The 54,848-nt window shown below is 60.3% G+C and carries 62 protein-coding genes and 1 tRNA gene (1 of these 63 only partly in view); 27 read left to right on the top strand and 36 right to left on the bottom strand.

Annotated features, from left to right (window positions below):
- Positions 1-106 precede the first annotated feature (106 nt).
- Complete coding sequence (locus SynRS9902_RS08140) at positions 107-286, bottom strand: hypothetical protein (protein WP_115008942.1); 180 nt, start codon at positions 284-286, stop codon at positions 107-109.
- Between the two features lie 129 nt (positions 287-415).
- Between SynRS9902_RS08140 and SynRS9902_RS08145 the strand changes: the two genes are divergently transcribed.
- Positions 416-637 carry a hypothetical protein gene (locus SynRS9902_RS08145; RefSeq protein ID WP_186508749.1) on the top strand — a complete coding sequence of 74 codons (222 nt, stop codon included), beginning with the start codon at positions 416-418 and terminating at the stop codon, positions 635-637.
- Here SynRS9902_RS08145 and SynRS9902_RS08150 read toward each other — a convergent pair.
- The 8 genes from SynRS9902_RS08150 to SynRS9902_RS08185 all read right to left on the bottom strand — a co-directional run bounded on the left by SynRS9902_RS08150 (position 634) and on the right by SynRS9902_RS08185 (position 6,900).
- Positions 634-855 carry a hypothetical protein gene (locus SynRS9902_RS08150; RefSeq protein WP_186508750.1) on the bottom strand — a complete coding sequence of 74 codons (222 nt, stop codon included), beginning with the start codon at positions 853-855 and terminating at the stop codon, positions 634-636. The two genes, SynRS9902_RS08145 and SynRS9902_RS08150, sit on opposite strands and share 4 nt — an antisense overlap.
- Positions 848-1,837: a protein translocase subunit SecF gene (gene secF, locus SynRS9902_RS08155; RefSeq protein WP_186508751.1), complete on the bottom strand. Its 990-nt coding sequence runs from the start codon at positions 1,835-1,837 to the stop codon at positions 848-850. Before secF ends, SynRS9902_RS08150 begins: the two co-directional genes overlap by 8 nt.
- 3 nt (positions 1,838-1,840) lie before the next feature.
- A complete protein-coding gene (gene secD, locus SynRS9902_RS08160) occupies positions 1,841-3,322 on the bottom strand; it encodes a protein translocase subunit SecD (RefSeq protein ID WP_186508752.1) in 1,482 nt (493 codons plus the stop codon).
- Between the two features lie 5 nt (positions 3,323-3,327).
- Complete coding sequence (locus tag SynRS9902_RS08165; protein WP_186508753.1) at positions 3,328-4,311, bottom strand: pyruvate dehydrogenase complex E1 component subunit beta; 984 nt, start codon at positions 4,309-4,311, stop codon at positions 3,328-3,330.
- A 182-nt stretch (positions 4,312-4,493) separates the two neighbouring features.
- Entirely contained in the window at positions 4,494-4,811 is a 318-nt protein-coding gene (locus SynRS9902_RS08170; protein ID WP_114989036.1) for a DUF3082 domain-containing protein, read from the bottom strand.
- A complete protein-coding gene (gene ispE, locus SynRS9902_RS08175; protein WP_186508754.1) occupies positions 4,808-5,731 on the bottom strand; it encodes a 4-(cytidine 5'-diphospho)-2-C-methyl-D-erythritol kinase in 924 nt (307 codons plus the stop codon). The genes SynRS9902_RS08170 and ispE overlap by 4 nt, the downstream gene beginning before the upstream one ends.
- Before the next feature lie 9 nt (positions 5,732-5,740).
- Positions 5,741-6,565, bottom strand: coding sequence for a 16S rRNA (adenine(1518)-N(6)/adenine(1519)-N(6))-dimethyltransferase RsmA (gene rsmA, locus SynRS9902_RS08180; RefSeq protein ID WP_186508755.1), 825 nt, complete (start codon positions 6,563-6,565; stop codon positions 5,741-5,743).
- A 14-nt stretch (positions 6,566-6,579) separates the two neighbouring features.
- Positions 6,580-6,900: a YraN family protein gene (locus SynRS9902_RS08185; protein WP_255446074.1), complete on the bottom strand. Its 321-nt coding sequence runs from the start codon at positions 6,898-6,900 to the stop codon at positions 6,580-6,582.
- A gap of 352 nt (positions 6,901-7,252) precedes the next feature.
- On the opposite strand from SynRS9902_RS08185, the gene SynRS9902_RS08190 reads away from it, so the two are divergent.
- From SynRS9902_RS08190 to SynRS9902_RS08200, 3 genes are all read left to right on the top strand, one after another.
- Positions 7,253-7,411, top strand: coding sequence for a hypothetical protein (locus SynRS9902_RS08190; protein WP_186508603.1), 159 nt, complete (start codon positions 7,253-7,255; stop codon positions 7,409-7,411).
- Between the two features lie 435 nt (positions 7,412-7,846).
- Positions 7,847-8,152, top strand: a complete 306-nt coding sequence (locus SynRS9902_RS08195) for a hypothetical protein (protein WP_186508756.1) — start codon at positions 7,847-7,849, stop codon at positions 8,150-8,152.
- Between the two features lie 934 nt (positions 8,153-9,086).
- Positions 9,087-9,356, top strand: coding sequence for a hypothetical protein (locus tag SynRS9902_RS08200; RefSeq protein WP_186508605.1), 270 nt, complete (start codon positions 9,087-9,089; stop codon positions 9,354-9,356).
- A gap of 442 nt (positions 9,357-9,798) precedes the next feature.
- Here the strand turns inward: SynRS9902_RS08200 and SynRS9902_RS08210 are convergent, their stop codons facing one another.
- Positions 9,799-10,356 (bottom strand): hypothetical protein, encoded by a 558-nt coding sequence (locus SynRS9902_RS08210; protein ID WP_186508757.1) that lies wholly within the window; start codon positions 10,354-10,356, stop codon positions 9,799-9,801.
- Positions 10,357-12,907: 2,551 nt separating this feature from the next.
- On the opposite strand from SynRS9902_RS08210, the gene SynRS9902_RS08215 reads away from it, so the two are divergent.
- Positions 12,908-13,108, top strand: a complete 201-nt coding sequence (locus tag SynRS9902_RS08215; protein ID WP_186508758.1) for a hypothetical protein — start codon at positions 12,908-12,910, stop codon at positions 13,106-13,108.
- A 93-nt stretch (positions 13,109-13,201) separates the two neighbouring features.
- Here SynRS9902_RS08215 and SynRS9902_RS08220 read toward each other — a convergent pair whose 3' ends face one another.
- Positions 13,202-14,605 (bottom strand): tyrosine-type recombinase/integrase, encoded by a 1,404-nt coding sequence (locus SynRS9902_RS08220; protein WP_255446274.1) that lies wholly within the window; start codon positions 14,603-14,605, stop codon positions 13,202-13,204.
- A 559-nt stretch (positions 14,606-15,164) separates the two neighbouring features.
- On the opposite strand from SynRS9902_RS08220, the gene SynRS9902_RS08225 reads away from it, so the two are divergent.
- From SynRS9902_RS08225 to SynRS9902_RS08245, 5 genes are read left to right on the top strand one after another with little or no spacing between them, the layout of a single operon-like run.
- Positions 15,165-15,662 carry a pentapeptide repeat-containing protein gene (locus SynRS9902_RS08225; protein ID WP_286863816.1) on the top strand — a complete coding sequence of 166 codons (498 nt, stop codon included), beginning with the start codon at positions 15,165-15,167 and terminating at the stop codon, positions 15,660-15,662.
- Between the two features lie 3 nt (positions 15,663-15,665).
- A complete protein-coding gene (locus SynRS9902_RS08230; protein WP_186508760.1) occupies positions 15,666-16,094 on the top strand; it encodes a hypothetical protein in 429 nt (142 codons plus the stop codon).
- Positions 16,091-16,525 carry a 23S rRNA (pseudouridine(1915)-N(3))-methyltransferase RlmH gene (locus SynRS9902_RS08235; protein WP_186508761.1) on the top strand — a complete coding sequence of 145 codons (435 nt, stop codon included), beginning with the start codon at positions 16,091-16,093 and terminating at the stop codon, positions 16,523-16,525. Before SynRS9902_RS08230 ends, SynRS9902_RS08235 begins: the two co-directional genes overlap by 4 nt.
- 9 nt (positions 16,526-16,534) lie before the next feature.
- Positions 16,535-17,398 (top strand): hypothetical protein, encoded by an 864-nt coding sequence (locus SynRS9902_RS08240; protein ID WP_186508762.1) that lies wholly within the window; start codon positions 16,535-16,537, stop codon positions 17,396-17,398.
- Positions 17,399-17,400: 2 nt separating this feature from the next.
- Positions 17,401-18,000, top strand: coding sequence for a 2OG-Fe(II) oxygenase (locus tag SynRS9902_RS08245; RefSeq protein WP_186508763.1), 600 nt, complete (start codon positions 17,401-17,403; stop codon positions 17,998-18,000).
- Here SynRS9902_RS08245 and SynRS9902_RS08250 read toward each other — a convergent pair.
- On the bottom strand, positions 17,969-18,358 hold the full coding sequence (locus tag SynRS9902_RS08250; RefSeq protein WP_255446075.1) for a hypothetical protein: 390 nt from the start codon (positions 18,356-18,358) through the stop codon (positions 17,969-17,971). The genes SynRS9902_RS08245 and SynRS9902_RS08250 overlap by 32 nt on opposite strands.
- Positions 18,359-18,446: 88 nt before the next feature.
- On the opposite strand from SynRS9902_RS08250, the gene SynRS9902_RS08255 reads away from it, so the two are divergent.
- Positions 18,447-18,878 carry a LexA family transcriptional regulator gene (locus SynRS9902_RS08255; protein WP_186508765.1) on the top strand — a complete coding sequence of 144 codons (432 nt, stop codon included), beginning with the start codon at positions 18,447-18,449 and terminating at the stop codon, positions 18,876-18,878.
- A 12-nt stretch (positions 18,879-18,890) separates the two neighbouring features.
- Positions 18,891-20,165 carry a Y-family DNA polymerase gene (locus SynRS9902_RS08260; RefSeq protein ID WP_186508766.1) on the top strand — a complete coding sequence of 425 codons (1,275 nt, stop codon included), beginning with the start codon at positions 18,891-18,893 and terminating at the stop codon, positions 20,163-20,165.
- A 21-nt stretch (positions 20,166-20,186) separates the two neighbouring features.
- On the opposite strand, the gene SynRS9902_RS08265 is transcribed toward SynRS9902_RS08260, so the two are convergent.
- Genes SynRS9902_RS08265 through dnaG form a run of 3 tightly spaced genes read right to left on the bottom strand, consistent with a single transcriptional unit; the run spans position 20,187 to position 22,844 of the window.
- Positions 20,187-20,483, bottom strand: a complete 297-nt coding sequence (locus tag SynRS9902_RS08265; RefSeq protein WP_006851716.1) for a hypothetical protein — start codon at positions 20,481-20,483, stop codon at positions 20,187-20,189.
- Positions 20,483-20,740 carry a hypothetical protein gene (locus SynRS9902_RS08270; RefSeq protein ID WP_186508767.1) on the bottom strand — a complete coding sequence of 86 codons (258 nt, stop codon included), beginning with the start codon at positions 20,738-20,740 and terminating at the stop codon, positions 20,483-20,485. The genes SynRS9902_RS08265 and SynRS9902_RS08270 overlap by 1 nt, the downstream gene beginning before the upstream one ends.
- 55 nt (positions 20,741-20,795) lie before the next feature.
- Positions 20,796-22,844 (bottom strand): DNA primase, encoded by a 2,049-nt coding sequence (dnaG, locus tag SynRS9902_RS08275; protein ID WP_186508768.1) that lies wholly within the window; start codon positions 22,842-22,844, stop codon positions 20,796-20,798.
- Between the two features lie 53 nt (positions 22,845-22,897).
- Between dnaG and SynRS9902_RS08280 the strand changes: the two genes are divergently transcribed.
- Positions 22,898-23,788 carry a DMT family transporter gene (locus SynRS9902_RS08280; protein WP_186508769.1) on the top strand — a complete coding sequence of 297 codons (891 nt, stop codon included), beginning with the start codon at positions 22,898-22,900 and terminating at the stop codon, positions 23,786-23,788.
- A gap of 3 nt (positions 23,789-23,791) precedes the next feature.
- Here SynRS9902_RS08280 and SynRS9902_RS08285 read toward each other — a convergent pair whose 3' ends face one another.
- Positions 23,792-24,253: a hypothetical protein gene (locus SynRS9902_RS08285; protein WP_186510582.1), complete on the bottom strand. Its 462-nt coding sequence runs from the start codon at positions 24,251-24,253 to the stop codon at positions 23,792-23,794.
- A 22-nt stretch (positions 24,254-24,275) separates the two neighbouring features.
- Here SynRS9902_RS08285 and ruvA point away from each other — a divergent pair, with 22 nt between their 5' ends.
- The 3 genes from ruvA to SynRS9902_RS08300 are packed head-to-tail and all read left to right on the top strand — an operon-like array spanning position 24,276 to position 25,674.
- Positions 24,276-24,920 (top strand): Holliday junction branch migration protein RuvA, encoded by a 645-nt coding sequence (gene ruvA, locus SynRS9902_RS08290; protein ID WP_186510581.1) that lies wholly within the window; start codon positions 24,276-24,278, stop codon positions 24,918-24,920.
- Positions 24,921-24,978: 58 nt separating this feature from the next.
- Complete coding sequence (gene rpsO / locus SynRS9902_RS08295; protein ID WP_006851408.1) at positions 24,979-25,248, top strand: 30S ribosomal protein S15; 270 nt, start codon at positions 24,979-24,981, stop codon at positions 25,246-25,248.
- A gap of 12 nt (positions 25,249-25,260) precedes the next feature.
- Positions 25,261-25,674, top strand: a complete 414-nt coding sequence (locus tag SynRS9902_RS08300; protein ID WP_186508770.1) for a PAM68 family protein — start codon at positions 25,261-25,263, stop codon at positions 25,672-25,674.
- A 31-nt stretch (positions 25,675-25,705) separates the two neighbouring features.
- Here the strand turns inward: SynRS9902_RS08300 and SynRS9902_RS08305 are convergent, their stop codons facing one another.
- From SynRS9902_RS08305 to trpD, 8 genes are all read right to left on the bottom strand, one after another.
- Positions 25,706-29,224 carry a DNA polymerase III subunit alpha gene (locus SynRS9902_RS08305; RefSeq protein WP_186508771.1) on the bottom strand — a complete coding sequence of 1,173 codons (3,519 nt, stop codon included), beginning with the start codon at positions 29,222-29,224 and terminating at the stop codon, positions 25,706-25,708.
- 71 nt (positions 29,225-29,295) lie between these two features.
- The gene (gene gatA, locus SynRS9902_RS08310) at positions 29,296-30,771 is read right to left on the bottom strand and encodes an Asp-tRNA(Asn)/Glu-tRNA(Gln) amidotransferase subunit GatA (RefSeq protein ID WP_186508772.1); all 1,476 of its coding nucleotides are present in this window, start codon (positions 30,769-30,771) and stop codon (positions 29,296-29,298) included.
- Between the two features lie 28 nt (positions 30,772-30,799).
- Positions 30,800-31,045, bottom strand: a complete 246-nt coding sequence (locus SynRS9902_RS08315) for a DUF1816 domain-containing protein (protein ID WP_186508773.1) — start codon at positions 31,043-31,045, stop codon at positions 30,800-30,802.
- A 57-nt stretch (positions 31,046-31,102) separates the two neighbouring features.
- Positions 31,103-32,677, bottom strand: a complete 1,575-nt coding sequence (rlmB, locus tag SynRS9902_RS08320; RefSeq protein ID WP_186508774.1) for a 23S rRNA (guanosine(2251)-2'-O)-methyltransferase RlmB — start codon at positions 32,675-32,677, stop codon at positions 31,103-31,105.
- Positions 32,678-32,693: 16 nt separating this feature from the next.
- The gene (locus tag SynRS9902_RS08325; protein WP_186508775.1) at positions 32,694-33,104 is read right to left on the bottom strand and encodes a Mini-ribonuclease 3; all 411 of its coding nucleotides are present in this window, start codon (positions 33,102-33,104) and stop codon (positions 32,694-32,696) included.
- Positions 33,101-33,490: an STAS domain-containing protein gene (locus SynRS9902_RS08330; protein WP_115162148.1), complete on the bottom strand. Its 390-nt coding sequence runs from the start codon at positions 33,488-33,490 to the stop codon at positions 33,101-33,103. Before SynRS9902_RS08330 ends, SynRS9902_RS08325 begins: the two co-directional genes overlap by 4 nt.
- A 42-nt stretch (positions 33,491-33,532) precedes the next feature.
- Entirely contained in the window at positions 33,533-34,693 is a 1,161-nt protein-coding gene (carA, locus tag SynRS9902_RS08335; RefSeq protein ID WP_186508776.1) for a glutamine-hydrolyzing carbamoyl-phosphate synthase small subunit, read from the bottom strand.
- Between the two features lie 7 nt (positions 34,694-34,700).
- Entirely contained in the window at positions 34,701-35,747 is a 1,047-nt protein-coding gene (gene trpD, locus SynRS9902_RS08340) for an anthranilate phosphoribosyltransferase (protein WP_186508777.1), read from the bottom strand.
- 161 nt (positions 35,748-35,908) lie between these two features.
- On the opposite strand from trpD, the gene SynRS9902_RS08345 reads away from it, so the two are divergent.
- Together SynRS9902_RS08345 and SynRS9902_RS08350 are read left to right on the top strand one after the other, a co-directional pair.
- Complete coding sequence (locus SynRS9902_RS08345; RefSeq protein WP_186508778.1) at positions 35,909-37,672, top strand: ABC transporter ATP-binding protein; 1,764 nt, start codon at positions 35,909-35,911, stop codon at positions 37,670-37,672.
- A gap of 67 nt (positions 37,673-37,739) precedes the next feature.
- Positions 37,740-38,003 carry a hypothetical protein gene (locus SynRS9902_RS08350; protein WP_186508779.1) on the top strand — a complete coding sequence of 88 codons (264 nt, stop codon included), beginning with the start codon at positions 37,740-37,742 and terminating at the stop codon, positions 38,001-38,003.
- Positions 38,004-38,052: 49 nt separating this feature from the next.
- Here SynRS9902_RS08350 and SynRS9902_RS08355 read toward each other — a convergent pair whose 3' ends face one another.
- Positions 38,053-38,343, bottom strand: a complete 291-nt coding sequence (locus SynRS9902_RS08355) for a hypothetical protein (RefSeq protein WP_222929450.1) — start codon at positions 38,341-38,343, stop codon at positions 38,053-38,055.
- 263 nt (positions 38,344-38,606) lie between these two features.
- On the opposite strand from SynRS9902_RS08355, the gene msrA reads away from it, so the two are divergent.
- From msrA to SynRS9902_RS08375, 4 genes are all read left to right on the top strand, one after another.
- On the top strand, positions 38,607-39,320 hold the full coding sequence (gene msrA / locus SynRS9902_RS08360) for a peptide-methionine (S)-S-oxide reductase MsrA (protein ID WP_186508781.1): 714 nt from the start codon (positions 38,607-38,609) through the stop codon (positions 39,318-39,320).
- Positions 39,321-39,330: 10 nt separating this feature from the next.
- Positions 39,331-39,519: a hypothetical protein gene (locus SynRS9902_RS08365; protein ID WP_222929451.1), complete on the top strand. Its 189-nt coding sequence runs from the start codon at positions 39,331-39,333 to the stop codon at positions 39,517-39,519.
- Positions 39,520-39,586: 67 nt separating this feature from the next.
- Positions 39,587-39,922 (top strand): hypothetical protein, encoded by a 336-nt coding sequence (locus tag SynRS9902_RS08370; protein WP_115082475.1) that lies wholly within the window; start codon positions 39,587-39,589, stop codon positions 39,920-39,922.
- A gap of 14 nt (positions 39,923-39,936) precedes the next feature.
- Positions 39,937-40,010, top strand: a tRNA-Pro gene (locus SynRS9902_RS08375).
- A gap of 80 nt (positions 40,011-40,090) precedes the next feature.
- On the opposite strand, the gene SynRS9902_RS08380 is transcribed toward SynRS9902_RS08375, so the two are convergent.
- From SynRS9902_RS08380 to SynRS9902_RS08400, 5 genes are all read right to left on the bottom strand, one after another.
- Positions 40,091-40,726, bottom strand: a complete 636-nt coding sequence (locus tag SynRS9902_RS08380) for a Crp/Fnr family transcriptional regulator (protein WP_186508783.1) — start codon at positions 40,724-40,726, stop codon at positions 40,091-40,093.
- A 192-nt stretch (positions 40,727-40,918) separates the two neighbouring features.
- Entirely contained in the window at positions 40,919-41,893 is a 975-nt protein-coding gene (gene pstS / locus SynRS9902_RS08385) for a phosphate ABC transporter substrate-binding protein PstS (protein ID WP_186508784.1), read from the bottom strand.
- A 181-nt stretch (positions 41,894-42,074) separates the two neighbouring features.
- Positions 42,075-43,079 (bottom strand): phosphate ABC transporter substrate-binding protein PstS, encoded by a 1,005-nt coding sequence (gene pstS, locus SynRS9902_RS08390; protein WP_186508785.1) that lies wholly within the window; start codon positions 43,077-43,079, stop codon positions 42,075-42,077.
- Between the two features lie 23 nt (positions 43,080-43,102).
- A complete protein-coding gene (locus SynRS9902_RS08395; RefSeq protein WP_186508786.1) occupies positions 43,103-43,372 on the bottom strand; it encodes a hypothetical protein in 270 nt (89 codons plus the stop codon).
- Positions 43,373-43,451: 79 nt separating this feature from the next.
- Complete coding sequence (locus SynRS9902_RS08400) at positions 43,452-44,294, bottom strand: 3'-5' exonuclease (protein ID WP_186508787.1); 843 nt, start codon at positions 44,292-44,294, stop codon at positions 43,452-43,454.
- An 85-nt stretch (positions 44,295-44,379) separates the two neighbouring features.
- Here SynRS9902_RS08400 and SynRS9902_RS08405 point away from each other — a divergent pair, with 85 nt between their 5' ends.
- Together SynRS9902_RS08405 and SynRS9902_RS08410 are read left to right on the top strand one after the other, a co-directional pair.
- Positions 44,380-44,835 (top strand): peroxiredoxin, encoded by a 456-nt coding sequence (locus SynRS9902_RS08405; RefSeq protein ID WP_186508788.1) that lies wholly within the window; start codon positions 44,380-44,382, stop codon positions 44,833-44,835.
- 2 nt (positions 44,836-44,837) lie between these two features.
- Positions 44,838-45,566, top strand: a complete 729-nt coding sequence (locus SynRS9902_RS08410) for a DUF1350 family protein (RefSeq protein ID WP_186508789.1) — start codon at positions 44,838-44,840, stop codon at positions 45,564-45,566.
- Here SynRS9902_RS08410 and acs read toward each other — a convergent pair.
- Positions 45,556-47,529: an acetate--CoA ligase gene (acs, locus tag SynRS9902_RS08415; RefSeq protein WP_186508790.1), complete on the bottom strand. Its 1,974-nt coding sequence runs from the start codon at positions 47,527-47,529 to the stop codon at positions 45,556-45,558. The genes SynRS9902_RS08410 and acs overlap by 11 nt on opposite strands.
- 129 nt (positions 47,530-47,658) lie before the next feature.
- On the opposite strand from acs, the gene SynRS9902_RS08420 reads away from it, so the two are divergent.
- Entirely contained in the window at positions 47,659-48,309 is a 651-nt protein-coding gene (locus SynRS9902_RS08420; protein ID WP_186508791.1) for an HAD family phosphatase, read from the top strand.
- 9 nt (positions 48,310-48,318) lie between these two features.
- Here the strand turns inward: SynRS9902_RS08420 and sds are convergent, their stop codons facing one another.
- Genes sds through SynRS9902_RS08445 form a run of 5 tightly spaced genes read right to left on the bottom strand, consistent with a single transcriptional unit; the run spans position 48,319 to position 52,809 of the window.
- A complete protein-coding gene (gene sds / locus SynRS9902_RS08425; protein ID WP_186508792.1) occupies positions 48,319-49,290 on the bottom strand; it encodes a solanesyl diphosphate synthase in 972 nt (323 codons plus the stop codon).
- Positions 49,291-49,327: 37 nt separating this feature from the next.
- Positions 49,328-50,125: a glutamate racemase gene (gene murI, locus SynRS9902_RS08430; RefSeq protein WP_186508793.1), complete on the bottom strand. Its 798-nt coding sequence runs from the start codon at positions 50,123-50,125 to the stop codon at positions 49,328-49,330.
- Positions 50,122-51,216 (bottom strand): N-acetylmuramoyl-L-alanine amidase, encoded by a 1,095-nt coding sequence (locus SynRS9902_RS08435; protein WP_186508794.1) that lies wholly within the window; start codon positions 51,214-51,216, stop codon positions 50,122-50,124. Before SynRS9902_RS08435 ends, murI begins: the two co-directional genes overlap by 4 nt.
- A gap of 5 nt (positions 51,217-51,221) precedes the next feature.
- Positions 51,222-52,043 (bottom strand): carbon-nitrogen hydrolase family protein, encoded by an 822-nt coding sequence (locus tag SynRS9902_RS08440; RefSeq protein WP_186508795.1) that lies wholly within the window; start codon positions 52,041-52,043, stop codon positions 51,222-51,224.
- 34 nt (positions 52,044-52,077) lie between these two features.
- Positions 52,078-52,809 (bottom strand): 2-phosphosulfolactate phosphatase family protein, encoded by a 732-nt coding sequence (locus SynRS9902_RS08445; protein WP_186510583.1) that lies wholly within the window; start codon positions 52,807-52,809, stop codon positions 52,078-52,080.
- A gap of 63 nt (positions 52,810-52,872) precedes the next feature.
- Here SynRS9902_RS08445 and SynRS9902_RS08450 point away from each other — a divergent pair, with 63 nt between their 5' ends.
- A complete protein-coding gene (locus SynRS9902_RS08450; RefSeq protein ID WP_186508796.1) occupies positions 52,873-54,435 on the top strand; it encodes a UbiD family decarboxylase in 1,563 nt (520 codons plus the stop codon).
- Positions 54,436-54,459: 24 nt separating this feature from the next.
- Positions 54,460-54,848, top strand: partial view of a 3-phosphoshikimate 1-carboxyvinyltransferase gene (aroA, locus tag SynRS9902_RS08455; protein ID WP_186508797.1) — the start only. 937 nt of this gene lie beyond the right edge of the window; only the first 389 of its 1,326 coding nucleotides appear in the window; its start codon is at positions 54,460-54,462; the stop codon falls past the right edge of the window.

The following is a 54,848-nucleotide window of genomic DNA, read 5'->3' on the forward strand; positions in this document are numbered from 1 at the left end:
GGGTCACACCTGAGACGCGCGCTGCGTGAGTATTTTTACGGGGTCGTGAGAACGACGCGTCGAGCATTGGGACTCTTGGGAGAGGGTCCCATTTTTTTTGACCGGATCAGAGCAGCTGACGCCGCTTCTTCTCCCTCGAATCACGCTCCCGCTCAACCGCCTGCCAATAGGCCGCAGAGACCGCCACCTCTTGACCACGCTCAATCTTGTTCAAGCGCGTCTTCAGCGCCTCAACCTCAGCACGCAAGCCGAAGACCACCTCGCTGAGACCAGGATTCAACTCCATGGAACCTGAGCAACCAATTGAGTAGTAGCTCAGGCTTCAAAGACAATGACGTTCAAGACGATACCAAAGAAACCAGCTCCACGCCCTTCAATCCAATAGTGTGTCCAGGAGGTCTTGAGACGAACGGGCTTGGACGTCATCTTCAATTTCTGCCGTTATGAGGAACTGAGGCAGGCCGTGATGCAGCTGGTTCGCGAGAACCTCGAGCCAGAGTTACTGCATGAGGAAGCCCACGATCTGTTCGAATCGTGGTGGGCCTCCACCCACAGCCAGGGGCAGTGGAATGCTGAGGTGAAACAACGCACCTGGGATTCGATCTGGCGGGAATTCGGCAACAGCCCCAAGCGCTAACCGAAGCGGCGCCAGAGAGAGCCGGAACCGAGCAAGACCAACACAGCAAGCTGATGATGCCGAATGGCATAACCAAGCCCTGTGATCGTGAACTGATCACTGAGCAGCAGGACTTCGGTGCGCAGGTCAGCCAGAGCCAGCAGGATCAACAGAATCGGGAACCATCGGGCTGGGACAGCACGGCGTCTCCGTCCTGAATCACCACTGGCATTAGTCACTGGATCGGTCCCAGAGCGTGAGCAGCGAGGGTGCCAGGGCAATGCTCGACCATGACCCCACCACGACCCCCAGGGCCAGGGCAATCGCAAACCAATAGAGCGTTGCCCCGCCGAAGAACACCAAGGCCAGCAAGGGGAGCAACGTGGTTCCGCTGGTGTAGAGCGTGCGGGTCAGGGTGGCGGACACCGCTTGATCCACCTGCACTGAAAGCGGCAGGTCGGCAGCATCCTTGCTGCGTTCACGGATGCGATCAAAGACCACAACCGTGTCGTTGACCGAATAACCAGCAATGGTCAGCAATGAAACCGCAAAGAGGCTGTCCACCTCCAGCTGGAGCACAACCCCGAGCCAGGCAAAAACTCCACAGACGATCGCCACGTCATGGGCCAGCGCCACCAGGGCGAGAAACGCGTAGCGGCGGTCGTAGCGGAAGCTGATGTAGGCCGCAATACCGCTGAAGGCCACCAACAGAGAAATCAGACTGCTGCGCAGCAATTGTTTGCCCAGGCTCGGCCCGATCGTGTCGACCGATTGACCACCGGAGAGGAATGGCCCTGCAACGGGTTCAACCGCCTCAATCACCGCTTGGCCCTGGGCAGCCGACAAGGTTGGTAGGCGCAGCAACAACGACTGACCGCCATCCAGAAGCTGAACCCGGGGAGCACCCAGGTTGGGGAGAGGTTGACCCTCCTCCTGGGGCAGCTCCAGGCTGCGGATCACATCCGACACCTGAATCGCCTTGAGCTCCGCGCAGGCGTCATCACAGCGACGCTCCAGTTGAATCTGCGTGCCACCGGTGAAATCCAGGCCGGGACGGAGGGGAGCACGAATCGCAGGATCCAACCAGCTAAGCACCAGGCCCAACAGGCTGATCAGAACCACCAGACCAGAAACGAGCCACACCTTGCGGCGCATGCTGCTGAGGGACCAGCGCAATCTGAGGACCGTGGCCGCTTGTGCCGATGACGATGCTTCAGTCATGGTTCAGGCGGTGGGGGAAGGAAGTTGCCCGGTGGGCAGAAAATTGCTGGCACGACGCAGACCGGCGTAGCCCATCAGGAAACGAAGCAGGGTGCGGGTGCAGGTCAGGGCCGTGAACAAACTCAGCAGAACACCAATGCCCAGGGTCGCGGCAAAGCCCTTGACCAGGCCGGTGCCAAGGAAGAAGAGAGCTGCACAACTGATCAGCGTGGTCAGGTGACCATCGACGATCGATGAAAAGGCCTCGGAGAAGCCTGTATCGATCGAGCGAATCAAGGTGTTGCCCCGCCGCAATTCGTCCTTGATCCGTTCAAAGATCAGCACATTGGCATCCACGGCCATGCCGATCGAGAGGATGAAACCAGCGATTCCCGGCAGGGTGAGGGTGACCGGAATCAAGGCGTACACCGCCAGGTTGAACAGGGCATAGAGGCTGAGGGCCATCACAGCCACCGCCCCTGGCAGGCGATAGGCCACCACCATGAACACCGCCACCAGGGCCAGGCCCGAGAGGGCGGCCACCAGGCTGCGGCGGATGTTCTCTGCTCCGAGCGTGGGCCCGATGGTGCGGACCTCGATCACTTCAACGGGGAGGGGCAGGGAGCCGCCGCGGAGCTTCACCTCGAGCTCACGGGCCGTTTCTGCACTGAAGTTGCCGCTGATGGTGGCTGCACCACCAGAGATTCCAGCACTTTTGAACTGGGGGCCAACGCTGGCGGCACTGATCAGCTGATCATCCAGAGTGATGGCCAGCAACCGGTCGGTTCCTGCAATCGATTTGGTGAGGTCAGCGAAGGCCTCAGCACCCTCACCATCGAAATTGAGGGTCACCTCCCAGCTGTTGGGGTTGTTCTGAAGCGGTTGGCGACCTGCTGTCACGAGCTGCTTGCCCGTCAGCGCTGCCGGCTCAAGCATCGTGAGCAGATCGGCATCAACCTTGTTCAAAAGCTGGCGGAGCTGCTCCTCCTCTGAGCTGGCCTGCCCATCCAGACCCAGGGTCTGCTGGGTTGACTTCAGCTGATCCAGATCCAGAGGTTCCGGGGTCTCACCACGGCGGATCTGATCCTCACGCAACCTGAGGATCGCTTCCACCTGGGAACGGAGCTGCCGCAGACCTCGGAATTCAGCTTCGGTATCGGCCTTTTGGGCACGAAACTCCAACAGGGCTGTGTCGCCGAGAACCCGCGCAGCAGCAGTGGGATCCTGCTCGCCGGGGAGCTGGAGCACGAGCTGCGACTCGCCCACCGTCTGCAGGGTGGACTCAGCCACACCAAGACCGTTGACCCGACGATCGAGCACGGCTTTCACCGCTTCCATCTCTTCGGCGCCAACACGGGTGATCTCTCCGGCTGGCTTCACTTCAACGGTGAGCTGACTGCCGCCCCGCAGATCGAGGCCCAGTTCCAGCGGCGTCCGAACCAAAAACATCCCGGCGGCGATCGCCAGGGCAAGAACAAGGGCAAACCAACCCTGATAACGCGCCATCAACGTCAGATGCTCTTGTTGACCAACGCCTGTGCCGCCTCAACGATCTGGTGCGGCTGAATGATCGTGAGGTTCTCGAGGGAACCGTTGTAGGGGGTGGGAATGTCCTGACTGGAAAGACGCACAGGCCGGGCATCCAGATCGTCGAAGCACTGCTCGGTGATCAGCGCAATCAACTCGGCCCCGATGCCGCCGGTCTTCATGCATTCCTCCACCACGATCACCTTGTTGGTATTGCGGATGGAGCGGCTGATCGTCTCCATGTCAAAGGGCTTGAGGCTGATCAGATCGATCAGTTCAACGCTTACCCCCTCTGCCTCCAGTTGCTCGACAGCCTTAAGGCAGTGATGACGCATCCTGGAGTAGGTGAGGATCGTCACATCGGTGCCTTCCTTCACGAGATCCGCCTGGTCGAGGGCACAGGTGTAGTCGCCTTCGGGGAGTTCCTCGCTGAGGTTGTAGAGCAGAACATGCTCGAAGAAGAGCACGGGGTTGTTGTCGCGAATAGCCGCCTTCATCAGGCCTTTGGCATTGGTGGGCGTGCTACAGGCCACGATCTTGATGCCGGGGACGGCATGGAAGTAGGCCTCAAGCCGTTGGCTGTGCTCAGCGCCAAGCTGACGACCCACACCGCCGGGGCCGCGCACCACGGTGGGAATGGTGAAGTTGCCGCCGCTGGTGTAGCGGAGCATCCCCATGTTGTTGGAAATCTGGTTAAAAGCCAGGAGCAGGAAGCCCATGTTCATGCCCTCAACGATCGGCCGGAGACCGGTCATCGCGGCACCAACCGCCATTCCGGTGAAGCCGTTCTCAGCAATCGGAGTGTCGAGCACCCTGAGATCGCCGTATTTCTCCGCCAGATCCTTGGTGACCTTGTAACTGCCGCCGTAATGACCGACGTCCTCGCCCATCACGCAGACGTGGGGGTCTCTCCCCATCTCCTCGTCGATGGCTTCCCGGAGGGCGTTGAAGAGAAGTGTTCCTGCCACGGCGTCACAGTGATCCCGGCCAATCCGGGTGGTGAGGCCAAGCTATCTCAGTCAGCGCAGGGTCAACCCCCCGCCGCGAAGGTGAACAACAACAAAACGGAAAGCAGCATGGCCGGAGACAGCAGCAACGCCAGCTGGCCGAGGTCGTGGGGCGTCATCCAAACCCTGGCAATGAGCGGACGCTAGGCAGGGTTCTGATCGCGAGCCGTAAAGAGACTGCGAAGAAACACGAGGGTCAGACCAAGGGCCACAAAGCCGGTGCTGAAGGTGGCCAGGAAGGACAAACCCACCAGCAGAGTCTTCAGGGTGACAGCGATGTTCTGGGCAATCGGCGAGCTGTAGTGCGGGGGATGAACGGCGAAATACACCACCATCCGCCGACTCAGGCCCAGGGCCAGCCAGGCCAAAAGCCCGGCCGTCAGCGCTCCGGAGAGAAAACTCAGCGGACCTTTGCGCGGATCCTGTGGTTCGGGGCTCTCTGGTGTAGGGACATCAGTCATGCCTCGATCCTCACGCCGTCGCTGCGAAGGGCGCAAGACCAGGCCTTCAAGCCTGCGCGGTCCAGGTGGGGCGTGAGCTGATCCTGCGCCTGGCGACATGACGCCAGATCGGAGAACAGCGCGAAACAACTGGGTCCAGAACCACTCATGGCCACCGCCAGGCTTTGGGGAACGGTGTTCAACAGATCGAGCGCCGAACGCACCGCAGCTGTTTCAGGAGCAACCACCTCCTGCAGGTCATTGCGCAAGGGAGGTGGCAGCTCGCTGCGCAATGGCTGGAGCCAATCAACGCTGCGCAAGGCTTGCCGGCGTTGTTCAAAAGCCGCCTCGTCAGCGAGGTAATGGGAATGATTGAGCTCACGGCAACGCTTGTAGGCCCAGGGCGTTGAAACGCTCACCGTGGGGTCTTTGACCAAGAGCACGGCCAGGGGTTGAGGCGTTGGTGGCACGGCTTCCAGTTGTTCGCCTCGCCCGAAACAGAGCTGACATCCTCCGGCCACACAGAAGGGCATGTCTGAACCGAGCTCAGCGGCCATTCGCTCCAGATCCGCGGGGCTGTGGCCCAAGCCCCACAGAGCATTCAGACCAACCAGTGCCGCGGCGCCGTCGCTGGAGCCACCAGCAAGGCCAGCACCGATGGGGATGCGCTTCTCAAGATGAATTGACGCCCCCAATTCACTGAAACCCGAACGGTCCCGCAGCAACCGGGCCGCCCGGAGGATCAGGTTGTCGTCGCCGACGCTGAGGCTGGCGTCATCGCAGCTGAGGCTGAGTTGTGCATCAGCGGTGTTCTGAAAGCTCAGGCGATCCGCTAGGTCGATGCTCTGCATCACCATGGCCAGCTCATGGAAACCGTCCGAGCGCAGCCCCAGGACCTCCAGGTGCAGGTTGACTTTGGCCGGGGCCGTCACCGTGATCATGGTGGTTGTTCAGTCGCCCCGATTCAAACCCCTGGCCAGGGCGACCCAGGTGGCGGGCGCGAGTTCCTGGGGGCGTTGCTGCAGGCTGAAACCCGCGGAGGCCGCCAGCTCCTTCAAGCGGTCTGGCTCAGCCACACCCGCCAGGGTGTTGCGCAACATCTTGCGCCGGGCCAGAAACGCCTGCTTCAGCAGCGATTCCACCCGAGCGGCCAGAGCCGGCTCCACCCGCTCCGAGACCGGCAAGGGCTCCAGGCAGATCACTTCCGATTGCACCTTTGGCGGCGGCTGGAAACAGCGCGGCGGCACCGGACACACCGAACGGCACCGGGCCAGCAGCTGCATGCGCACACTCAGGGCGCTGGAACTGCTGTGGCCGGGTCGGGCACGAATCCGCTCCGCGACTTCCTTCTGCACCAGCAAAACAAGCCGTTGGTAGGGCGGATCCACCGGCCGGTCCAGTCGGCCCACCAACCGCTCCAGCAGTGGGCCAGTGATGTTGTACGGAATGTTGGCCACCACCTTGTCGGCGATGCGGCCATCACTCAATTCCAGTGGGGCTTCAAGAACATCGCCCTGATGGAGGCTGAACCCAGGCTGAGCCTCAAAACGTTCCTGAAGACCATCCACCAGATCGCGGTCGAGCTCAATCGCATGCACCGCCTTCAGCCCCGCGGCCAGCAGACGCTCGGTTAATGCCCCGCGACCGGGACCCACCTCCAGCACCCGATCGGTGGACTGCAGGTCAGCAGCCTCGATAATTCGTTGCAGCACGGATTCGTCCCGCAACCAGTGCTGACCAAAACGCTTGCGGGCGTGATGTCCGGAGAAACCCATGGGTCAACTGTGCATCAGCACAGCCGCTCCACATCAATCCAGCGAATCGTTCGGCGAGACGTCATCAAGGGAACAAGGGCCAGCTTGACCCGGAGCAGCTGCTCAGCGGATGCCGGATGCACAGCTCTCCAGCAACTGATCGCGCGAGCCATGCGGCGCCGTTTGGCGGAATGAAAGGCATCAAGGCCATGGCGGTCCCGATGCCCCGTGCGACGGCCCTTCACCTCCACCACCAGCAGCTGCTGCTGCCGCTCCAGCACCAGATCGAGCTCGCCCCAGCGGCAGTGCCAGTTGCGGTCCAGCAACCGCCATCCCTGCTCTTCCAGCTGCTGCAAGGCCTACTGCTCCGCACAGCCACCGCTGCATTGAGACCCCACCGGCTTGAACCCTCACGTCATGGTTCAAACCATTCCCCCCTGGAATGTCTCGATCTTTTGTGATCCCCAAGAACAACTGTGCTACAATGGATCTCAGGATTGTGACAAACTACTTTGTACACAGGTTTGTCCACAGGTCGAGCTGGGTGACGGCCCAGATGAGGGATACAGCAGACGCCGGAAATCACCTCATTGAGGGATGTGCTCACCCCGTCGCTGCAGGGATGGTGAATGCAGTTGCAAACCACTTATGGCTATGTGTGCGCCGGGACATTTCTCCATCAACCCCGATGACCACGAAGGGAGAGAGATGGTCACAACAGTTCGGAGTGCCCATGACGGAGAGGAGCTGAACGTTGAGTTCAAGGCGACGATTCACATGGAAATGTCGGCCTTTCAGAAGCTCGCCAAAAAGCGATTCAAGGGTGTGTATTGGCTGAGCGAGAAGCCAGTGGATGTGGAGGACTGACCAACAGACCGTCTACACCGTGGTGAGGGCTCGGTGACCCAACTTCACGCCTTTGCTTTTGGCTTGCCAACGTGATTGCTCGGATCGAGACGGAGCCCTTGCTGACGATCGCAGGGGCTCTTTTTCTTTGACGAACGGAACCACCGGCAAGTGCCAAGCGATGGTGATTCCGTTGCTCTTGCCCGGTGCAAAACAAGAGCTCATCTGTCGTAACCCTGCATCGACAGAGCAGAGCGCATCAGCCATTACCAATGCGGATACCTAAGGAATTACCCAAGCAAGAAAAAGCCCGTAATGGTTTGTAGGTATCAGACAAAACATTTACCTCACTTTCTGTAACCCCTGTTACTTCTGAAAAGAGATTTATGCCGATATCAATAACTTTATGGACAAGATTTCACACGTCGCCAGTATTTATCCAACGGATATTTTCCGATGCTGACCACAAAGACAAGGCTGAAACTTCAAGGCATCTTGACTCGTTTATCTAAAAATGAGATTGTCAGCCTTGACGAAAGGATTCTCGTTCAGAAGTATGCAGACAGGAATTCGACTGTTTGGCATTGGTTGCGTAAAGCGAGATCGATCCAAGCAAAGGGGAACCTAGAGCAGAGTTCGATGGGTGGTTTCATGCAGCAGATGAATCTGCCAGGGCAAACAAGCGAGGATCATTTCAACGGGTCACAAGATGACATTGGTGAATGGTTTCAGGGATCACCACAATGGGTTCGTAGAAGCTGATTTTCAGGTCGAGGCAAAAGGGTTGGTGTTTTGCACAGACCTTGGCGTGAAAAGTCGTCGGCACCGTGCATGAGAAATGGAGGTGCGTCCCTGGGATCGCGAGGTGGCTCTTCCTTCCCTTTCTTCCTCAGGGTGACAACAGTGCCGGTACGGCCATCGGACCCTTGCTGGGCTCCATTCTACCCGGTCCTGAGCGTTCCTCCGTGGAATGGTCACATCCACAAGCAGACACCCAGTGAGTGACTGCAATGGATCTGCATTGTCCAAAGTTGTGCGCCGCGCCGATCCATTCTCGACAAGCCCGCTGAATCCACACCTGGTGGGTCACGGAAGAAAGAAGATCCACCCCCTGGCAGGCCTCAAGCCACACATTCCGGACACCCCCATGGGGTCGTTTGTGTCTTTGCACCCCCGATATATGACCTAACAAAATTATGTCAGAAATTTTTTGTTCTACTATTGAGCTTTTCAAGAACAAGCCAAGCAATAAAAGAACCTATATAGACGCAAGCAATTAGCAGATTGTTCAGTGGAAAAAAGATATCCCAGATAACAGACACTGCTACTGTTATTAGCCCTGACCATCCAAAACCAGAAAGCCAGTCCATTATCAGGACACAGCCCCTAAAGGGTCATCAAACTCATTAATTAAAGAAAGAGCCTCCTCAGCAAGTTCCTTGGAGAGAAGGAGTTCAGACCTTGTCTTCAACCAATTAATAGTGTGAAGGGCCTCTAACCTTGGAGCCTCATCAACAGTAAACATCTTAAGATTACTTTCCCAGGCAGACATGATAAATAAAGAATAAGGTTCCAGAAACTATCTGAGACACCCTTGGATTTCTGTTGCCTAGATAACCATTGCCAAAGGGTAATAGGCGTCACGTATCTCCAATAGCCATGAGGCCTATCCTTCATGTAGCACAACTTAGCAGCAATGAATTCACATGAATCAGATACCTACTCAAGAGCACTAAAACTGTTCACAGCATCGGTGATAAAACCTGACCATGATTTACGGAAACTAGCAAGTGACTATCATTGTTATGAGGAGTTAATGGAGATCAGATACCATTGCCTGACCTACCTACAAAGCCTGAAAGAAATTCATGAAATAGATTCTCCTGATGAAAGTGACGAACTTGAAGCAGAAAAAATAGGTCTTGAAAAAGCAGCTGCTACTGGAGACCTCTTAATAAGCCAATGAACAATGCAATCACTCCAATAGAAAAATTGTTGACGGCTCAAATATGGGAAAAAATCAGGCTGTCTTATTTTAAGTCAAAAGGCAATGAAGACAAGGTAATTGAGCTTACCAAGAAGCTGAAGGTCATCAAGAAAGAAATAGAAGATGTCAACTGGGAAAAATGATTACACAGAACTTTCCATATAACAGTAAACATCATCAATAGTTCAGACTAGCTGCTGGCGTTGAGTCCATGCCTTTGCGATCAACCATTTTCATAAGGGCAAACCTTTGTTTCATCTATTAGTTTTTCTGAGTCAATAAGGTCGAGTCCAGCTGCATTGTCATCGCCGAGGCAAGACAATCAAAAGGTTCTTTTCATTTAAACGAGATGCAAGTTAGATATTTAGACTGATAAGGCGGAGCGAAGCGTAGCCATGTTCACTAAATTCTTATAAGAAAGCTAATGACCTCCAAAGAAGCCAGAGCATCGACATTCTTCCTTTGCTAGCAAGTCTATGTATTTGAAGTGTTTATTTAGTAGCTGAGCAAAGTTGCTCCATTCGATCTGGAGTGGTCCATAAGGCCATTTGCTGCTTGTGAACTTCTCTTCTTCTGCCTTTAGAAATGATTCAAACTCAAAATCAACAGGTTCAACAATCGGCTTTACTGTCTTGTGTGGACATAAACCGTAGGGTTCTTCAAGTATCTCAAGCGATTCTCGGACACTGTCTATCTGAGAGGGGTGAATGATTTGAAATTTTCTCTTTTTCTTTCCCTTCTTGGTTGGCATGAAATGGAGTACTCGAATAAAACCATGTTTGATCAAGGTGTTAATTGCCTTCTCCGCTGTTGTATTTCCGATGTGCAGTTGTTTCGCTATGCCGTCGATACTCCAGTGTGTTGTTCCACCTGTGTCTCGCCTGTCCGACCAAAATTCTTTATCTACTCTGTCTAGGTTTTGGGACCAGTAGGCCGATTCCCAGAGATATGCATATACAGCAATGGTCTGAGCAGACACTGATTCAATGTCTTTGATGATTCATTGTATTGGTGGAGGACCATCCAAGATGACTGAGTTGATCTCCGACTTTGCCTTCTTCTTTGGAAGCTGTTTTTTCATTTGTGCTAGATACTTGTTTGATCTTCCGTATTCCCATATGTTGTTCCTGAACCGCGGATCTATCTACTAATCGCTTGTGTAGAAGGTTTCCTCCTTTGACCGCTGGGTCTTGACGCTCTTGTGTCTGCTTGTAGCCCTCTTTTTATTGGTGTATCAAATTTGAGAATTGAAAGGAGAAGTTTGCTTGATGAATTCTTAAAGCACCTTCAGCCATCCACGGATGATCTGATTGGATGCGACTTTCCATGGGCGCCAAGATTTGTTCCAGGGTGCTTCGTGTCATATCGAGTGTTATCGAAAAGGGTGGGTGAAAATTCGATGTCCGCTCTTCCGGACTCACCATATAGCTCGAACGTCTTGTGAATCATGCAACACGACACACGCAATTTGCAACGGGTTGACGACATAAAAGTCTTTTGTCCACAAGAAACCAATAGTTCCAATCAGGGACTAGATATTGATATCAAACCCACCATTCTCCGACCCACTACAAACCATGGCTGCGGGGGCAACCCAAAAAACCACAGCAGACGAAGCTCCTATGCAAGACAGGTTCGGCAATCACTAAACATTCGCAGACACATTCCCTACATCGACCGATATCTGCTTTTTAGTTTTTTCGTCCATTGATAGGGAGTGAGATGCGAGCAGTCAAAACTCCAATAGAGAGACTGGAGTTCGGTCTTCGGTGGGAGGCTTATCGGCTTGCCTACTTCTCTTCCATTGGTCACAGCACGGAAGTTGCCGCCTTGACCGCAAAACTGCAAAAGCTTGAAGAGGACCTACGCAGAGAGAGCTACCAGTTCAGCGATCTAGGTCAGAGTGCTTTCCAGTAGTTGCTGATAAGCCACGAGCTTCTTCGCCAGCGTTATGTCGGAAGCACCCCTGGACTGACACCAAAAGGGGGCCTTCTTGCCACAGCGGAGGGGAGGCTTACGGCAGCCTCCTTTTCCCGAACCACTGATCAGCGGTTCCAGATCGCCCCACTTACTGACAGACCCCTCCGTCGGTAGGTCAACAACCGAAGCAAGGACTTGGGGTCACGGAACTGCGAGGAGGAACTAGTCCTCCCCGAGCGATGCAGAATCCGCTTAAACACGTTCGGCGCGGCACATACCTCTTACGCAAACGCACCACATGTCTTCGGATTTCTGACATACGCAGAAAGCAACCCCTGACAATCGCTCGTGCCAAGGGTGCTTTGACTGCCAGCCGACGGGTCGCTCTCCCGTGCTGCCAAGACAGTGACAAGTAGCACTGTTTGGACACCAAATATGGGAGCAGTTCGTGAGCCCTGCAGCGATTTCTCAATTCCCTGAAAAACCATTGAGTGCCGTCTTTTTTGTATTGCCTACTACTGCGAGCGAATACTCGTCACATCAATCCAAGAACGCCTAGATCGTGTTGCCTGGGTTCGGTTGATACTGAGAGGCATGGCAGAAAGGCAGTTCCGAGTCGAAGAACTCAACCCTTTCCTGGAGTGGCACCTCCACACTTCAGAAGCGTCATTGGAGGTCGCCTCATCAGAAGCGAAGAGGATCGCCAAGGTGATCGGCAGGAAAACCAGGGTGCTCAGCCCAGATGGAGCAGTCCTGCTTGAGGTCGATGTCACAACGGAAGCCTGAACCCGCTGCCAATCCCGCCTGACCTGCAGTAGTACAGATGTACTGCCAAGGAGGACTTGATGGAGGAGTGGGCTTTTGTCGACGATCGGGAGCTTGAGTCCTTCAGGGGCCACAAGAGTTGCCCAACCTGCGGCTATTTCGGATTCGCTGTCTTGGGTCAGTGCCAAGTGCTTGGTTCCAACCACCTCAGACAAGGTTTGTTGGCCCCTGGAGCCCACCCGCACAGGAGCTGTAAGCATTGGACTTACTGCTCAGCAGTGGATCCGTACAGCGAGGGCACTTGAATTGACTCTCGCCGAAGAAATTAAGTTGTGTAAAAAATGTATAGATATCTGTAGGTACTTGAACTCAAGTACATGAAGTTTCCGTTACATCCAATGAGAGACTGGCTTCTATGGCAAGAGGCACTTATTTGGAATTACAGAATCCCTTAATATTCTTCGCATCTCTGATCATGGGCTCTGCCCTGCTTCCAATGGCTTCGTCCAAGAAGGAACTCGCACTGCTGGGCGGCACTTTCATCTTTGGCTTGAGTGCTCTTGAGATGGTTCTGCGAATTGGCGGATATTGAGTAGAGGGCTGTCCTCTGCCTTTAAGCGATAACCGGGCATCAAACCAAGGTGGTGGCTTCTGAAGAAGCTCGTATGGAAGAGGTTTGACGTAGGTCAACCAGTTAGGGGAGAAGACCCGTTTAAAAAATCCCCAGGCACATAGAAAGTGAATAAGCGTAAATACCTATTAAATTTTGTAATCAGTTGCTAAGTTTTACACGCTCTCTGTTTCGGATTGTTGAGGCCTTTAATTACCGCTCTGGCAGCTTCCTTATGGACCTCAACACCATTCTGTTTGCAGTTGCGATGGTAGGCGTCGCAGGTTTTATTATTTTTGAGGCTGTTAAGTCAATATCAGAAGAATTCAATTTTGAAATTCCCTCGATTGGCTTTCCAAAGTTAGCTCTTCCCAAGTTTTCTTCAAACAAATCGAACGTGACTACTCCAAAGGGATCCTTCCGCCACAATTTTTGACATTGAATTTGCGTAGCTAAGTCAGCATTGGTAAAGCTTTAGATGCGCAATACGCTTTACCCCGTCAGCAATGGCGGGTTTTTTTATTACTGGTTAGTCACTCCTCACCCCCTCTTCTTCGATCCCCATCAATGCAAACGGGTGTGGACCCTTCGGCTCTGAGCTGACCAACGCTTCCATCCGTTGAAGCAATGCCTCGTCATGGGTGCCCAACACCTCCACGTAGTCACGCATCGCCGCCAGATTTTCTGACCAGTACTGCTGAGTCACATCCCCGGCGTGGCCCATCAACGCTTTCTTCACGCCTTCAGGGACGTTGGTGCCAAGGTCACCGCCTGCATCGTGTCGCCATGAGTGTGGATTGACCCGATCAGCAATGCCCAGCTTGGTGCCACGGGTCCGACACCAATTGGAGATCTTCGCCTCAGGTACGTCGTTGGTTTGAGCTGCGTTGTCGACCACAAATGCCTCATCGTTGGCCACCTTTTTCTTCAGTGGCAACAGCACCCGCTGCAGCGTCTCATTCATGGGGATACGACGAATGCCTGCAGCAGTCTTGGAGATCATCACGTCGACACACCAGACGCCATCAACCTTCACGATGTGCTTCCACTGGAGCATCGAGATCTCACAACGACGCAGGGTTGTGTTGTCCATCAACAACAGTGCTTTCCAGGTGCCATGACGAGCACCGAGCACTTCAGGTCGTTTGTCTTTGCCTAGGTTCTCCGCTTCGGTCAACGCCTGTTTCAACAGTCCGATCTTCGCCTCATCGGTCGTCGCCTTGGTGCGTTCTTTGAGCTTGGCTTCTTTCTTCGATGCCTCTGATTGCTTCAACAACATGAAGTCAACAATTGGCAGCTGTTCATCAGGTTGGCCTGCTTGAATCTTGTTCCACATGTTCACCAACATCTTCACATGTTTGGCTTTGCTGTTGACACCATGCTCGGTCTTCAAAGCCAGTGGATCTTTCACCTTCTTTGCTCTGTTTGCATACATCAGATCGGCCAAGTGTGAGTGATATTTCACAAGGTTCTTGCTCGTCACCAAGGCCACTGAATCGCCACCGATGAACTCAACCCATTCACGGGTCAGACGCTCTCGTTTCTCGACGACGGGCTTGGTGTTCTCACGGTTGTGGTCTGCATATGCCTTGAGCAGATCCCAGACCGTCAGCGATTCAGCCGTCATAACGACCGGTTCACCCACAGCTGCTGCTTCGGTCAGTTGCTGGTGAGCTGGACTCTCGACTGCAAAGACGCCACGCTTTGCCCGGTCACTGAGTGTCTCGCTGGCTTGCTCAATGGCAAAGGCCAACGACTGCTCAGCAAGGCTCAGGTTTTCGGGTGTTGCATCGATCCCTTGCTCTCGAAGCATTGCGATGGCTATCCCCTGGTTCATCGCCTCTCTCAGCTCTTGCTGACGGGAGACCAGCAATTGGGTACTGCCAGCGCCTGCATCGCTGTCTGAGTGGCTTGTGGTGACCTCTCGGAGCATGTCCGCCACCCCATCAGGTGGTGGCACTGAACCAACGGCCTCCGATTGAGGCTTGATCAGTTCCTGATACGCACGGCCAACCCCGTACTTCAGCCTCTCCGTTGGATGCAGCTGGTCGAGGTTCCCGCTCGCAACCATCACCTGACTGATCTCCTTTCGGATCTTCAGCAGTTCCTCTGGGTGTGTCTGCCGAGCCAGCTCCAGTGAATCGGTCCTGAGGCTGACCTGGATGTATCGCTTGCGTTCCCTCCTCACCTTCAACCAAGCGGCTTGCTCTTCCTTGGTGAAATTGACCTTCACAGCCCACTTCCCATTGCCCCGCTGGATCAATCCAGGAGTGCCGCTGTGCTGCTTGTCGGACTTGAAGTTGCCCTTGGGTGCCACGTCGATCGTGATCTCAATGACCCCATCCTACGGCTTTTGTGCACACATTTGTCCACAGTTCCAGCCACCGAGACCGAGCAAGACCCCAGTCACTGCCTCAATCCTTAGTCTCTGACTGACATCTACCATTCCGTCTTTGCGTTCCACCCTGGAACGGTTCTAGGGTTCGGCGGTGATGGTTCCGATCATGGGCAGACGCTTCACGGCCGTACTGATCTCTCTGGTGGTGTTCACATGCCAGTGGCTGATGCCGGCTCCGGCCCACGCTGCGATGGATGTGGCCAAACAGGTGTTGATCGGTGCCGACTATTCCAACAAGGACCTGCGGGGGGCCACCTTCAACCTCAGCAACCTGCGCGAAGCCAACCTGTCCGGGTCTGATCTGCGGGGAGCCAGCCTCTACGGCGCCAAGCTGCAGGATGCCGACCTCAGCGGCACCGACCTACGCGAAGCCACCCTGGACGCCGCTGTGATGACAGGCACCAACCTTGAGGATGCCGTGCTGGAGGGGGCTTTTGCCTTCAACACCCGCTTCAGCGATGTGTTGATCACGGGGGCCGACTTCACCGACGTTCCCATGCGCGGGGACCAACTCAAAAGCCTCTGCGCCGTTGCCGACGGAACGAATTCCGTCACGGGCCGCAGCACCCGTGAAAGTCTCGGTTGCGCCTGAACCATGAGTTTTGATCCCCGCAGCCTCGAGCGCCTGCGTGAGTTAGGGCGTCAACTCCCTGCACGCCTGCCGGAACCGGAGAAGCCTGAGTCAGCTCCCAAAGCCAGCCAGGTGCGCCATCGCGTTGAAACGGAGAAGAATCCCGAGGAGCTCTTCCGGGAACTGATGAAGGCCAGCCAGGACGGCACCGTTCCTGAGCACCTGATGGACCGCCTCAAACAGTTGGAGGCCCAACGCAAACTATCGGCTCAACCATCGCCGTTCAACAACAACGACACCACCCCAGCCCTTGCTGCACCAGCGCGCAGCCAGCCCGGACTGGGGAAAAACACCCAGCCGAAACGGCCGAAGGTGAACCCGGGCAGCGAAGAGGAAAGCCTCTACGTGGCTTTTGGGCAGCTGCTGCTCGAGGATGATGGAGACGACGTTTGAACCCGGCCCGTTGCCGGATTCTTGCGGTGGGCAAAGTGCGTCGTGGCTGGATTCAGGACGGCATTGACCTCTACCTCAAACGCCTGCCTGGGTTGACCATCAGCGAACTGCGCGACAGCAATCCAGACAAGGAAGCCGATGCCATCAGAGCGGCCCTGCGATCCGACGAAACCCTCATTGCACTGATGGAACAGGGCGACACCTTGGCGTCGGTTCCCTTCGCGCGACGTCTTGAGCAATTCGGCAACCAACGGCTGGCCTTCGTGATCGGTGGCGCCGACGGTCTGACGGCTGAGCTCAAGGCACAGGCCCAATGGCGCCTGAGCCTTTCACCGATGACCTTCCCCCACGAACTGGCGCGGCTGATGCTCGTGGAACAACTGTTCCGAGCCCAGGCGATTGTTCAAGGCAGCCCTTATCACCGCGCCTAAAGTTCGTCGATGGCCGCTGATCTCTCCCCCTCGACCATGCGTCTGGCTCTGCTGTCCCCAATTCATGGCCAGTCAATTGATCACATCGCCCGACAACTGGAGAACTACAGGGTGTTTCTTGCGCCCTTCGAGCTGCATCATTACTTCCACGTTTCTCTGGAGAGTCACCCGGATCTCCAATCTGAGCTCACCGCCTTCGCCGAACGGGAGGGGCACAGCATCGTTTTCACACAACGCCAGCAACCCACCTGGCGACCCTGCACGGCCTACGCCCTGTGTGAACTGATCAAAACGGCACTTGCCGATCACCAAACCCACGACAAAGTTCTTGTTCACACTGATACCGATCTCCTGGTATCCGCCAAAGCCAAAGATCAGCTGCAAAACCACCGCATCGGCTGCGGCAACAAGGCCTTTCGCTACGAAAAAAAAAGCGCTTGGAAATGGTCAGCACGAGCCCATGCCGATCCCCGACTGAAGCGCTTTGCTCTAGAAATGCTAGACGGAGACGTTTCAAAACTCCGCAGCGGTCGAGTTTGCGGTGCCTACATACCCTGGTCTGTCTTCAAAACCTTCGGTGTCATTTATAACTACTTCTTCAAAGACGATTATTTCAAAAGAAAACCTCATCGCATCTGGCCTTTAGCTGAAGTCGCTATTCCCAGCATTCTTCATCTCTTGGAGGGTCAAAACGCCAGTTTTCAACCACCTCTGATCAAAGTACCCAAGATAAAGAAAGTGTCCTGCAAAAGCATCGATCAAATGATCAAACGTCGCGACGCCTTCGGGCTCAAAAAAATTGCTCGTGACACCGACAGTGAGGCGTTTCACTACGTGATGCACCTGCAGGCACAAGCTGCAGGGGAGGCCTGACCATGCTGCACATCATCGACAACCTTCTGCCCGCCAGCGCCCTTCAGGACCTACGCGACCTCTGTGACATCCACGGGCGACTCAAGGAGGAACACGACGGTGATGCTCAATTCAGCTGGCGACCCGAAACCGGTTCTCCCCGCTCGATTCACGCAGCCGCTCAGCAAGCCGTCGTCGATCACTACCTCGACGAGGCCCTGCTCCCTCTGGCAACACCGTTCGCACCCCAGCGGGCCGGAGTCGAGTGGTGGTGCAACACCAACAACGATCTCAACTGGCACATCGACAAGGACGAGCTGGAAGGTCGACGCAGCGGCCGTTTCCTGCTTCCGTTGCTGTCCACCGTGTTCTACCCCCACGTGAGCTGCGCTGGCGGCGAACTGCTGGTGGCCGATAGCCCTCCGATCGAGAACGGATACCAGGGGCCGTTACCCACATTCCGCTCGGTGATCTCGATCCCACCGGTGGTGAACCGTCTGGTGCTGTTCTCCCCCGGCATCCTGCACCGGATCAACCCGTTCGAAGGCGAGCGCTATTCCGTGGCCGTGAACATCTGGGAGCAAGCCCCCCTTACCACAACGGCTGCAGAGCCACCGGCTTGAATTTTTCGATCGAAACCGTCCAGGCCCGCGGAGAGAAAGCCTGCAATCCCGCTTTGAACGCGGCCGTATCCCCCGTGTTCAACCAGTCCGCCTTGAGCCTGGGCACGTCCTCCGGCAGCCGTTCCATCGGAAGCTCCACCAGCAGCAGGCTGTCGGCTCCAGCCGCACGCTGCAGCACACCCTGATCACTGCGCTGCCACACCCGCAGCAACAGCTCCAGCACCAGAGCATGGCCTAACGCCTCCGGAGCCTCACCCTGCGGAGCAACCTCTTTCTGAGACCGTCCCCCCAGGGGCAGGGCGCGCCGGCCCCGCTGATCGATCAGCGCCATGGCCACGAGGTAAGGGGAGTCAGCCAACACCAGATGTCGAAGGCCACCATCCTCACCGGACCCTCCCCACAGCAAGCAGTACATGCGTACTATTTAGCCAGTTGTCGCTGCTGTCGTGGAGCTCCAACACAGACCGCTCCCCCTGCAGCCCAAACGCAGTCGGCTCACGCTGCCCCTGGCCGGGGGACGGGTCGCCGCTGGCTTCCCGTCCCCCGCCGATGACTACGTCGACGTGGGGATCGACCTCAATGAACAGCTGATCCGGCATCCCACCAGCACCTTTTTCCTGCATGTGAGCGGCGAATCGATGACCGACGCCGGCATCCACGATGGCGATCTTCTGGTGGTCGATCGCAGCCTCGACCCGCGCCCGGGCCAGGTTGTTGTGGCTGTGCTCGACGGTGCCTTCACCCTCAAACGCCTGATGCGTCATCGCGGCCGGTTGCGCCTGGAAGCCGCCCATCCGGACTATCCGCCACTGGAGCTTCACCGCTGCGGCGAAGTGCAGATCTGGGGCGTCGCCATCCACGTGATCCATCCGCTCTGAAGCGACATCGCCATGCCTCAGGCCACGGCCCTGATCGATGGAAACAACTTCTATGCCTCCTGCGAACAGAGCCTGGATCCGGCTCTGATCGGTCACCCCGTGGTGGTGCTGTCCAACAACGACGGCTGCATCGTTGCGCGCAGTGCCGAAGCCCGTGCCCTCGGCATCCGCATGGGGACGCCGTACTTCAAGGCGCGCCGGGAGCTTGAACGGCACAACGTGGTGGTGCGCAGTTCGAACTACGCCCTCTATGCCGACATGAGCCAGCGCATGATGAGCCTGCTGGAAGCCCACTGTGAAGAGCTGGAGGTGTATTCGATTGACGAGGCCTTCGGGAGAATTCGTCGTCCCCGCGATGGCGACCTGCAGGGTTGGGCCGGCCAGCTGCGGGCACGGGCACGACAGAACCTCGGCCTACCGATCGCCATCGGCTTAGGGGCCAGCAAGGCCCAGGCCAAGCTGGCCAATCGCCTGGCCAAACAGACCCCAGACCATGCCGGGATGTTCGACCTGGGCCAGTGCGACAACCCCGATCGCTGGCTGGAAACCATTGCGATCGAGGATGTCTGGGGAATCGGTCGACAACTGGCCCATTGGTGTCGCCTGCGGGGCGTCAGCAACGCACGACACCTCCGGGACATGCCGAGCGGTGAACTGCGCGCCAAATGCGGCGTGGTGGGTCTGCGGCTGCAACGGGAGCTGCGGGGCCATGCCTGCCTGCCGCTGGAGCTGGCACCAGCACCGAAGCAAGAAACCTGCGTGAGCCGCAGTTTCAGTCGACCCATCACCAGCCAGGAGGAGCTGCACCAGGCCATCGCCACCTATGTAGTTCGCGCCGCCGAGAAATTGCGCAAACAACGGCAACGGGCAGCAGCCCTCACCGTCTACACGCGCACCAGCCCGTTCGCTCCTGGGTTTTACAGCCAAGCCGCCAGCACGCAGCTGGACCTGCCGAGCAATGACACAGCCGTGCTGCTGGAGGCGGCACGCCCCTTGGTGGCACGGATCTTTCGCCCCCACCGTCCATTGGCCAAGGCCGGCGTGCTGATGCAGCACCTGCAGAGCCACGACATCCTGCAGACCCATCTGATGGTGCCGATGAGTGAGGAGCAGCAGCAGAAACGGGAGTGCCTGATGCAGACCATCGACCAGATCAATCGGCGTTACGGGCGTGGAACCCTGCAATGGGCCGGTTGCGGACTGCAGCCCAGCTGGCTGATGCGGCGTGAACAACTCAGCCGCGCCGCCACCACCCGTCTGCAGGATCTGCCGGTGGTGAAGGCCTGACCCACAGCGTTGAGCCAGGCCTCAAACCTCCTGCAGCAACTGAATGACCTGCTCACGGGTGCTGAGCAGCAAGACCATCCGCTCGCCGTGGGCATTGAGACCCGTCTGCTCCCGGACCAGATCGGTGCTGGCCAACGCCAATCCTCCGGTTTCAGTGAACAGCACCGGCAGGGTGCCCTGGTGCCCTCGCATGCCCTGCAGATCCAGCGCCTGACGAACAGCCCGCTGAGCCTTCTCGGACCCCAGACGCTCCACGAAAGCCGGCCAAAGGTGGTTGACCGGATCGAGCGCGGCGAAATCCAGCTGCGAATCAGTCATCAGGACGGCAACAACGCAAGGGCTTCGCTGATCATCTGTGGGGTGACGGCAATGCGCTCAAGCGGATCAGCATTGTCGAGATAGGCTTCAAACGAGGCGAAGCGCTCGATCACAGGCTCGGCCCCCTCGGCGGCGCAAGCCTCAACCCAATCCCCCTCCTCCGGCTTCACCGCGACGTAGGCCTGCAGCGCTTCCTCCAGATCGCCGCCGTCGCCGACGCCCTCACCGTGCCAGATCGCTTCGAAGAATTCAGACATCTTCAACTCGAGGAACAGATCCTGATGCAGTTTGCCCAGACCACCGGCCCATGGCTCAGGCGGCCGGGGGAACGGTGTAGCTGGCGCAACGTTGCTGATCCAGATGGCCGATGTGTTTTCGCTCGGTGTAATACAGCTCCTGGTAGCGCAGCGCATCACGGTTGAGGTCATCGAAGAGGGCCTGAATCCGCACCTCCATGTCCACGGAGGCCTGATCTGACAAAGCCTCCTGATCAATCAGAACAGCGATGCAGGATTCCAGGGTTTGGAGACGCTGGCCACCCCAGGCCTCCAACAGGTGCCGGCAGCGCTTCAGGCTTTTCTGACGCTCCAGCAAGGCAGCAATGCCCCGCAGCTGCTCCAGGGGCTCCGCCAGGGCAACACGCTGCAATTCACCTGGCTCCAAAAGGGGCGTCAGGCGGGACACCAGCGCACTGCTCTCCAGCAAGAGCTGATCGGTGAGCAAGCGGGGCAGATCGATGAGATCCAGACCCTCGCCGTCGTCGTCGCAACGGCTGATCGACTCCATGCGCCCCTCACCCAGATTGGTCTCCTCGAGATCCGTAATGGCCGCCCAGAGATGGCGGTGATGGGGAATGGCGAAATCCTCCAGTTCGCGTTTGCGCAGTTCCTGGCGAATCGTGGCCCGATGCCGGGGGCAATGCAGATACAGCCGCAGCAGATCGGCCTCACAACGCTCCCGCTGTCCGGATTCACCGGGCTGCTCGTGACGGCTGGAGCGCCCATGCCAACGCTGGCCCTTCACCTGCTGCCGCAGGTCGTCCTCGAGCTGAAGCGCCAGGCGTCCCTGGCCACCACTGAGGCGCTCCGCCACCCGTTGGAGGTAGTGGGTGCGCACGGCGGACTGGGGCAGTTTGCCCAGCAGCCCCACCAGGGCCGTGACCGCCTGTTGGAACTGGTCGGCCCGGCTGAGATCGCGCTCCTCCAGAACCTGCTCGATCTGCCAATCCAGCCAGAGGGGGGCCTGATCGAGCAGAGCGCGGTAATCGCCGGCCCCGTTCTGTTTGAGGAACTCATCGGGGTCCTTGCCTGAAGGAAGGTGCAGAACCCGCAGCTCCAGCTGGCCCTGCATCGCCAGCTGCTCAACCTCGCCGATGGCCCGATTGGCTGCACGGACACCGGCACCGTCGGCGTCGAAATTCAGAACGATCCGCTTGCTGTCACTGACGCGGCACAACTGAGTGATCTGCTGACTGCTCAGGGCCGTGCCGAGGGAGGCCACAGCGTTGGTGATGCCGGCGGCATGCAGGGCAATCACATCGAAGTAGCCCTCCACCACCACCGCCCTGTCGTCCTTGCGGATGGCATTGGAGGCCTTGTCGAGACCGAACAGGTGCTTCCCCTTCTCAAACACTTCGGTCTCGGGGGAGTTGAGGTATTTCGGTTCGCTGCCATCAAGGCTGCGTCCCCCGAAACCGATCACCCGGCCCTGACGGTCATGGATCGGCACCATGACCCGATGGCGGAAGCGGTCATAGAACCCGTTGCCCCCCTTGCGGGGAACCACCAGCCCAGCAGCCTCGAGAAGCTCAGGCGCCAGCCCCTCAACTTGCTGAAGATGCTTCAGCAGACCATCCCACTGATCCGGCGCGTAGCCGAGTTGGAAGGTCTCCTGGGTGGCGGGACTCAACCCTCTGGCCTCACTGAGGTACTTGAGGGCTTCTGCGCCAGCAGGCGCCATCAACTGGCTGCGAAACCAACCGGCAGCCAGGGCCAGGGCCCGCTGCAGCTTGTCCCTGCGGGACAACTGTTGCCGCAGCCGTTCCTGCTGCGGACCATCCACCGTCTCGATCGGCAGCTGATAACGCCGCGCCAGATCCAGCACCACATCGCTGAAACTCTGGCGCTGGAACTCCATCAGGAACTTGATGGAGTTGCCGCCAGCACCACAGGAGAAGCAGTAGTAGAACTGCTTGGCGGGCGACACCGTCATCGACGGTTTGCTGTCGTCATGGAACGGACAGATCCCGACGAATTCCCGTCCCTTCTTCTTGAGCACCACGTGCTCGCCCACCACATCAACGATGTCGGCCCGTTCCTTGACGGCCTCGATCGTTCTTGGGTGCAGGCGGGCGTTCACCATCGGTCCATTCTGCGAAGTCGCAGGGTTCCGTGCACCCCGTCATCAGAACAGCAATGGCCGAACCGCAGACCCCACAGCCCTGGTGGAACCGGGACTCGGTACGGGGCAGCCGAGCCCTGATCCTGAGTTCCCTGGCCTTCAGCCTGATGACGGTCTGCGTCAAGCAACTGAACAGTCGGCTTCCGGTGGCGGAAATCGTGTTGTGCCGGGCCCTGATCAGCATCGTTCTGACCGCTGTGGGACTGCGCCTGGCCGGGGTCTCCCCGTGGGGCCAGAGACGGGGGCTGCTGGTGGCGCGGGGGGTGCTGGGCAGCTTGGCCCTGCTCTGCTTCTTCGAAGCGATTGACCAGCTGCCGCTCGCTTCAGCGACGGTGCTCCAGTACACCTACCCCACCTTCACCGCCGTGGCAGCGCTGTTGCTGCTGGGCGAGCCCCTGCGCCGACGCATCAGTGCAGCAGTTCTGCTGGGCTGGATCGGCGTCACCCTGGTGGTGCAACCGCAGTGGCTCACGGGGACAGCCCAACCTGCGCAACTGATCCCTGCCCTGATCGGCATTGGTGGCGCTCTGATGACCGCCATGGCCTACGTGAGTGTGCGGCGGCTATCGCAAACCGAGCACCCCTTGGTGATCATCCTCTATTTCCCGATGATCTCGGTTCCCCTGACCCTGCCCTGGGTGCTGCACCAAGGGGTCTGGCCCGAAGGCATCGAATGGTTCTGGCTCCTGGGGGTCGGGGTGATGACCCAGCTGGGCCAGATTTGGGTGACCGAGGGCCTGCGCTGCCTGCCCGCCGCCCGAGCCACATCGATCAACTACGTGCAGGTGGTCTTTGCCGCTGGCTGGGGCTGGCTTTGGTTCGCAGAAACGATCAATGCCTGGCAAGTGGGCGGCGGGATGCTGGTGCTGGCCGCCACCCTGATCAGCCTGTCGGCGCGACGTTAGAGCTCAGGCTTTGTCCAAACCCAGGGGGTACGTCAGCCAGGCCTGGCGGTCATCGGATCCGCCTTTGGGTCTGGCCAGGCGCCAGCTCTGACCACGGGAGCCCCGCTGCAGAAACAGTTCAAACGGGCTGTCCACCTGCACACGGTCGCCGGGTAGCTGCCAGTCGAAGCGGCCTGAAATCCTGAGGCCCTGCTCGTCACCCAGGGCAAAACTTTCCTGGTCCTCCACCCGCACCCGACTCACGCTTGGGGCGATGGGCATGGGGGTTAGATCGAGGGAGCTGGCAATGGCCGACTGGGTGAGCTGAATCTGCAGGGCCAGCGCTTCATTCAGGAGAGCCCGTGGCGGCTGAGATCCGTTGCATGCCGTCAGTGAAACCACGATCGATAGAACGCAGAGCACCTGAAGCAAACGGCGCACAACGCGCTTGAAAGCAGAGACAGGCAATGACAGCTGCGGCAACATGACGCGGTTGAAACCTCTCCCCATGATCGGCTGGCTGCAGGGACGACCGATGGAGTGCTGGAGTCAAGGGAACCGTAGCGGCGTTCTGCTGCTCTGCGGTGCGGTCGGATATGAGGTGCACCTGACCGAGCGGCATCAGCAGAACCTTCCGGCGGATGGCGACCTGAACCTGTGGATTCATCAGGTGCAGCGGGAGGACGGCAGCAGCCTCTACGGCTTTCCCCTGCGCCAGGAGCGGGATCTGTTCCGGCTGCTGATCAGCGTCAGCGGTGTGGGCCCCCAGGCCGGTCTGGCGCTGATGCAGGAATGCAAGCCCCAGGAGCTGGTGGAAGCGATCAGCAGCGGTGATCTGCGTCGCCTCTGCAAGGCGCAGGGCATCGGCAAACGCACCGCTGAGCGTCTGGCGGTGGAACTCAGGGCCTCGATTGCGGCCTTCGCGGGCGTGGATCCCGCCCCATCGCTGGCGGAAGGCGTCAGCTCGGAGCAGATGCCGGCAAGCGGTGCCGACGTGGAAGCGACCCTCTCGATGCTGGGTTACGACGATCTGGAAATCCGTCGAGCCATCCGTGCGATCGCTGAGGGCGCCGATGGCCAACCGCCTGCTGGCGACGACCAGGACGCCTGGCTGCGGGGCTGCCTGCAATGGCTGAGCCGCGAATCGGCCTGAGCCGCCCCACGCGAAAAGGTAAGCTGGTTGTTTGCACTGACAGGGCCGCCCCCCGCGCATGTCGCTTGATACCACCGAGAAGCAGCAGCTGATCAACACCCACCAAACCCACGGCACCGACACCGGTTCTGCCGAGGTTCAGGTGGCCATGCTGAGTGAGCGGATCAACCGTCTCAGCAGCCACCTGCAGAACAACATCCATGACTTCTCCTCACGCCAGGGGCTGCTCAAGATGATTGGCCGCCGCAAGCGCCTGCTGAGCTACATGCGCAGCAAGAGCGAGCAACGCTACGCCGACACAATCGCCAAACTGGGCATCCGCGGCTGATCGACGTCCCCCATGCTTGAGCAACGCAACTCCCTCCCCTTTGAGCCGAAAGGGTCCGGGAAGGGAAGCAAGCCTGCTTCAGGGACGCCTCGGCAGGAAGCCATTCCTCGCTACGTGGCCGATCGGATGGCTCGCCGGGTTGCTGTGTTCACAGGACTCCCGTCCCTCGCTGGGATGGGAGTTTTTGTTGGCAGTTATTTCGTCGTCACCCGTGGCATCGCCGATATCGCTCCAGGGCTCACGCTGACGGGCTCCGGCCTGTTTTTCCTCCTGGGTCTGGTGGGCCTCAGCGTTGGTGTGTTGACCGCCAGCTGGGATCCCGAACCGGGTTCTCTGCTCGGCTTCGAGAACTTCAAGCCGAACATTCAGCGGATGAAGGAGTCGATCCGGGCCCAAAAGCAGCAGCAAAAGCAATCGAAGTCCTGATCAGCTTTTTGTTTTGATCAGGCCCTCCTGATCAGGTGAGCACCAGACGGTCGCTGCACCGGGCTTCAAAGGATTGGGTGCGCAGTGACGCGATCGCTGCATCAACGTCCTTGACGCAGAACTGGGAACCGAGTCGCACATAGCGAACGCTGTCGCCGTGGCACACCTCCGCCACCACAGGCACCTTCACGCCCAGCTCATCCCGCTCAGGGCGATGTTGGTTCAGGCATTCCCGCAGCTTGTGCTGAATGGCAATGTCGCTGGCCTGATCGGAGGGGAGCTGAACCAGCAGCAGATTGAGCTCATCAACGGCACGGCAGTCGTCAATGATCAGCTGCACGCGCTCGTCACGCCGATCAACCCCAGCCCACACCAAGAGGCGGGCTTCAGCCATCAGGTGATCTGCGAGGCGCGCGTAGCTCTTGGGAAACACCACCGCTTCGCAACTTCCGGTGAGATCCTCAAGCTGCAGGATCGCCATGCGATCGCCCTTACGGGTGGTGACCTGGCGCATTTCAGCCACCATCGCGATGGCACTCACCTTGGCTTTGTCGGGCTGTTCTTCCAAGGAACCCAGACCGATGGGGGCCAGCAACTTCGACGAGGGTGTGAGCTGTTTGAGTGGGTGATCGGAGAGGTAGAAGCCCACCAGATCTTTTTCGAGACGAAGCTTTTCGGTTGGGGGATAGTCCGGCACCGGCGCCGCCTTGGGTGCATGGCTGAGATCCGCCGGCCCATCGGCATCGGCGGCAGGAGCCATCAGATCAAAGAGGTTGCCCTGGCCGCTGTCTCGGTCTTTGGCCCGTGAAGAGGCCCAGTCGAGCAGCAGATCAAGATCTGCCATCAACTGAGCGCGGTTGGCCTGCGGATCCATGGCATCCAGGGCACCGCAGTGAATCAACGACTCCAGACCACGGCGGTTGAGCACTGAGGACGGGATCCGGTCGCAGAGGTCCGCCAGGGAACGGAAAGGCCCATCGCTATCGCGGGCGGCGATCAATTGACGGATCGCACCATCACCAAGGTTGCGAACGGCGGACAGGCCGAACAGGATCCGATCGCCGTTGGGGGTGAAATCGGTGAGCGAGGCATTCACATCCGGGGGCATCACCTCAATCCCCATCGCATTGCAATTGGAGATGTAGCGCTGCACTTTGTCGGCGGCTCCGGCGTTCACCGTGAGCAGGGCCGCCATGTAGGCGACCGGGTAGTGCGCTTTCAGGTAAGCCGTCTGGTAGGTGACGGCGCCATAGGCCGTGGAATGGCTCTTGTTGAAGCAGTATTCAGCGAAGAGAACCATCTGATCGAACAGTTCGTCGGCGACCTTTTCATCAACGCCGCGCTCTCCAGCACCCTGAACGAAAATGCCGCGGTGCTTCTGCATCTCGGACACTTTTTTCTTGCCCATCGCCCGCCGGAGCAGATCGGCCTGACCCAAGGAGTAACCGGCCAGATCCTGCGCGATCCGCATGATCTGTTCCTGGTACACCATGATCCCGTAGGTCTCGGACAGGATCGGCTCAAGAATCGCGTGGGCGAAGTCGATCGCCTCCCGGCCGTGCTTGCGGTTGATGAATTTGGGAATCAGGCCAGCATCGAGAGGCCCCGGTCTGTAGAGGGCAAGGATCGAGGAGATGTCTTCCAGGGATGACGGCTTGAGATCACGCACGATCTGCCGCATTCCGCTGGATTCCAACTGGAAGATCCCCTCCAGATCACCTCTCGCCAGAAGTGCAAAGGTCTCTTCATCCTGGGGCGGCAATTTGTCGGGATCGACACGGGTGCCACTGCTCACCTCCACCAGTTCGAGGGTCTTTTCGATCATCGTGAGGTTCTTCAACCCCAGAAAATCCATCTTCAACAGACCCATGGATTCCACGTCTTCCATGAAGTACTGCGTGATCACCTGACCATCGTTGTTGCGCTGCAACGGCACCAGTTCGTCGAGGGGATCAGCGGCGATGACCACACCAGCTGCGTGAACACCGAAGGTTTTGTTGGTGCCTTCAATACGCATTGCCATGTCCACCCAACGCTTCACCGTTGGATCCGCCTCGTACTTCTCGCGGAACTCGGGGTTGGGTGATTCCTCGCCGATCATCGCCTTGAGCTTGGCGGGCTTGCCGCGAACCACCGGGATCAGCTTCGCCAGACGGTCGGCATCCCCGTAGGGAATGTCGAGCACCCGGGCCACATCCTTCAAAACCGCCTTGGAGGTCATCCGGTTGAAGGTGATGATTTGCGCCACCTTGTCCTCGCCGTAGCGTTCGGTGACGTAGTCGATCACCTCACCACGACGCTCGATGCAGAAGTCGGTGTCGATATCAGGCATCGACTTGCGTTCCGGATTGAGGAAGCGCTCGAACAGAAGGCAGTTGGTGATCGGATCGATGTTGGTGATCCCCAGGCAGTACGCGACGAGCGACCCTGCGGCGGAGCCACGACCCGGACCGACGGGAATGTTCTGTTCCCGGGCAAAACGGATGTAATCCCAGACCACCAGGAAGTAAGTGGGAAATCCCATCTGCTCCATGATCTTGAGCTCATGGGCCATGCGCTCGGCATAGTCGTCGGGCAAGGCAGCATCAGGGCTGAGCTCGAGCCGATCCCGCAATCCCTGCTCGGTCACCTCCCTCAGGTAGCTGACGGGGGTATGACCCTCGGGAATCGGGAAGCGGGGCATTTGATAGCGCCCAAGAATGTCGTAAGGCTCCACCTTCTCAGCCACCTTGACGGTGTTGGCGATCGCCTCCTGAACCACCTCAGGCTCGAGGTGATCCCCGAAGAGAAGGCCCATCTCCTCTTCGGTTTTGATGTATTCGGTCCCGGTGTAACGCAGCCGCTTCTCATCGGTGATCAGCTTGCCGGTGAGCACGCAAAGCAAGGCATCGTGGGCTTCAACGTCCTGCTTGCTCAGGTAGTGGGCATCGTTGGTGGCAACGATCTGAATGCCGAGCTCCTTGGCAATTTTGACGATCTCAACGTTGACGATCCGATCTTCCGGGGATCCGTGATCCTGGATCTCGAGGTAGTAGTCGTCGCCGAAAACCTCCTGATACCAAGCCGCCACCTTGCGAGCCACATCGGGGCGACCCCGCAGAATCGCCTGGGCGATCTCACCGCCGAGGCACGCCGTGGCGATGATCAGGCCTTCGCTGTGTTGCTTCAGCAGTTCCTTGTCGATGCAGGCACGGGAGAAGATCCCGCGTCCCCGCATCCCCCGCAGGTGGCTGATGCTGGTGAGCTTCACCAGATTGCGGTAACCGGTGGCGTTTTTCGCCAGCACCACCAGGTGATATCTCTTCTCTTTCTTGGGTTGTGGGTCGTCAATGGACCCATTGATCACATACATCTCATTGCCGATGATCGGCTTGAGATCTGAACCCTGACAGAGCTTCAGCAGCTCAATCGCGCCGTACATAACGCCGTGATCCGTCAGGGCGATGGCGGGCATGCCCAGCTGCTTCGCCCGCTCCACCATGGCCGGCAACTGCGACGCACCGTCCAGAAGGCTGTAGTCGCTGTGGTTGTGGAGAGGAACGAAAGCCATAGGGTCAGACTAGGACCCGACGCAAGATCCAGCGTTCAGCGGGAACACAACCCCCCCATATGTGGCGCAACTCAGGGAACCAGCGCAGCTTCCGGGCGTGAAGCAAACACCTGAGCGGCCTGCTCGTACTGATGCGCCACCTGAAGCAGACGCGGTTCATCCAACACATTGCCGATCAGCTGCATCCCGATCGGCAGACCCGCCGCGCTGAATCCACAGGGAACACTGATGGCCGGAAGTCCAGCAAGGTTGACCGGAATCGTCAGCAGGTCAGCCAGATACATCGCCAGCGGGTCGTCGGCGTGGGCGCCAGCCTTGAAGGCCGTGGACGGCGCTGTTGGCGTCAGCAACACATCCACACTCTGGAAGGCCGCATCAAAATCCCGCCGGATCAGGGTGCGCACCTGCTGCGCCTTTTTGTAGTAGGCATCGACATATCCGGCGGACAGGGCGTAGGTGCCGATCAGGATTCGCCGTTGCACCTCAGCGCCAAATCCTTCAGCACGGCTTCGCGCCGTCATCGCGGCAAGGCTCTCGGCGTCTTCGGCACGGAAGCCGTATTTGACACCGTCGTACCGCGCCAGGTTGGCCGACGCCTCCGATGGTGCGATCACGTAGTAGGTGGCGATGCCGTCGTTGAACCGGGGGCAGCTCACCTCCACCAGTTCGGCGCCGAGAGCCTCCAACTGGGCAGCAGAGGCCTGCACCGATGCCTTCACCTCAGGATCGAGGCCTTCGGCATCGAAGCACTCCTTGATCACCCCCACCTTGAGCCCTTTGATGGACTGGTTGAGGCCGGCGCTGAAATCGGGAACCGCCGCATCAAGGCAGGTGGAATCGCGGGGGTCGGGTCCGGCGATCACCTGGAGCAGTTCAGCCACATCAGCAACGCTGCTGGCGAAGGGTCCCACCTGATCCAGAGAGCTGGCGAAGGCCACCAGGCCCCAACGGCTGACGCGGCCGTAGGTGGGCTTGAGGCCGACCACACCACAGAACGACGCCGGTTGGCGGATGGAGCCACCGGTGTCGGAACCAAGCGAAGCGACGCAACTGCCGGCGGCGACGGCCGCTGCACTGCCACCGGAGCTTCCACCCGGCACATGGGCGGTGTTCCAGGGGTTCTGTGTGGCCCCGAATGCGGACGTTTCGGTTGAGCCACCCATGGCGAACTCATCCAGATTTGTCTTGCCCACCAACACACCACCGGCCTGCCAGAGCCGCTCGGTGACCGTGGATTCGTAGGGCGGCACGAACTGCTCGAGCATGCGGCTGGAACAGGTGGTGCGAACACCTTTGGTGCAGAGGTTGTCCTTGATCGCCAGCGGCAATCCCGCCAGGGGGCCGAGCGTCTCGCCGGCGGCGCGAGCTTCATCAATGCGGGACGCCTCAGCACGGGCCTGATCGCCCGTGACTTCAACAAAGGCGTTCAGCGAAGGCTCAGAACTTTCGAGCCGATTGAGGTGCTGATCAACGAGCTCGCGGGAGGAAACCTCGCCGCTCTGCAGTTGCTGACGCCACGCGCTGATCGTCATGTCCCTGCGATCCATTGCAGCAAGGACGCTATCAGCCGCAGGATCAGCCCTCAGCTGAGATGGTGAGGGGCTCAGAGCGCCGGGTCCGCAGCAGTGAATGGCTGATCGACTGGGGTTGCTCCGACTTGACGTCGTCCAGGAAGGAACTGAGCTCGCTCTCCAGCCCCTTGCGGGTGATGAAAGGACCGAACCAGTAGGTCACATCGGGGCCTGACGTCTGAACACGAGCCCACCAAGCAAATCCAAAGCCATTGGCAAGGCTGCGCAGCGGCCGAATCAGGGGACTCATGGGAGGAACAGGACCTCGGTTCATTGTGCCCCGAGATCTTGTTCAACCGCGCTGTTTTCAGGGAGATAGCTGGATGTTCTGATCGAACGGCAGGGCAGCATCCGGCTGCGATGGATTCAGATCCAGGTCAATCAGACGTTCCGGGGCCTTCTCCACAGAAGCCTCAGGCTGTTCGAGCGAATCAGGCTGTTCAGACGAAACAGGCGATTCAGCACCCGCAAGTTTGGGCCTGCGAATCGGTGGCGACGGCGCCTGGCCGTGAATGTCCTTCATCCAGTTGCGCCGTGCCACTTCATAGACGCAAAGGGCTGTGGCGACGGAAGCATTAAGGCTCGGTGTGATGCCCCGCAGGGGAATGCGAACCAACTGGTCGCAATGGCGCCGGGTCATCAGCGACAGGCCCTGGTCCTCGGATCCGGTGACCAGCACCATCGGCCCACTGAGGTCGACATCGGTGAGGGTCACATCCCCTTCAGCGGCAAGGCCCACCACCCTGTAGCCGGCGTCTTTGAGCTTTTCCAGGGACCGATTGAGGTTGACCACGCGTGCCACCGGCAGGTGTTCCAGGGCTCCGGCGGCCACCTTGGCGGCGGAACCGGTCAAGCCAGCGCTGCGGCGCTGGGGGATCACCACACCATGGGCTCCCATGGCCTCAGCGGAGCGAACAACTGCCCCGAGGTTGTGGGGGTCGGTGACACCGTCCAAGGCCACCAACAGGGGGGGTTCCCCCAAATCCGAGCAGCCCTCGATAAGGCTGTCGAGATCAAGAGTTTCCGCCGCCGCCGTCTGCAGGGCGATGCCCTGGTGAACGGACCCACCTGTGATCTGTCCCAACCGGGCCCAGGTCACCTCTTCCACGAGAACGCCCGAGGCCTTGGCATCGCGCAAGAGCTGGAGGAATTTGGAGGCACTGCGCATCTCCGCAGTGCACCAGATGCGATGGATGGGGCGTCCGGCCTCCAACGCGGCCTGAGTGGCATGACGTCCCCAAATCAGATCATCCGCTGGCGGGGTGGCCGCTGCAGCCTCCGGTGCTGCATCCGGCCGCTGAGGACGAGCCTCGTCAAAGCGGGATCTGGGGCGCTGGGACGGTTGGCGCCGTTCATCCCCGGAGCGACGGCGGTCGCCGAACCGATCGTTGCGATCGCGAAAACGTCCAGGCCCTGAGCGTTCGTTTGGAGAACCCGAGCGGGGAGCGTTCTGATCTCTGTCGAAGGAACGGGAGCGGTTGCCAAACCGCTCTTTCGGGCGATCACCGAAACGTTCTCCGGATCGATCAGCGGATCGATCAGCGGCGCGATCACCGAAACGCTCCCCAGACCTCTCCTTGAACCGATAACCGGGTCGATCACCCGAGCGCTCACCAAACCGATTGCCGGGTCGATCACCACCACGCGACTGGTCCCACTCTCCATCCCGTGGAGCGCGTCGTTCGCGATAACCGCCGCCATCACGCCCAGGTTTGGCATAGGGGGAACGACCGCCGTCAGAACGGCGGTTGCCCGGCATGGGGCGACCATTGCCGGAACGGCCCATCGACGAGCGCCCCCCTGCAGGTCGTCCACTGCCACCAGGCCCCGAACGGCCATCGCGGGATGGGCCGCTGGAGCGGCGTTCAAAGCGAGGGCTCATGGTGTGCGAGGCAACGTTATGGGTGGGATCCGGCTTGCTCCAGGTGATCGAAGAGCTCCGCAAGCCGGGCTGGATTGTTCAGAAACAGCCAGCCCACCATTGTCTCAAACCCTGTGGCCCTTCCATAAACCGCAGCGTCTGCGCGCCGTGGCCCCCGCCCGGCACTGTTGCGACCCCGCCGCACCAGATCGAGTTCTTCTGAGCAGAGGAGCTCGCGCTCTTCCAGCCAGCTCAACAAACGGGACTGGGCGTCAGCACGAACATCAGCCACGACGGCACGATGCAGGTCGTCAGAACGTCCTGGCCTCGACCCATGGCGGAGGCGTTGATGCAGCTCCCAAACGGCATCCCCAATCCAAGCCAGCTGCAATGGACCCAGTTGTTCGTTGATGTCCCTGGGAGACTGGCTTCGAATCCAATCGCTCAAGCGGCCAACTGGTTGAGGGCTGTGGGCAGATCCTCCACCAGATGAAGGAACTCCTCAAGACGCACCAACTTGATGGTCTGCGTCACCCTGGTGTTGCCCACCAAAAGAAACGATCGCTTGGCATCCGTGCATTGCTTGGCCAGCTGCACCAGCGCCCCAAGGCCGGATGAATCGAGGAAATCGATCTTGCTGAGATCGAGAACAGACGGAAGCTTGTTAGCCTTCAAAACATCGCCCACGTACTCCGTGAACTGCTTCTCGGAGTAGGCATCCAGCTGACCGGTGAAATGAAACACCAAACAGCCGTCTTTCTGTTCGAATCCGCCCCGGAGAGAGACGGTTAGTCGCTGCAGTTCGCTGATGGGATCAAGCCCCCCAGGCATCATCGGCACGAAGTGTAGTGATGCTGAGCGTTGGCTACCACCTCATCAAAGGCGATCGGCCATCAGCGTCACAAAGCGGGCAAAATGATGGTCGGCGTCATGGGGGCCCGGACTCGCTTCGGGGTGGTACTGCACCCCGAACACCGGCTTCTGACGGTGGGCGATCGCTGCCACGGTGCGGTCGTTCAGATTGAAATGGGTGACGTCAATGACGTCTGAATCCAGAGAATCAGCGGAGAGGGCAAAGCCGTGGTTCTGACTGGTGATTTCAACCTGGCCTGTGGTGCCACAGGGATGGTTCAAGCCGCGGTGGCCATAGGACAGCTTGAACGTCTCTCCGCCCAGGGCCAGACCAAGAATCTGATGACCCAGACAGATGCCGAACAGAGGTAGATCGGATTCCTCCAGCAACTGCTTGGCCAGAGCAATCCCATGGGTCACCGCTGCCGGGTCGCCAGGGCCGTTGGAGAGAAAGACGCCATCCGGGCGATGGGAACGAACTGTGTCCAGATCCGTGTCTGCGGGCAGAACCGTGACGTCACAGCCATGGGCGACCAATCGATCGAGGATGGCGCGCTTGATGCCGAAATCGATGGCGGCAACGCGGAAGGGCGCGTCGCTGCGGCGCTGCAAACGCTGATCGAAGCCAACACTGCAGGCCTGATTCCACTGGTAGGGCTCACGGGTGGTGACGCGGTCCGCCAGGTTCAACCCCTGCATCGACGGGGCCTGCTTTAGGAGCTCAAGCAACTGCGCCGGGGTCTGGCCGTCACTGCTGATCACGCCATTCATGGCCCCCACCTCACGCAGGTGACGCACCAGGGCACGGGTGTCCAAACCGCTGATGCCCACCAGCTGATGGGTCTGCATCCAACTCTCGAGGGTCTGTTCACAGCGCCAGTTGCTGGGAACTGGCGCCAGCTGGCGGGCAATCACGCCACGAGCATGGGGGCGATCAGCTTCTTGATCGTCAGAATTCACACCGGTGTTACCGAGTTCGGGATAGGTGAAGCTCACCAGCTGCCCGGCATAAGAGGGGTCGGTCAGCACCTCCTGGTAACCGGTCATGCCGGTGTTGAACACCACCTCACCGATGGTGGTGCCGCGATGGCCGAAGCCGACACCGGTGAGAACCGTGCCATCGGCAAGGACGAGATAAGCCTTGTCTGATGGGGAATCGGGCATCGAAGGGCCGCCGCAGGTCATCAGTCACTCATTCTCCATCTCCGTCGGACAGGGCATCCCGCAGAGCCACAAGCTTGTCCCAGGCCTTGCCCTCGTTGAGAACAGCCAGAGCCTGGACAACAGCAGACGGCAGATCGCTTTGCAGCCCGGCAGCCCAGAGCACCAGTGCTGTGTTGAAGGCCACAACCTCCGTCTGCGCCGGCGATCCTTGCCCCTGCAGAACGTTCTGAAGGATCTGCTGGTTCACCGCGCAGTCACCACCGCGCAGCAGATCGAGACCAGCACGGGTGAGGCCCAGATCTTCAGGGGAAACCTCCTTTGTGGCAATGCCCCCGGATTCGATCAGACGCAAGGCATTGGGCCCCGCCAAGGAGGCCTCATCGAGGCCTCCAGCGCCATGAACCACCACGGCACGGCTCAAGCCCAAGTGCTGCAGAGCGCCCGCCATGGGGTCGAGAAGTTCCGGACGCGCCACGCCAAGAACCTGGGCCTGGGGCTGCAGCGGATTGACCAGAGGACCCAACAGGTTGAACACCGTGCGGACCCCCAGGCTGCGTCGCAGCGGCGCCAGATTCACAAGAGCTGGATGCCAAGCGGGAGCGAACAGGAAGGTGACACCGGTTCCCGGCAAAGCGTCGACCACCTTGTTCAACGGTGCCTTGAGGTTGAGGCCGAGCCCCTCGAGCACGTCGGCTGAACCCACTTTGCCGCTGGCGCTGCGGTTGCCGTGCTTGGCCACATTGACCCCGCAGGCGGCGGCGGTGAAGGCGACCGCCGTGGAGATGTTGAAGGTGTCGGCACCATCACCACCGGTGCCGCAGGTATCGACCATGGCTAGATCGGGCCGGGGGCAGGGAAGGGGGCAGGCCTCGCGCAGGACAGCCGCCATGGCCGCCAGCTCATCGGCCACCATCCCCTTGGCCCGCAGTCCAGCCAGTAACGCCCCGGTCTGCACGGGCTCGAGCTCTTCGGCCAGCCAGGCACGCATGAGAGCAGTGGCCTCATCGGAGCTGAGGTTGTTGCCCTGCAGCAGATGGTCCAAGCAACCGGACCAGGAACGCGGGTCTGAAGACATGGAGGGGGGCTGGCAGTAAAAAACCCGGGGTGCGAGACACGCCGGGCCAGGTGATGGGGACAGTCCCACTATCCCCCAGATCAACGGAGAACGACCAGTCAACGACCAGCCGTTGAAGCCGGATGCCTAGGTTGGCCTGCCAACGGGACCCACGAGCTCGCATGGCCGCCCTTCGTCTCGATCTGATCGGCCGCTATCTGCGTCCCCACCGCCGCACGGTGCTGCTGGGAGCCATTGCGCTGGTGGTGGTGAACGTTCTGCGGGTCACGATCCCGATGGAAGTGCGCAGCGTTGTGGACGAGCTGCAGGAGGGATTCAGTTACGCCGGAGTCCTGCGCCAGGCGGGATGGGTTGTGCTGCTTGCCAGCACCATGGGCGTGATTCGGCTGGCCTCGCGTCAACTCATCTTCGGCGTGGGTCGGCAGGTGGAAGTGGATCTGCGTCAGCGCCTGTTCGAGCACATGCTCCGCCAGGAACCCGATTGGATTCAGAGCAAGGGCAGCGGTGAAGTCATCAGTCGCGCCACCAGCGATGTGGAAAACATCCGGCGCCTGCTCGGATTCGCGATTCTCAGCCTGACCAACACGTTGCTGGCCTATGCGCTGACGCTGCCCGCGATGTTGGCCATCGATCCGTGGCTGACCCTGGCCGCCGTAGGGCTCTACCCCGTGATGCTCAGCACTGTGCGCCTGTTCGGTGGGCGCATGATGCGTCAGAAGCGCGCGCAGCAGGAAGAACTCTCTGCCCTCAGCAACCTGATTCAGGAGGATCTCTCGGGAATCGGGGCCATAAAGATCTACGGCCAGGAGGGAGCAGAACAGCAGGCCTTTGCCGAGCGCAACCGCCGCTACCGCGATAGTGCCATTCAGCTGGCGAGAACACAAAGCACCCTGTTCCCGCTGCTTCAGGGCATTTCCTCCCTCTCGGTTCTTTTGCTGCTGGCCATCGGCAGCGGCCAGCTCGAAGCCGGTCGTCTGAGCATTGGAGGACTGGTGGCCCTGATCCTTTATGTGGAGCAGCTCGTCTTCCCAACGGCACTGCTGGGATTCACGCTCAACACCTTCCAGACCGGCCAAGTGAGCCTCGAGCGGGTGGAGGAGTTACTCAAACGGGAACCAAAGATCAAGGATCCTGATCCCTCTGATGTTCAGCCCCAGCCAACGTCAGAACGCCGGGGGCGTTTTGAAGCCCGCCGCCTGACGGTTCAGTACCAGGGCGCTGAGCAGAACACTCTCAATGGCCTGAGCTTCTGCATCGAGCCTGGGGAGTTGGTGGCTGTTGTGGGGGCCGTGGGCTGCGGCAAGACCACCCTGGCTCGGGCCTTCGGTCGGATGGTTCCACTGCAACCGGGACAGCTGTTCCTGGATGGCGTGGATGTCACCCAGATGCCCCTGAAGAGGTTGCGCCGTGACGTGGCGATCGTTCCCCAGGAGGGCTTTCTGTTCACCAGCACCCTGGCGGACAACCTGCGCTATGGCGATCCTGACGCCAGTGATCAGCGGGTTGAACTGGCGGCAGAGCAAGCCCGCCTGGCTGATGACGTGAAGGGCTTTCCCGATGGTTTCGGAACCATCGTTGGCGAACGCGGCATCACCTTGAGTGGTGGTCAGCGTCAACGCACAGCCCTGGGCCGGGCTCTGCTGATGTCGGCGCCGGTGTTGGTCCTCGACGACGCCTTGGCCAGCGTTGACAACAACACGGCTGCGGCGATTCTCGATTCGATCCGAGCTCAGGATGACCGGACCATCGTGATGATCAGCCATCAACTTTCAGCCGCAGCGGCCTGTGATCGCATCCTGGTGATGGAGAACGGACGCATCGTTCAACAGGGACACCACAACGCCTTGATTCAGCAGCCGGGTGTGTACAAAAGGCTTTGGGAGCGTCAGCAGGCATCGCAACAACTGGATGCGTTGGCTTCCTGAAGAATCTCCGGGCGGTTTCTGACAACACGACCGTTCGTGGCTTAGCTGTGAAAGCAACTCCTTGCCTATGACCAGCGGATCCCCCTTCGCGGTGCGCTGCACGCTCACCTTTGGCGATATCTACGGACAGGTGCTGGCCTGGATGGCCGTCATTTTTGTGAGCCTTGCTGCGGGGCTTGCCCTGATGGGCTCGTCGCGACCGGTGTTTGCTCTGGTGGGAGTGGGGCTGATTTTGGTACTCAGCCTGCCGTTTCTGCTCTTCGCCTTCGTCACAACGCTGCTGAATCACATCCAGCTCAACCCAGTTGAGGGGAAAGCCAACGCGTCCTGAGGCATTCACGGCAACAAGAAACGAGGGCCTGTCAACACGTCCAGAACGGCTATCCCGAGACGGTTCTGCAGGACGAAACCACTTCCCCTTGGTCGGCCATCAGCTGGAGCTCGTTCCATCCTGCACAGCGATTGAGGGCAGACAGTCCTGGCGCAGGTGCGGTTTCTGGTTCAACAGAATGAACCACCTGTTTTTGTTTCTGAGAAACAGCTTTCTTCATCAACAAGCCATCAATCAATGGCTTGCAATTGATTGATCCATCCAATTCGTCTTCTTTCTGGCCATAGCCCGCCATCGGCACAATCTCCTCCACCCCTGATGACATTCCCAATGGAGTCAACAATCAAATGTGCCTGACCCGCAGACTCGTCTCGGGACAGCTCAGCAACAGCGCCATTCAGGCTGAAAACCACTGACAAACAATCAACACCTTTCTGCAGAACATTGTTCAAAGAAGAACCACTCTTCAAGACAAGCTTTGATTCGTTCCCTATGTATCCCTCACTTGGGGAGCCATCACTGAAAGTGCACAGATGGCCCTCGACGCGGCAGAATCACTGTGCTGAATCCGCTGCCTAAGCTCTGCGGACCAACGCAACCAACATGCTTCCTTCCTGGCTGTCTCCCCGCGGCGGCGCCGAATCCTCGGCCCCAGCAACGCACGCCGTGTTGGGAACGCCGCTGAAGGCACCCCTGATGGCCGACCAGGAGGAAGCAATCTTTGCCTGTGGATGCTTCTGGGGTGCTGAAAAAGGGTTCTGGCGACTGCCTGGGGTGGTGAGCACTGCTGTGGGGTATGCGGGCGGCCAGACCGAGCAACCCACCTACAACCAGGTCTGCTCCGGCAGAACCGGGCACACGGAAGTTGTGCGTGTGGTGTGGAGCCGACCCGCCCTCGACTTCAGCGACCTGCTGAAACTGTTCTGGGAGTGCCACGACCCCACCCAGGGCAACAGGCAAGGGAACGACACCGGCAGCCAATACCGATCAGCCATCTACACGTTCAATCCGGAGCATCTGCAACTGGCCCTGGCCAGCCGGGATGCCTATCAAGTCGCCCTCTCGGCCAAGGGCTACGGGACCATCACCACCGAAATCCTGGCGGACCAGACCTTCTATTTCGCCGAGGACTACCACCAGCAATACCTCGCCAAACCCGGCAGCCGCCCCTACTGCTCCGCGATGCCAACCCAGACGCTGCTTGGTGACTTCGAGGGGTCGAACTACAAACTCCCGAAGCAGGTCTGGGACAAGTACGACTGGTCCATCAGTCACTGCGTGCTTCGATCCGACAACAGCCCGATCGCCCTGGGCTGATTCGGCCAAGATGAAGAGGACCCAGACCCATGTCATGCCCGAGCCCTGGTCTGATCGGCAGGTGATCGTGGCGATCGCCCTCACCTTGATTTTGGTTCTGGGCCTGATCCTCGGCAGTGTCTCCTTCAATCGAGAGCAGCAGGCTCCGATGCTGTGGCGGGAAACCCCCCAACCCACAGCAAAACCTTTGGCAATCTGACCACCATCCCGCGGGCACGCTTCCTGTTGGTGCGATCGTGGGACAAGAAGGACTCCTCCGTTCTGCGGTGAGTGAACGGCCTGATCCATCCGAACAGCGTCAACTGCATCCCCTGCCGAGGGGGCTGGTGGAGCTCTATGGCTTGATCGCCGTTCTGGTGGTGCTCATCCCCGAATGGCTGGCGGATGGAACCCTGAATCTGGGCCAGGCCAAAGGCCCTGCCTCACTCCCGATGCGCTCGAGAGCCTGGCGCACCCTGCCCGAGCTTCGTCTGGCGGCGATGACCCTGGCTGAGCTTCGCCAGGCCGCCGCAGAACTGCGGCTGTACCACTACGGATCCGCAACGAGAGACCAGCTCACCACTCGGTTGCTCAGGCGACTCAGACGCCGGGATGCACTGTGATAACTTAAATCTGACGGGGCGTGGCGCAGCTTGGTAGCGCACCACTTTGGGGTAGTGGGGGTCGTGGGTTCAAATCCCGCCGCTCCGATTCAACCGTCTTGTTTCCCCACCTGAACATCAACACTTCAGGGATTGAGCCGGCGGTTACGCCGGCTCTTTTTTTTGCCTTCAGCGGCGGCCGGTGCCGGTCACCACCAGATGCCTGGTGGCATCAATCTGAAGCCAGCCTTCATCCCGCAACTGCCCCAACACGCGGGTCACGGTCACCCGTGTGGTGCTGAGGGCACTGGCGATCTCCTGATGGGTCAGGCGAAGGTTGAGCCGCAACCCAGCCTCACAGGGTTCGCCAAAGTCCTTGGCGAGCAGCTCCAAAAAGCCCCGGACCCGTTCTTCAACACGACGCAGCCCCAGCAGGGCCAGGAGTGACTCCGCCTGGCGGTAGCGGGCGGCCATGGCCTTGGCCAAACCAAGCGCCAACTGAGGAGACTGCTCCAGCTCCGCCAGGTTGCAGCAGAGCAGATCGCAATCGGTGAGCGCTACAGCCTCATAGGCCTCCACATTGGTGAATGCGGCACCGAAGGGTTCATTGGGACCCACCAGGCCAAGCACGAGCTCGTCGCCATGCACCGACAGCGCCCCGAGCTTCACCATGCCGCGAACCACAAACCAAACACTGTTCTTCAACAGAGGAACGAAACTTCCCGCGGTGACATGAACAACATTGCGATTGTCGTAGCTGCTTTCAAGAAACGCCTTGAAACCCAGAGCTGTTGAACTCAGATCAGCCGACGGAGTGGCAAGCATTTGGAATCCCGTGAATCCAGAAAAACTGTATTGAGGACAACATCGATTCCCAACAAAGAACTGGGGGAGATTCGGGAGAGATCCGGTTAAGAAGTCTCTAACACTGATCGCAATTCGAATCATTCAGCCCATAAAAAAAGGGCCCCGAGGGGCCCTTTGATGACTGGTTTTCAAAACCAATTCAAGCCAAGATCACTTGCCGATCTTGTTTACAGCGGCCTTGGACTTGGCCAGGATGTCGCCCTTGAGGGGAACGAAGCCCAGGGAAGGAGCTTTGTTCTGAGCAGCGTCGCTCAGCATGTAGTTGAAGGCGTCCTGCACCACCTTGGCTTTGTCACCGTTACCGGTTTTGTACGCCAGAACCCAGGTGAGGGTGGCGATGGGATAAGCACCCTTGGCGGTGGGGTTGGGGTTCTTGCCAGCCAGGTCCTTGTCCAGGCTGATGCCATTGAGGGCCTTGGCACCTGCAGCCACAGAAGGCTTGAGGAACTCACCGGACTTGTTCTGGAGAGCGGCGGCAACCACCTTGCCCTTGATGTACGACTGGTTCACGTAACCGATCGCGCCTTCACGGTTCTGGATCAGGCCAGCCACACCGGAGTTGCCCTTGGCGCCAACGCCAGCGGGCCACTTCACGGATTTACCGGTGCCGAGGGTCCAGGTGTTGGAGAAGGCCTGCATGGAGTTGGTGAAGGCCTTGGTGGTGCCAGAGCCATCGGAACGGTGCACCCAGGTAAGCGTGCCGGGCTTGCAGCCCAGTTCCTTCCAGTCCTTGACCATGCCCATCGCAACCTTCACAGCTTGCTCCTGGGTGAGCTTCAGGTTGCAACCGGGCTTGTTGTAACCAAAGGCGATGGTGCCACCCACCATCGGGATCTGAACCACACCACGGCTGACCTTGGCCATGTCCTTCTTCTTCATCGGATCATCCGATGCACCGAAGTTCACGGTCTGGTCGATGAAGGCTTTACGGCCGGAACCGGAGCCCACGGCCTGATAGTTGACCTGAGGGCCACCAGCCTTGGCCAGGTCGGCGAACCAACGCTGGTAGATCTTGGCCGGGAAGGAGGCGCCAGCGCCGTTCAGCTTGGGAGCTGCAGAAGCTGACATGCCTGCCCCGAGAACAAGCAGGGACGAAGCGAGAAGGGCCTTTTGTGCAATGCGCATCACGACAACCGAAAGAGGAAAGAGGCTGTAGCAACCAAGACCTAATCGGGACTCAAACCACCTGTCGTTATGCGCCCATTAACGAGGGTTAAGAAACCATAAAACCCTGTTTAAACCATCAAAAAACCCCGGTTTGGTCATCCAAACCGGGGCATGTCGTTCACCCATCGAGGGTTCGCATTTAAGGCTGAATGCCTGCCACCGCACTGCGGGATTTTTCAAGGATGCTACCCCGAAGAGGTACAAAGCCCAGGGCCGCAGCACCCTCCTGGGTGGAGTCGTCCAGCATATAGTTGAAGACTTTCCTCACAGCTTCAGCCTTGGCGCCATTGCCCTCGGCGTAAGCCAACACCCAGGTGAGTGTTGCGATGGGGTAGGCACCAGCAGCGGAAGGGTTGGGGTTGCTGCCAGCCAGGTACTGATCAAGCTCAATGCCGTTGAGGGCTTTGGCACCAGCCTCCACGGAGGGCGTGAGGAATTCACCGGATTTGTTCTGCAGCGCAGCAGCCTGCACATTGCCCTTGATGTACGACTGATTCACGTAGCCGATCGCGCCGACCCGGTTGTCGATCACCCCGGCAACGCCCGAGTTGCCCTTCGCACCCACGCCAACCGGCCATTTCACCGATTTGCCGCTGCCGAGGGTCCAATCCGCTGAAAAGGTCTGCAGCGAGTTGGTGAAAGCCTTGGTGGTGCCGGAACCGTCCGAGCGGTGCACCCAGGTGATCGTGCCCGCTTCACAGCCGAGCTCCTTCCAATCCCTGATGCGGCCGATGGCCACCTCCACAGCCTGTTGCTGGGTGAGCTGAAGCTCGCAGCCCGGTTTGTTGTAACCGAAGGCGATCGTTCCCCCCACCATCGGGATCTGAACCACCCCTTGGCTCACCTGCTTGCGGTCAGCCTCCTTGATCGGGTCGTCCGAAGCGGCGAAATCCACGGTGCCATCGATGAAGGCTTTGCGGCCGGAACCGGAACCCACCGCCTGGTAGTTCACCTTGATTCCGCCGGAGCCGGCGAGCTCGGCGAACCAGCTCTGATACACCTTGGCGGGGAAGGAGGCCCCCGCCGCATTGAGGCTGGACACAGTGGAGCTGCCACCACAAGCGGCGAGGCCAACAGCGAGGAAGCTCAGGCTGGAAACAACCAGGGAACGATGTGCCAAAACCGTTTGTGTGATTCGGTCCATCCTCCCGCGTCGTGGATCCAGGCTCAGGCGGTGGGCACGACGGTGGAGGTGACGGTGAGCCGTGTTGCCACCGAGTAACAGCGCAGCCAGCGGTTCACCCGTTTGCGGTGAGGGGCGGGAACCTCCTCAATCAACTGGCTGAGTTCATCTGCCCCCATGCGTCGCAGGGCACGCACATCCACATGCCAGAGCGCTTCGGCTTCACGGATCAAACGCGCCCAGGTGCGCACCTGCTGCCACTGACGCAGGCGGGAGCGGATGGGGCGTTGATGGGGATGCAGAAAAGCCGTCATGGCTTCAGCCTGCTGCGTTCAGCGGCACTCTCTGCAAAATCACCCAGACGCTTCGGAGTGCTGAAGCAAATGCGCAGGCTCAAGCGCTGAGGCGATCGGCTTCGACCTCAACGGGCGCGACCGGAAACTCCAGCTCCGCCACCTCACGATCACTCAAACGACGGGTCCAGGCCCCCTTAATCGGATCGTTCCAACGGAAACCCGCTGCTTTCGCGAGGTGGCGTTCGTCGAACGACACCCGGGCACGCATCAACTGGCGGGGTTCCAGGCCGCGCTCCAACAGCTGCTCCAGGTCGTCACAGCGGGCGAAGACTTCCGCGATGTAGATGCAATCGCTGAGGGCTCGGTGGGCCGCCCAGACCGGGACGCCGTAGGCCAAGGCCAGGTCCCGCACGGATGGCCGCGAACGCAACTGACGCTCCGCCGGCCAGCGAATGTCTTCCATGGTGCACAGCCACGGTGTTGCGGTGGCCGGCACAACGCCAAGACCGAACCACTGGCGATCGAAGGCCGCGTTATGAGCCACCAGAAGATCGGCAGCTTCAAGCAGATACTCAAACCACACCAGCGCCTCCCGCCAGGGCTGGGGCCTGCGGGTGACGGCGGCGGGGATCCGGTTGATCGCCTCTGCAGCGTTGGAGTCCACCGGCAAAAGAAACGATTGCTGGGCCAGCACCGAACGACTCGGCACATCAAACAAAATGCAGCCCACCTCCAGGCATTGGTCCTGCTGAGGATCCAGACCGGAGGTTTCGGTGTCGATGATCAGCAGGGTGGTGGGTGAAGGCTTTGGCGCGTCCTCGGGCTGATCAGCCTTGGCCTCGGGTTCAGCGGCTGGCGGAGCAGGCATCGGCATTGCCGCTGTTTGGGGCTCCGCCTGAGGCCTTGAAAATCCCGCAAGCAAATCGAGCTGTTCAGGCATGGCGCAGTGACTCCTCCCGCCCCTGATTCTCCCGCCCCAGGCAAGGTGCCTGCTGCCTAGGGTTCAACCTCTTCAGTTCAATCGAATGGCCCTCGGGATCGGCGACCGGCTCCCCTCCTTCAGCCTGGAGGATCAGAACGGTGACCTTCGCACTCCCGCTTCGGTGCAGGGCCGCTGGCTGGTGCTGTTCTTCTATCCCAAGGACGACACACCTGGCTGCACAGCTGAAGCCTGCAGCTTCCGCGACAACGCAGAGAGCTTTGCTGCCCTCGATGCAGAGGTCTGGGGCGTCAGCGGTGATGACGCCGTCAGCCACCGCCGTTTCGCCACCCGCCACAACCTCACGTTTCCGCTGCTGTGCGACCGCAACAACGCCCTGCGCCGCGAGATGGGTGTGCCGAAAGCCCTTGGTCTGCTGCCCGGTCGCGTCACTTACATCGTTGACAGCGAAGGCGTGATCCGCCACACCTTCAGCAACCTCCTGGATGGCCCGGCTCACGTGCGTGAAGCACAACAGGTGCTGAATCAGCTGCGCGGTTGAGCATGGCCAACTGGCGTCAGCTGGGTGCGATCTGGCAACTGAGGCCGGCCGAACCCACGGGATTGATCGAATTCATCGGCGGCAGCTATCTGGCGGCCACCCCCCAGATCAGCTACCGCAGGCTGCTGGAAGAGCTGGCGGCGGATGGGTTGGCGGTGCATGCCTGGGCCTATGTGCCCGGGTTCGATCATCAACGTCAGGCCCGCGATGCCTGGAGTGCCTTCCGCTCTGCGCGTCGCCAACTTGAGGAGCGCTGCGGGGCCCTTGCAGCTCCACTGCGGCTTGGCCACAGCCTGGGATGCAAGCTTCACCTGCTGGCCCCCGATGGGGGTCGGGGCAGCAGGGCTCTGGTGGCCCTGAGCTTCAACAACTTCAACGCCGATCGCTCGATTCCCCTCCTGGGGGAACTGGCACCAAGGCTCGGGGTGGAAACCGAGTTCAGCCCAAGCCCAGCTGAAACGCTTCGCTTGATCAGCCGCCACTACCAACAGGAGCGGAACCTGGTGGTGCGCTTCGGGCGCGATGAACTGGATCAAAGCGGCGATCTGATTCAGGCCCTGCGAGAACGCGCTTCCGACGCCAGCTCAACCCTGGAGCTGCCAGGCGATCACCTCACCCCGGCCAGTGCAGGGCTGCGGCGCAGCTTCCTCGGAGACTGGGCGGATGACCCCAGGCGAGTGGCGGTCATCCGTCAGCTGAGCCGAACCATCGGCCAGGCGATCAGGCCCTGAGGCGATCCAGCACGGAGCGATCTTCCAGGGTGCTGGTGTCACCACTCACCTCCTGACCTGCCGCCAGGGCCCGCAGGATCCTGCGCATGATCTTGCCGCTGCGGGTCTTGGGCAGGGCATCACTGCAACGGATCTCATCCGGCCGGGCAATCGGACCGATTTCCGTTCCCACGTGGGCGCGCAACTCCTTCACCAGGGCGTCATCGCCCTCGCGGCCCGCCTCCAGGGTGACGAAGGCCACAATGCCTTCGCCCTTGAGGTCGTCGGGCCGACCCACGACGGCCGCCTCCGCCACCGCAGGGTGACTGACCAGCGCTGATTCAATTTCCATCGTGCCGAGACGGTGGCCTGAGACGTTGATCACGTCATCGACGCGGCCCATCACCCAGAAGTAGCCATCGGCATCCCGCCGGGCACCATCCCCGGCGAAATAGAGGTAGGACCCATCGGCAGGACGGATGTGCTCCCAATAGCTCTCGCGGAAGCGTTGGGGGTTGCCATGCACGGTGCGCATCATTCCCGGCCAGGGGGCACGCACCGCCAGATACCCGCCTTCATCGGCACCGCAGCTGTTGCCTTCCGCATCGATGATGTCGGCCTGAATGCCGGGCAGGGGCAGGGTGGCGGAGCCGGGCTTGGTGGGCGTTGCCCCCGGCAGGGGGCTGATCATCACCCCGCCGGTTTCGGTCTGCCACCAGGTGTCGACGATCGGGCAGCGGTTGCCTCCAATTACGTCGCGATACCACATCCAGGCCTCCGGATTGATCGGTTCGCCCACGGTGCCGAGCAGGCGAAGGCTGCTCATGTCGAACTGATCCGGAACGGAGCGGCCGCTCTTCATGAACGCCCGGATTGCGGTGGGAGCCGTGTAGAAGATCGAGATCTTGTGTTTCTGGATCAACTCCCAGAAGGCACCGGGCTTGGACGGTCGCGGCGCACCCTCGTACATCACGGTCGTGGCACCGTTCGACAAGGGGCCGTAGACGATGTAGCTGTGACCGGTGATCCAACCCACATCGGCCGTACACCAGAAGACATCCTCATCCCGGATGTCGAAGATCCACTGGAAGGTGAGGTGGGCCCAGAGGTTGTAACCGGCGGTGGTGTGAACGACGCCCTTGGGCTTGCCGGTGGAGCCGGAGGTGTAGAGCACAAACAGGCGGTCCTCACTGGCCATCGGCTCAGCGGGGCACTCGGCACTCTGACCCTCCACCAGGTCATGCCACCACTGATCACGACCGGAGACCATCTCCACGTCCTGCTTGGTGCGCTGCACCACAAGCACGCCGGTCACCGAGGGGCAGGCGCCATTGGCCAGCGCCGCATCCACCGCGGGCTTGAGGGACACCGGCTTGTCCTTGCGGAAGCCGCCATCAGCGGTGATCACCGCTTTCACTTCACCATCGTTGAGCCGATCCCTCAGGGCTTCGGCGGAAAAGCCACCGAACACCACGGAGTGGGGAGCACCGATGCGCGCGCAGGCGAGCATGGCGATCGCCGCCTCCGGCACCATCGGCATGTAGAGCGCCACAAGGTCACCCTTGCCGATGCCCATGGCCTTGAGGCCATTGGCGGCTTTGCACACCTCGGCATGCAGTTCCTGGTAAGTGAACCGGCGCACATCCCCGGGCTCTCCTTCCCAGATCAACGCTGTCTTCTGCGCCGTTGGCCCGTCGAGATGGCGGTCCAGGCAGTTGTAGGAGAGGTTCGTGGTGCCGCCCTCAAACCAGCGCGCGAACGGAGGATTCGACCAATCGAGCACGGTGTGGAAGGGCTCGAACCAATGAAGTTCTCGACGGGCGGCCTCACCCCAGAACGCATCAGGGTCATTTTTGGCGGCATCGGCCATGGCTCGGTAGGCCTCGAGGCTGCCGATGCGCGCTTTGGCGGCGGTGTCTGCTGGCGGCTCGAACACCCGCTGCTCCTGCAGCACGCTTTCGATGGTGGTGTTGGCGTCGGTCACAGCAGACTGCGCAGTGCTTCTCCTGGAAGGGTAAGGAGCAGGACCCCGCTTGATCCAGGTCCCGTATCAATCCGTCGGACGATGATGCAGTCGATGCGAAAGGATTGAGCTGGGCATCGCCATCCCGGGATGAAACTGCCACCTGCCGCTTGCCTGTTCGATCTGGATGGGCTTCTGCTCGACACCGAGCCGCTGCATGGCCGGGGCTGGTGGGAAGCCGCGGCCCACTTCGGCACCCAGCTGAGCGAAACCCAGTTGATGCAGCTGAAGGGCCGTCGCCGGCTCGACTGTGCGGCCCAGGTGGATGCATGGCTGGCGAAACCGGTGGGCGCGGATGCCCTGTTGGCGGTGCAGCAGCCGATCGTGCGTGCCCTGCTTCCGGATGCTGCCCCGATGCCTGCCGCGCAGGAGCTGGTGGCGCATTGCCACAACCGGGGCATCCCGATGGCACTGGTCACCAGCAGCAGCAGCGAGGCCGTCGCATTCAAAGCAGCCCCCCATCCCTGGCTGGAGCTGATCCAGGAACGGGTCTACGGCGACGATCCCGAGCTCGACGCGGGTAAACCCGACCCCGCACCCTTTCGGCTTGCTGCCCAACGGTTGGGGCTCAACCCAAGCAACTGCTGGGCCCTGGAGGATTCCCAGGCCGGCAGCCAATCGGCCCATGGCGCCGGTTGTCAGGTCTGGCTGGTGAACCCCAAGGGATCAGACCAAGCCAACCTGAACACCAACCCCTGTTCGATCAACAGCCTGGCTGTTGTGTTGAGGCTGTTGTCTTGAGGTATCCGCTCAGTACAGACGGCTGAGAACGAAGTCCGGCAGTTCCATCAAGGCGCGTTGCGCCGCAGATTCAGGCAGCCAGGCGATTGATTCACGGGATTCGCGGGCAAAGGTTTCCGCCAGCTCACGGGTGCGTTCAATCGCCTTGGATGCCCGCACCATCTCCAACGCCTTGTCCAGATCACCGGGCTCGGAGAACTGGCGATCGATCAACGGCTGCAGCGATGGATGCTCCTCAAGGGCATAGAAGGTGGGTGCGGTGAGGTACCCGCTGGCGAGATCACTGGCTGCGGGCTTGCCGAGCTGCTGATCGTTTCCGGTGAAATCGAGGATGTCATCCACCACCTGGAAGGCCAGACCCAGCTGGCGGCCGAATTGGTAGAGGCTGTCGAGCTGGGTCGGCGAGCAACCGCTGAGCACACCTGCAGCACGGCAGCTGTTGGCAATCAGGGATGCCGTTTTGCAATAGCTCTTTTCGAGGTAGGTCTCAAAGGTTTGGGCCGTGTCGAAGCGGTAGAGGCCCTGCTTCACCTCCCCATCCGCGAGATCCATGATCACGCGGCTGAGCAGCTTGACCACGTCGAGGTCATCGAGGTTGGCAAGGTGCCAGCTGGCCTGAGCGAAGAGGAAGTCGCCGGCAAGAACAGCAACCCGGGCATCGAACCGGCTGTGGACCGTGTCGACCCCGCGCCGGGTGGAAGCCTCATCCACCACATCGTCGTGAACGAGCGAGGCCGTGTGGATCATTTCAGTGATCTCAGCCAGGCGGCGGTGGCGGGGCGTGAGCTCTCCCTGAGGGGACAGAGCCCGCGACAGAAGCAGAACGATGCCGGGGCGCAACCGCTTGCCGCCGGCACTGAACAGATGCTCGGCAGCGGCCTGGAGGATTGGGTGACCTGCCCCGATCAGGCTGCGCAGGTCTCCGAGCAGGGTTTCAAGATCTGTCTCTACCGGTTGGAGTAGCTCGGTAACGGTGCTCATGACTCCCCTCGGCGCCGCGATCCTAGTGGTCCCATGCTCAGTCCTGCAGCAGCTGAAGGCTGACGGCAGGCCGCTGGCCCAGCCAGGGGGTGGCGCGCACAGCGAAGCCATCGGGGTCTGCGGTGACGCAGAACCGGCAGCTCTCCAGGGAAAACGGCCTTGGAGCAGGCGAGATCCGCGCCGGTGGCCCCAGAACGGCATCCAGTTGACGGGCCACGCCGATGGCCGGGTCAATGATCTGGACCGACTCCGGCAGCAGCTGACGCAACAGCGGCACCAATAACGGGTAATGGGTGCAACCCAGAACGATCGAGTCCACGGAGGCTGCCAGCAGGGGTTCGAGATAGGCCTGGGCCGCACGACGCAGGTCGTCGCTGTTCATCTCGCCGGCTTCGATCAAAGGCACAAAGGCAGGACAGGCATGCTCGATCACCATCGACCCGGGGTGAAGCGCTTCGATGCTGGCTCGGTAGGCCGAAGAGGCCACAGTGGCAGGCGTGGCCAGCACTCCAACACGGCGTGTTTCCACCATCGCCGCGGCGGCGCCGATCAGACCGATCACCGGGGCCCCGGCCTGCCCCTCGGCCACATCCCTCGCCAGGGCATTGGTGGTGTTGCAGGCCATCACCACCGTGGAGACCTTTTGGTCGCGCAACCAACCCACCACTTCAGCGGCGATGCGTCGAATGTCATCCGGTTGACGGCTCCCATAGGGAACCCGGGCTGTGTCACCGAGGTAAACGCAGGGCACCGATCCATGGCGTTCGAGCACCCGGCGCAGCACCGTCAAGCCGCCCAGGCCGCTGTCGAAGAACCCGAGCAGTTGAGGCGTCATCGCACCTCCTGCTTGAGGTAGTTGAGGATCCCAGCCGCCAGGGCCAAGGCCAGGCGGCGGCGATGGTCAGCGTTGGCCAGCCGCGGCGCGTCAATCGCCCCGGTGACAAATCCCATCTCCACCAGAGCCGAAGGCATGGTGCTGCGCCGGATCACGAAGAAGCGGCCGCGTCTGACGCCGCGATTCGGTGTTCCGGGGGACACATCCATCATCTGCTGCTGCAGATAGGACGCCAGACGTCCAGAACGGGGGTCCGAGAAGAAGAACGTCTCGATCCCGTTCACATCCGGACGGTTCATGCTCAGGGCATTGGCATGGATGCTCACGAAGGCCGTGGCCCCACTGCGGTTTGCCAGAGACACCCGCGGCGGCAGGTCCACATCCACTTCACGGGTACGGGTCAAGCGCACGTCCACGCCCCTCGCCCGCAGAAGGTCGGCCACCTGCAGCGACACATCCAAAACCACGTCGGTCTCGCGCAGACCGCCGATGCCGATGGCCCCCGGATCAGGGCCCCCATGACCGGGATCGATCACGATGCGATAACGGTTGCGGGCCACGGTGGGCAGCCCGGAAGGATCCACCGGCGTGCGTTTGGGACGGAATCCACCCGGTGGGAGCCAGGCCGTGGCACGACCGCTGAGGTCGCCTTCACCGAAATCATCCAAGCCGCGGGTGGGCAGGCCTGTGAACACCAGTTCCCAACGGTCCGGAGCGGTTCCACGCAGGCGCAGATCGTTGGGGTTGAGATCCACATCAGGGCGGAATTCCACCACCAGACGGGTGGCACCCGCGCGGGGTTTGCCCAGCCGGATCTCACGGACGGCACCGCGTCCCGCCAGGCGCCGCGGGAATCTCAGCTCACCTGGAATATCAATCCAGACCCGGGTGCCGCGGCCATCGCTGGCGGCCTGAAAAAACGCCTCCAAGCGAGCGTTCCGGCTGGTGCGCAGCTTGAGCACCCCCTCCTCGGTGAAGGCCCAGGCGGCCAGGGCACTGGCGGCTCGGGCAGGCAACGCCTGGGTGAAGGCCGTGCACTGCAGGGCTGCGGCCAGAAGCCAGGCCATCCGTCGGGATGAGGCCGGAGCCATGGCGCTCAGAACAGCGTGGGTTGGCGGTGCCGAAGGCTCGGCATCTGACCCCGAACATGGCCGAGGTGACTCGTGTTGACCGGAGCAATGGCAGCTCCAGCCTGCACACCTGCATCAGCAAGGACCGTTCCCCAGGGATCAATCACCAGGGCGTGGCCATGGCTTTGCCGCCGACCGTGATGCACACCGGTCTGGGCCGGAGCCAGCACATAGGCCGTGTTCTCAATGGCCCTGGCCTGCAGAAGCACCTGCCAGTGGTCTTTTCCGGTGAAGGCTGTGAATGCCGCAGGAATCATCAACAGGTCTGCGCCGGCACCGACGAGATGGCGATAGAGCTCAGGAAACCGCACGTCGTAGCAAATGGACAGCCCCACATTGCAGAGACCAGGAATCTCAACGACCGGAGGCAGATCCCTGCCTGGGTTCACCGTTGCCGACTCGCGGTAGGTGTTGCCGTCTGGGAGGTCGACATCAAAGAGGTGAATTTTGTCGTAACGGCCCAGGAGCATGCCGTCACGGTCGACAAGCTCAGCGCGGTTCAGGGTTCGCGATCCATCACCCACCGGCACAGGAAAGCCACCACCCAGCAGCGCTACCTGATAGCGACGCGCCATGGTCACCAGGAAGCGACTGCTCTGCTCCGCCAGGGTGGGAGCCAGCTCCAGGCGCCGGCTGTCCTCGCCCATGAAGGCGAAATTCTCCGGCAGGCCGATCAGCTCGGCACCGCGACGGGCAGCCAGATCAATCTGCTCTTCAGCTGCATTGAAGTTGAGCTCAGGATCCTGACAACTCGTCAGCTGGACAGCAGCCGCCAGGAAGTCGCTCACATGCACTGATCAGATGAGCGAACTTTAGTGAGGGTCAGGCCGCCCGAAGCACCCCAGGCTCGACCTGTGTCGGAACGACACTGAGCTGATCGAGGCCAGCACAGCAGCGGAAATCCGCATCGTGATCGCCAAGGCGAATCAAGCGCTGACCATGGGTTGCCGTGCGAAGACAAGCCTCTGGTTCGGATTGCCACTGACGCCAGAGGGAGACGGCTGCTGTGAGTTCGTCGTTGGCGGCACAGCTCCCGGTGGGATCCAGCTCCAGCAAGCGATGGCCCAAGGCACCAGCGGCCAGGGAATCCTCGAGGGAATAGGCCCCCTCCCAACCGCTGCCGACAATCGCCACGTGGGTGGGTTGTTTCGCCAGCAAGCGCTGGGCCACGGCTTCACGGTTTGGCAACGCCGCAGTCAGCAGCAGGGGAACCTCGCGGACACGATCAAGCGCCCGGGTGCCATTGGTGGTGCTCATGAACAGACGCTTGCCAGCCACCCGCTCCGGCGTCACGGCAACGGGTGAATTACCCAGGTCAAATCCCTCGAGCATTTGCCCACCGCGCTCACCAAGGAGCAGCCGCGCATCGGCAGGCCATGCCGCTGCCGCAGCGCGCAGATCGTCAAGGCTGGCGAAGGCCTGCACCGCCTCGGCACCGTTGTGCAACGCCCAGGCAATGGTGGTGGTGGCCCGCAGCACATCAATCACCACCGCCGCATCGGGGCGAAGGTCCTGCGGCATCTCTGCCGGCACATGGAAGTAGGAGATCTGCATGGCCACGCTGAACACCGGCGTGCGACACAGTACCGAGACCGCTTGCGCCGAGACCGTCATCCCATGGCCCTGTTCCAATCCGGTCCGGCCACCCGAGATCTGCGGGGCTTCCTGAAGCTGCTCGAGGACCGCGGCCAGTTGCGCCGGATCACGGCACCGGTGGATCCCGACCTTGAGCTGGCGGCCATTGCCGACCGGGTACTGAGCCAAGGGGGCCCCGCCCTGCTGTTCGAGAATGTGATCGGCTCGTCGATGCCGGTGGCCGTCAACACCCTCGGCACCGTGGAACGGGTGGTGTGGAGCATGGGCCTCGAACGGGCCGAGCAGCTGGAGGAGCTGGGGTCACGCCTGGCCCTGCTGCAGCAACCCCGCCCCCCCAAGGGCCTGCAGGAAACCAAACAGTTCGCCCGGGTCTTCTGGGATCTGGTCAAGGCCAAGCCCGACCGCGACCTCACACCCCCCTGCCGTCAGCAGGTGTTCCGTGGCGATGAGGTTGATCTCGACAACATCCCCCTGATCCGGCCCTGGCCAGGGGATGCCGGGGGGGTGATCACGCTTGGACTGGTGATCACCAAAGACCCCGAAACCGGTGTTCCCAACGTGGGTGTTTACCGGCTTCAGAAGCAGTCGGTGAACACGATGACCGTGCACTGGCTGAGTGTGCGCGGTGGTGCCCGCCACCTGCGCAAGGCAGCCGCCATGGGCAAGAAGCTGGAGGTGGCGGTGGCCATCGGCGTGCACCCGCTGCTGGTGATGGCCGCCGCCACACCGATCCCGGTGCAACTCAGCGAGTGGCTGTTCGCAGGCATCTATGCCGGAGAAGGAGTTCGTCTGGCCCCCTGCAAAACCATCGACCTGCAGGTGCCGAGCCACAGCGAAGTGGTGCTGGAGGGAACGATCACCCCAGGGGAAGTGCTGCCGGATGGCCCCTTCGGGGATCACATGGGGTTCTACGGCGGTGTGGAGGACTCACCTCTGGTGCGCTTCCACTGCATGACGCAACGGCGGGATCCGGTGTTTCTCACAACCTTCAGCGGCCGTCCTCCCAAGGAAGAAGCGATGCTGGCCATCGCGCTGAACCGGATCTACACGCCGATCCTGCGGCAGCAGATCCCAGAGATCACCGACTTCTTCCTGCCGATGGAAGCGCTCAGCTACAAGCTGGCGGTGATCTCGATCGACAAGGCCTATCCGGGGCAGGCCAAGCGTGCTGCCATGGCCTTCTGGAGTGCCCTGCCGCAATTCACTTACACCAAGTTCGTTGTGGTGGTGGACAGTCACATCAACGTGCGCGACCCGCGTCAGGTGGTCTGGGCCATCGCGGCCCAGGTGGATCCCCAGCGCGACCTGTTCACCCTGGAAAACACCCCCTTCGACACCCTGGACTTCGCCAGCGAGCAGTTGGGCCTGGGGGGACGACTGGCCATTGATGCCACCACCAAGGTGGGACCTGAGAAAAATCACGAATGGGGCGAACCCCTCAGCCGTCCGGCGGATCTGGAACAGCGGGTCAGCGACCGCTGGGCCGAGCTGGGTCTGGAGGACCTCGGCACCGACGACCCCGACCCCAGCCTCTTCGGCTATGCCCTCGATCGCCTGATTCAGGGCCTGAAGACCGGCCAATAGGATCAGCCCAACGACGAAACAACCTTGAGCGGCACAGGCCAATCCGACGACCCCCGTGAGCTCAAGGCCGGAGGCAGCCTCCAGGGACGGGTGAAGGTCCCGGGCGATAAATCGATCTCGCACCGATCACTGCTATTTGGCGCCATCGCGGAAGGAACGACAACGATTGACGGGCTGCTCCCGGCTGAAGACCCCCTGAGCACCGCCGCCTGCCTGCGGGCCATGGGCGTCAGCATCAGCCCGATCACCGATGGCGGCATCGTCACCGTTGAAGGCGTGGGCCTGGACGGATTGCAGGAACCCGCAGAAGTGCTCGACTGCGGCAACTCCGGCACGACGATGCGACTGATGCTGGGCCTGCTGGCGGGCCGCGACGGTCGCCATTTTGTGCTGGATGGGGATGCCTCCCTGCG

It is taken from the genome of Synechococcus sp. RS9902, from assembly GCF_014279635.1.
In the GTDB taxonomy this organism is placed as follows: Bacteria; Cyanobacteriota; Cyanobacteriia; order PCC-6307; family Cyanobiaceae; genus Parasynechococcus.

Bases quoted from the DNA above. Each gene is read 5' to 3' on its own strand.
- SynRS9902_RS08395 (WP_186508786.1), bottom strand. From the start codon at position 43,372: ATGACGGCTTTTCTGCATCCCCATCAACGCCCCATCCGCTCCCGCCTG.
- SynRS9902_RS08280 (WP_186508769.1), top strand. From the start codon at position 22,898: ATGGCCGAACCGCAGACCCCACAGCCCTGGTGGAACCGGGACTCGGTA.
- SynRS9902_RS08410 (WP_186508789.1), top strand. From the start codon at position 44,838: ATGGCCAACTGGCGTCAGCTGGGTGCGATCTGGCAACTGAGGCCGGCC.
- SynRS9902_RS08215 (WP_186508758.1), top strand. From the start codon at position 12,908: ATGGACCTCAACACCATTCTGTTTGCAGTTGCGATGGTAGGCGTCGCA.
- SynRS9902_RS08445 (WP_186510583.1), bottom strand. From the start codon at position 52,809: ATGCAGATCTCCTACTTCCATGTGCCGGCAGAGATGCCGCAGGACCTT.
- SynRS9902_RS08265 (WP_006851716.1), bottom strand. From the start codon at position 20,483: ATGACTGATTCGCAGCTGGATTTCGCCGCGCTCGATCCGGTCAACCAC.
- secF (WP_186508751.1), bottom strand. From the start codon at position 1,837: ATGACTGAAGCATCGTCATCGGCACAAGCGGCCACGGTCCTCAGATTG.
- SynRS9902_RS08245 (WP_186508763.1), top strand. From the start codon at position 17,401: ATGCTGCACATCATCGACAACCTTCTGCCCGCCAGCGCCCTTCAGGAC.
- SynRS9902_RS08225 (WP_286863816.1), top strand. From the start codon at position 15,165: ATGGTTCCGATCATGGGCAGACGCTTCACGGCCGTACTGATCTCTCTG.
- SynRS9902_RS08220 (WP_255446274.1), bottom strand. From the start codon at position 14,605: ATGCTCCGAGAGGTCACCACAAGCCACTCAGACAGCGATGCAGGCGCT.
- murI (WP_186508793.1), bottom strand. From the start codon at position 50,125: ATGACGCCTCAACTGCTCGGGTTCTTCGACAGCGGCCTGGGCGGCTTG.
- SynRS9902_RS08270 (WP_186508767.1), bottom strand. From the start codon at position 20,740: ATGTCTGAATTCTTCGAAGCGATCTGGCACGGTGAGGGCGTCGGCGAC.
- pstS (WP_186508785.1), bottom strand. From the start codon at position 43,079: ATGGACCGAATCACACAAACGGTTTTGGCACATCGTTCCCTGGTTGTT.
- rlmB (WP_186508774.1), bottom strand. From the start codon at position 32,677: ATGAGCCCTCGCTTTGAACGCCGCTCCAGCGGCCCATCCCGCGATGGC.
- gatA (WP_186508772.1), bottom strand. From the start codon at position 30,771: ATGGATCGCAGGGACATGACGATCAGCGCGTGGCGTCAGCAACTGCAG.
- SynRS9902_RS08315 (WP_186508773.1), bottom strand. From the start codon at position 31,045: ATGAGTCCCCTGATTCGGCCGCTGCGCAGCCTTGCCAATGGCTTTGGA.
- SynRS9902_RS08190 (WP_186508603.1), top strand. From the start codon at position 7,253: ATGGTCACAACAGTTCGGAGTGCCCATGACGGAGAGGAGCTGAACGTT.
- ruvA (WP_186510581.1), top strand. From the start codon at position 24,276: ATGATCGGCTGGCTGCAGGGACGACCGATGGAGTGCTGGAGTCAAGGG.
- SynRS9902_RS08405 (WP_186508788.1), top strand. From the start codon at position 44,380: ATGGCCCTCGGGATCGGCGACCGGCTCCCCTCCTTCAGCCTGGAGGAT.
- SynRS9902_RS08365 (WP_222929451.1), top strand. From the start codon at position 39,331: ATGAAGAGGACCCAGACCCATGTCATGCCCGAGCCCTGGTCTGATCGG.
- SynRS9902_RS08330 (WP_115162148.1), bottom strand. From the start codon at position 33,490: ATGATGCCTGGGGGGCTTGATCCCATCAGCGAACTGCAGCGACTAACC.
- pstS (WP_186508784.1), bottom strand. From the start codon at position 41,893: ATGCGCATTGCACAAAAGGCCCTTCTCGCTTCGTCCCTGCTTGTTCTC.
- dnaG (WP_186508768.1), bottom strand. From the start codon at position 22,844: ATGGTGAACGCCCGCCTGCACCCAAGAACGATCGAGGCCGTCAAGGAA.
- SynRS9902_RS08435 (WP_186508794.1), bottom strand. From the start codon at position 51,216: ATGGCTCCGGCCTCATCCCGACGGATGGCCTGGCTTCTGGCCGCAGCC.
- SynRS9902_RS08350 (WP_186508779.1), top strand. From the start codon at position 37,740: ATGACCAGCGGATCCCCCTTCGCGGTGCGCTGCACGCTCACCTTTGGC.
- SynRS9902_RS08380 (WP_186508783.1), bottom strand. From the start codon at position 40,726: ATGCTTGCCACTCCGTCGGCTGATCTGAGTTCAACAGCTCTGGGTTTC.
- secD (WP_186508752.1), bottom strand. From the start codon at position 3,322: ATGGCGCGTTATCAGGGTTGGTTTGCCCTTGTTCTTGCCCTGGCGATC.
- SynRS9902_RS08300 (WP_186508770.1), top strand. From the start codon at position 25,261: ATGCTTGAGCAACGCAACTCCCTCCCCTTTGAGCCGAAAGGGTCCGGG.
- ispE (WP_186508754.1), bottom strand. From the start codon at position 5,731: ATGATCACGGTGACGGCCCCGGCCAAAGTCAACCTGCACCTGGAGGTC.
- SynRS9902_RS08420 (WP_186508791.1), top strand. From the start codon at position 47,659: ATGAAACTGCCACCTGCCGCTTGCCTGTTCGATCTGGATGGGCTTCTG.
- SynRS9902_RS08200 (WP_186508605.1), top strand. From the start codon at position 9,087: ATGAATTCACATGAATCAGATACCTACTCAAGAGCACTAAAACTGTTC.
- SynRS9902_RS08260 (WP_186508766.1), top strand. From the start codon at position 18,891: ATGCCTCAGGCCACGGCCCTGATCGATGGAAACAACTTCTATGCCTCC.
- SynRS9902_RS08230 (WP_186508760.1), top strand. From the start codon at position 15,666: ATGAGTTTTGATCCCCGCAGCCTCGAGCGCCTGCGTGAGTTAGGGCGT.
- rpsO (WP_006851408.1), top strand. From the start codon at position 24,979: ATGTCGCTTGATACCACCGAGAAGCAGCAGCTGATCAACACCCACCAA.
- sds (WP_186508792.1), bottom strand. From the start codon at position 49,290: ATGAGCACCGTTACCGAGCTACTCCAACCGGTAGAGACAGATCTTGAA.
- SynRS9902_RS08400 (WP_186508787.1), bottom strand. From the start codon at position 44,294: ATGCCTGAACAGCTCGATTTGCTTGCGGGATTTTCAAGGCCTCAGGCG.
- SynRS9902_RS08170 (WP_114989036.1), bottom strand. From the start codon at position 4,811: ATGACTGATGTCCCTACACCAGAGAGCCCCGAACCACAGGATCCGCGC.
- SynRS9902_RS08450 (WP_186508796.1), top strand. From the start codon at position 52,873: ATGGCCCTGTTCCAATCCGGTCCGGCCACCCGAGATCTGCGGGGCTTC.
- msrA (WP_186508781.1), top strand. From the start codon at position 38,607: ATGCTTCCTTCCTGGCTGTCTCCCCGCGGCGGCGCCGAATCCTCGGCC.
- carA (WP_186508776.1), bottom strand. From the start codon at position 34,693: ATGACCTGCGGCGGCCCTTCGATGCCCGATTCCCCATCAGACAAGGCT.
- SynRS9902_RS08285 (WP_186510582.1), bottom strand. From the start codon at position 24,253: ATGTTGCCGCAGCTGTCATTGCCTGTCTCTGCTTTCAAGCGCGTTGTG.
- SynRS9902_RS08305 (WP_186508771.1), bottom strand. From the start codon at position 29,224: ATGGCTTTCGTTCCTCTCCACAACCACAGCGACTACAGCCTTCTGGAC.
- SynRS9902_RS08345 (WP_186508778.1), top strand. From the start codon at position 35,909: ATGGCCGCCCTTCGTCTCGATCTGATCGGCCGCTATCTGCGTCCCCAC.
- SynRS9902_RS08240 (WP_186508762.1), top strand. From the start codon at position 16,535: ATGGCCGCTGATCTCTCCCCCTCGACCATGCGTCTGGCTCTGCTGTCC.
- rsmA (WP_186508755.1), bottom strand. From the start codon at position 6,565: ATGGGTTTCTCCGGACATCACGCCCGCAAGCGTTTTGGTCAGCACTGG.
- SynRS9902_RS08195 (WP_186508756.1), top strand. From the start codon at position 7,847: ATGCTGACCACAAAGACAAGGCTGAAACTTCAAGGCATCTTGACTCGT.
- trpD (WP_186508777.1), bottom strand. From the start codon at position 35,747: ATGTCTTCAGACCCGCGTTCCTGGTCCGGTTGCTTGGACCATCTGCTG.
- SynRS9902_RS08140 (WP_115008942.1), bottom strand. From the start codon at position 286: ATGGAGTTGAATCCTGGTCTCAGCGAGGTGGTCTTCGGCTTGCGTGCT.